General features: G+C 62.7%; 55 protein-coding genes and 2 pseudogenes (2 of these 57 only partly in view). 26 read left to right on the top strand and 31 right to left on the bottom strand.

The window, feature by feature from the left end; genetic code table 11:
- Window positions 1-791: the 3' portion of a multidrug effflux MFS transporter gene (locus tag BLW71_RS31635; protein ID WP_091806575.1), read on the top strand. It extends 493 nt beyond the left edge of the window; the window shows 791 of its 1,284 coding nt (coding positions 494-1,284); its start codon lies off the left edge, out of view; its stop codon occupies window positions 789-791.
- A 142-nt stretch (window positions 792-933) separates the two neighbouring features.
- Here the strand turns inward: BLW71_RS31635 and BLW71_RS31630 are convergent, their stop codons facing one another.
- The 3 genes and pseudogenes from BLW71_RS31630 to BLW71_RS41200 all read right to left on the bottom strand — a co-directional run.
- A complete protein-coding gene (locus BLW71_RS31630) occupies window positions 934-2,367 on the bottom strand; it encodes an NAD(P)-binding domain-containing protein (protein WP_091809106.1) in 1,434 nt (477 codons plus the stop codon).
- A gap of 187 nt (window positions 2,368-2,554) precedes the next feature.
- Window positions 2,555-3,208: a cysteine dioxygenase family protein gene (locus tag BLW71_RS31625; protein ID WP_091806572.1), complete on the bottom strand. Its 654-nt coding sequence runs from the start codon at window positions 3,206-3,208 to the stop codon at window positions 2,555-2,557.
- A gap of 40 nt (window positions 3,209-3,248) precedes the next feature.
- Window positions 3,249-3,625, bottom strand: a pseudogene (locus BLW71_RS41200) (ATP-binding cassette domain-containing protein); the annotation flags it as partial.
- A 190-nt stretch (window positions 3,626-3,815) separates the two neighbouring features.
- On the opposite strand from BLW71_RS41200, the pseudogene BLW71_RS42985 reads away from it, so the two are divergent.
- Together BLW71_RS42985 and BLW71_RS42980 are read left to right on the top strand one after the other, a co-directional pair.
- Window positions 3,816-3,902: pseudogene (locus BLW71_RS42985) on the top strand (transporter substrate-binding domain-containing protein); the annotation flags it as partial.
- A 91-nt stretch (window positions 3,903-3,993) separates the two neighbouring features.
- Window positions 3,994-4,326, top strand: coding sequence for a type 2 periplasmic-binding domain-containing protein (locus BLW71_RS42980; RefSeq protein WP_502686868.1), 333 nt, complete (start codon window positions 3,994-3,996; stop codon window positions 4,324-4,326).
- 184 nt (window positions 4,327-4,510) lie between these two features.
- On the opposite strand, the gene BLW71_RS31610 is transcribed toward BLW71_RS42980, so the two are convergent.
- Complete coding sequence (locus BLW71_RS31610) at window positions 4,511-5,452, bottom strand: LysR family transcriptional regulator (protein ID WP_091806569.1); 942 nt, start codon at window positions 5,450-5,452, stop codon at window positions 4,511-4,513.
- A gap of 474 nt (window positions 5,453-5,926) precedes the next feature.
- On the opposite strand from BLW71_RS31610, the gene BLW71_RS31605 reads away from it, so the two are divergent.
- From BLW71_RS31605 to BLW71_RS31595, 3 genes are read left to right on the top strand one after another with little or no spacing between them, the layout of a single operon-like run.
- Window positions 5,927-7,363 carry an NAD-dependent succinate-semialdehyde dehydrogenase gene (locus BLW71_RS31605; protein ID WP_091806566.1) on the top strand — a complete coding sequence of 479 codons (1,437 nt, stop codon included), beginning with the start codon at window positions 5,927-5,929 and terminating at the stop codon, window positions 7,361-7,363.
- Between the two features lie 13 nt (window positions 7,364-7,376).
- Complete coding sequence (locus tag BLW71_RS31600; RefSeq protein WP_091806563.1) at window positions 7,377-7,757, top strand: carboxymuconolactone decarboxylase family protein; 381 nt, start codon at window positions 7,377-7,379, stop codon at window positions 7,755-7,757.
- Window positions 7,754-8,755, top strand: coding sequence for an NAD(P)H-quinone oxidoreductase (locus BLW71_RS31595; protein WP_091806560.1), 1,002 nt, complete (start codon window positions 7,754-7,756; stop codon window positions 8,753-8,755). The genes BLW71_RS31600 and BLW71_RS31595 overlap by 4 nt, the downstream gene beginning before the upstream one ends.
- Window positions 8,756-8,803: 48 nt before the next feature.
- Here the strand turns inward: BLW71_RS31595 and BLW71_RS31590 are convergent, their stop codons facing one another.
- The 4 genes from BLW71_RS31590 to BLW71_RS31575 all read right to left on the bottom strand — a co-directional run bounded on the left by BLW71_RS31590 (window position 8,804) and on the right by BLW71_RS31575 (window position 12,830).
- Window positions 8,804-10,297: a CHASE2 domain-containing protein gene (locus BLW71_RS31590; RefSeq protein ID WP_286162164.1), complete on the bottom strand. Its 1,494-nt coding sequence runs from the start codon at window positions 10,295-10,297 to the stop codon at window positions 8,804-8,806.
- 23 nt (window positions 10,298-10,320) lie between these two features.
- Window positions 10,321-10,935 (bottom strand): OmpA family protein, encoded by a 615-nt coding sequence (locus BLW71_RS31585; RefSeq protein WP_286162163.1) that lies wholly within the window; start codon window positions 10,933-10,935, stop codon window positions 10,321-10,323.
- Window positions 10,936-10,949: 14 nt separating this feature from the next.
- Entirely contained in the window at window positions 10,950-11,483 is a 534-nt protein-coding gene (locus BLW71_RS31580; protein ID WP_286162162.1) for a FecR family protein, read from the bottom strand.
- A 456-nt stretch (window positions 11,484-11,939) separates the two neighbouring features.
- Window positions 11,940-12,830, bottom strand: a complete 891-nt coding sequence (locus BLW71_RS31575) for a LysR family transcriptional regulator (RefSeq protein ID WP_091806556.1) — start codon at window positions 12,828-12,830, stop codon at window positions 11,940-11,942.
- A 138-nt stretch (window positions 12,831-12,968) separates the two neighbouring features.
- Here BLW71_RS31575 and BLW71_RS31570 point away from each other — a divergent pair, with 138 nt between their 5' ends.
- A complete protein-coding gene (locus BLW71_RS31570; protein ID WP_091806555.1) occupies window positions 12,969-13,397 on the top strand; it encodes a (R)-mandelonitrile lyase in 429 nt (142 codons plus the stop codon).
- A gap of 196 nt (window positions 13,398-13,593) precedes the next feature.
- On the opposite strand, the gene BLW71_RS31565 is transcribed toward BLW71_RS31570, so the two are convergent.
- The 4 genes from BLW71_RS31565 to BLW71_RS31550 all read right to left on the bottom strand — a co-directional run bounded on the left by BLW71_RS31565 (window position 13,594) and on the right by BLW71_RS31550 (window position 17,963).
- A complete protein-coding gene (locus BLW71_RS31565; RefSeq protein WP_091806553.1) occupies window positions 13,594-14,556 on the bottom strand; it encodes an AraC family transcriptional regulator in 963 nt (320 codons plus the stop codon).
- 79 nt (window positions 14,557-14,635) lie between these two features.
- Window positions 14,636-15,730, bottom strand: coding sequence for a porin (locus BLW71_RS31560; protein WP_091806550.1), 1,095 nt, complete (start codon window positions 15,728-15,730; stop codon window positions 14,636-14,638).
- A 289-nt stretch (window positions 15,731-16,019) separates the two neighbouring features.
- Window positions 16,020-16,796, bottom strand: a complete 777-nt coding sequence (locus tag BLW71_RS31555) for an IclR family transcriptional regulator (protein WP_091806547.1) — start codon at window positions 16,794-16,796, stop codon at window positions 16,020-16,022.
- 24 nt (window positions 16,797-16,820) lie between these two features.
- Window positions 16,821-17,963, bottom strand: coding sequence for an FAD-dependent monooxygenase (locus BLW71_RS31550; RefSeq protein ID WP_091809098.1), 1,143 nt, complete (start codon window positions 17,961-17,963; stop codon window positions 16,821-16,823).
- Window positions 17,964-18,246: 283 nt separating this feature from the next.
- Between BLW71_RS31550 and BLW71_RS31545 the strand changes: the two genes are divergently transcribed.
- The 3 genes from BLW71_RS31545 (at window position 18,247) to BLW71_RS31535 (ending at window position 22,061) form a co-directional block, all read left to right on the top strand.
- The gene (locus tag BLW71_RS31545) at window positions 18,247-19,569 is read left to right on the top strand and encodes an aromatic ring-hydroxylating oxygenase subunit alpha (protein ID WP_091806544.1); all 1,323 of its coding nucleotides are present in this window, start codon (window positions 18,247-18,249) and stop codon (window positions 19,567-19,569) included.
- A 36-nt stretch (window positions 19,570-19,605) separates the two neighbouring features.
- Window positions 19,606-20,598 carry a PDR/VanB family oxidoreductase gene (locus BLW71_RS31540; RefSeq protein ID WP_091806541.1) on the top strand — a complete coding sequence of 331 codons (993 nt, stop codon included), beginning with the start codon at window positions 19,606-19,608 and terminating at the stop codon, window positions 20,596-20,598.
- A 68-nt stretch (window positions 20,599-20,666) separates the two neighbouring features.
- Entirely contained in the window at window positions 20,667-22,061 is a 1,395-nt protein-coding gene (locus BLW71_RS31535) for an MFS transporter (RefSeq protein ID WP_177205147.1), read from the top strand.
- A 120-nt stretch (window positions 22,062-22,181) separates the two neighbouring features.
- Here the strand turns inward: BLW71_RS31535 and acnB are convergent, their stop codons facing one another.
- On the bottom strand, window positions 22,182-24,767 hold the full coding sequence (gene acnB, locus BLW71_RS31530) for a bifunctional aconitate hydratase 2/2-methylisocitrate dehydratase (RefSeq protein ID WP_091806536.1): 2,586 nt from the start codon (window positions 24,765-24,767) through the stop codon (window positions 22,182-22,184).
- Window positions 24,768-25,437: 670 nt separating this feature from the next.
- Between acnB and BLW71_RS31525 the strand changes: the two genes are divergently transcribed.
- Window positions 25,438-26,793, top strand: a complete 1,356-nt coding sequence (locus tag BLW71_RS31525; protein ID WP_091806533.1) for an epoxide hydrolase family protein — start codon at window positions 25,438-25,440, stop codon at window positions 26,791-26,793.
- A gap of 116 nt (window positions 26,794-26,909) precedes the next feature.
- Entirely contained in the window at window positions 26,910-27,476 is a 567-nt protein-coding gene (locus BLW71_RS31520; protein ID WP_091806530.1) for an isochorismatase family protein, read from the top strand.
- A gap of 118 nt (window positions 27,477-27,594) precedes the next feature.
- Here BLW71_RS31520 and BLW71_RS31515 read toward each other — a convergent pair whose 3' ends face one another.
- From BLW71_RS31515 to BLW71_RS31485, 7 genes are all read right to left on the bottom strand, one after another.
- On the bottom strand, window positions 27,595-27,834 hold the full coding sequence (locus BLW71_RS31515) for a hypothetical protein (protein WP_091806527.1): 240 nt from the start codon (window positions 27,832-27,834) through the stop codon (window positions 27,595-27,597).
- Between the two features lie 43 nt (window positions 27,835-27,877).
- Window positions 27,878-28,084 carry a hypothetical protein gene (locus BLW71_RS31510; RefSeq protein WP_091806524.1) on the bottom strand — a complete coding sequence of 69 codons (207 nt, stop codon included), beginning with the start codon at window positions 28,082-28,084 and terminating at the stop codon, window positions 27,878-27,880.
- 157 nt (window positions 28,085-28,241) lie between these two features.
- Window positions 28,242-29,345, bottom strand: coding sequence for a nucleoside hydrolase (locus BLW71_RS31505; RefSeq protein ID WP_091806520.1), 1,104 nt, complete (start codon window positions 29,343-29,345; stop codon window positions 28,242-28,244).
- Window positions 29,346-29,467: 122 nt separating this feature from the next.
- The gene (gene rbsK, locus BLW71_RS31500; protein ID WP_091806517.1) at window positions 29,468-30,400 is read right to left on the bottom strand and encodes a ribokinase; all 933 of its coding nucleotides are present in this window, start codon (window positions 30,398-30,400) and stop codon (window positions 29,468-29,470) included.
- 60 nt (window positions 30,401-30,460) lie between these two features.
- A complete protein-coding gene (locus tag BLW71_RS31495; RefSeq protein WP_091806512.1) occupies window positions 30,461-31,462 on the bottom strand; it encodes an ABC transporter permease in 1,002 nt (333 codons plus the stop codon).
- 2 nt (window positions 31,463-31,464) lie between these two features.
- The gene (locus BLW71_RS31490) at window positions 31,465-33,078 is read right to left on the bottom strand and encodes a sugar ABC transporter ATP-binding protein (RefSeq protein WP_091806510.1); all 1,614 of its coding nucleotides are present in this window, start codon (window positions 33,076-33,078) and stop codon (window positions 31,465-31,467) included.
- A 72-nt stretch (window positions 33,079-33,150) separates the two neighbouring features.
- Window positions 33,151-34,116, bottom strand: a complete 966-nt coding sequence (locus BLW71_RS31485) for a sugar ABC transporter substrate-binding protein (protein ID WP_091806507.1) — start codon at window positions 34,114-34,116, stop codon at window positions 33,151-33,153.
- Between the two features lie 194 nt (window positions 34,117-34,310).
- Between BLW71_RS31485 and BLW71_RS31480 the strand changes: the two genes are divergently transcribed.
- Window positions 34,311-35,183, top strand: coding sequence for a LysR family transcriptional regulator (locus tag BLW71_RS31480; RefSeq protein ID WP_091806504.1), 873 nt, complete (start codon window positions 34,311-34,313; stop codon window positions 35,181-35,183).
- A gap of 37 nt (window positions 35,184-35,220) precedes the next feature.
- Here the strand turns inward: BLW71_RS31480 and BLW71_RS31475 are convergent, their stop codons facing one another.
- Together BLW71_RS31475 and BLW71_RS41195 are read right to left on the bottom strand one after the other, a co-directional pair.
- Window positions 35,221-36,075 carry a phytanoyl-CoA dioxygenase family protein gene (locus BLW71_RS31475; protein ID WP_091806501.1) on the bottom strand — a complete coding sequence of 285 codons (855 nt, stop codon included), beginning with the start codon at window positions 36,073-36,075 and terminating at the stop codon, window positions 35,221-35,223.
- An 18-nt stretch (window positions 36,076-36,093) separates the two neighbouring features.
- Window positions 36,094-36,318 (bottom strand): hypothetical protein, encoded by a 225-nt coding sequence (locus BLW71_RS41195; RefSeq protein ID WP_143048404.1) that lies wholly within the window; start codon window positions 36,316-36,318, stop codon window positions 36,094-36,096.
- Between the two features lie 60 nt (window positions 36,319-36,378).
- On the opposite strand from BLW71_RS41195, the gene BLW71_RS31470 reads away from it, so the two are divergent.
- The 6 genes from BLW71_RS31470 to BLW71_RS31445 all read left to right on the top strand — a co-directional run bounded on the left by BLW71_RS31470 (window position 36,379) and on the right by BLW71_RS31445 (window position 40,900).
- Window positions 36,379-37,203: an isocitrate lyase/PEP mutase family protein gene (locus BLW71_RS31470; protein ID WP_091806498.1), complete on the top strand. Its 825-nt coding sequence runs from the start codon at window positions 36,379-36,381 to the stop codon at window positions 37,201-37,203.
- 177 nt (window positions 37,204-37,380) lie between these two features.
- Window positions 37,381-37,824, top strand: a complete 444-nt coding sequence (locus tag BLW71_RS31465; RefSeq protein ID WP_091806495.1) for a hypothetical protein — start codon at window positions 37,381-37,383, stop codon at window positions 37,822-37,824.
- Window positions 37,825-37,897: 73 nt separating this feature from the next.
- Window positions 37,898-38,281 (top strand): hypothetical protein, encoded by a 384-nt coding sequence (locus tag BLW71_RS31460; RefSeq protein WP_091806492.1) that lies wholly within the window; start codon window positions 37,898-37,900, stop codon window positions 38,279-38,281.
- Window positions 38,282-38,510: 229 nt separating this feature from the next.
- Window positions 38,511-39,674: a patatin-like phospholipase family protein gene (locus BLW71_RS31455; RefSeq protein ID WP_091806489.1), complete on the top strand. Its 1,164-nt coding sequence runs from the start codon at window positions 38,511-38,513 to the stop codon at window positions 39,672-39,674.
- Window positions 39,675-39,891: 217 nt separating this feature from the next.
- A complete protein-coding gene (locus BLW71_RS31450) occupies window positions 39,892-40,602 on the top strand; it encodes an SDR family NAD(P)-dependent oxidoreductase (protein ID WP_091806487.1) in 711 nt (236 codons plus the stop codon).
- Between the two features lie 61 nt (window positions 40,603-40,663).
- On the top strand, window positions 40,664-40,900 hold the full coding sequence (locus tag BLW71_RS31445) for a tautomerase family protein (protein WP_091806485.1): 237 nt from the start codon (window positions 40,664-40,666) through the stop codon (window positions 40,898-40,900).
- Window positions 40,901-40,959: 59 nt separating this feature from the next.
- On the opposite strand, the gene BLW71_RS31440 is transcribed toward BLW71_RS31445, so the two are convergent.
- Window positions 40,960-42,060: an NAD(P)H-dependent flavin oxidoreductase gene (locus BLW71_RS31440; protein ID WP_091806482.1), complete on the bottom strand. Its 1,101-nt coding sequence runs from the start codon at window positions 42,058-42,060 to the stop codon at window positions 40,960-40,962.
- Window positions 42,061-42,224: 164 nt separating this feature from the next.
- On the opposite strand from BLW71_RS31440, the gene BLW71_RS31435 reads away from it, so the two are divergent.
- A complete protein-coding gene (locus BLW71_RS31435) occupies window positions 42,225-43,136 on the top strand; it encodes a LysR family transcriptional regulator (protein ID WP_091806479.1) in 912 nt (303 codons plus the stop codon).
- A gap of 31 nt (window positions 43,137-43,167) precedes the next feature.
- Here the strand turns inward: BLW71_RS31435 and BLW71_RS31430 are convergent, their stop codons facing one another.
- Window positions 43,168-44,241, bottom strand: coding sequence for an FUSC family protein (locus BLW71_RS31430; protein WP_091809096.1), 1,074 nt, complete (start codon window positions 44,239-44,241; stop codon window positions 43,168-43,170).
- 368 nt (window positions 44,242-44,609) lie between these two features.
- On the opposite strand from BLW71_RS31430, the gene BLW71_RS31425 reads away from it, so the two are divergent.
- The 3 genes from BLW71_RS31425 to msrA all read left to right on the top strand — a co-directional run bounded on the left by BLW71_RS31425 (window position 44,610) and on the right by msrA (window position 46,077).
- Window positions 44,610-45,035, top strand: coding sequence for an Ohr family peroxiredoxin (locus tag BLW71_RS31425; protein ID WP_091806476.1), 426 nt, complete (start codon window positions 44,610-44,612; stop codon window positions 45,033-45,035).
- Window positions 45,036-45,118: 83 nt separating this feature from the next.
- The gene (locus BLW71_RS31420) at window positions 45,119-45,391 is read left to right on the top strand and encodes a hypothetical protein (protein WP_091806473.1); all 273 of its coding nucleotides are present in this window, start codon (window positions 45,119-45,121) and stop codon (window positions 45,389-45,391) included.
- A 179-nt stretch (window positions 45,392-45,570) separates the two neighbouring features.
- The gene (gene msrA / locus BLW71_RS31415) at window positions 45,571-46,077 is read left to right on the top strand and encodes a peptide-methionine (S)-S-oxide reductase MsrA (RefSeq protein WP_091806470.1); all 507 of its coding nucleotides are present in this window, start codon (window positions 45,571-45,573) and stop codon (window positions 46,075-46,077) included.
- A 149-nt stretch (window positions 46,078-46,226) separates the two neighbouring features.
- Here msrA and BLW71_RS31410 read toward each other — a convergent pair whose 3' ends face one another.
- The 3 genes from BLW71_RS31410 to BLW71_RS31400 all read right to left on the bottom strand — a co-directional run bounded on the left by BLW71_RS31410 (window position 46,227) and on the right by BLW71_RS31400 (window position 49,469).
- Window positions 46,227-46,688, bottom strand: coding sequence for a MarR family winged helix-turn-helix transcriptional regulator (locus BLW71_RS31410; RefSeq protein ID WP_091806467.1), 462 nt, complete (start codon window positions 46,686-46,688; stop codon window positions 46,227-46,229).
- Between the two features lie 202 nt (window positions 46,689-46,890).
- Window positions 46,891-48,063 (bottom strand): glycosyltransferase family 9 protein, encoded by a 1,173-nt coding sequence (locus tag BLW71_RS31405; RefSeq protein ID WP_091806464.1) that lies wholly within the window; start codon window positions 48,061-48,063, stop codon window positions 46,891-46,893.
- Window positions 48,064-48,308: 245 nt separating this feature from the next.
- On the bottom strand, window positions 48,309-49,469 hold the full coding sequence (locus BLW71_RS31400) for an MFS transporter (RefSeq protein WP_091806461.1): 1,161 nt from the start codon (window positions 49,467-49,469) through the stop codon (window positions 48,309-48,311).
- A gap of 213 nt (window positions 49,470-49,682) precedes the next feature.
- Between BLW71_RS31400 and BLW71_RS31395 the strand changes: the two genes are divergently transcribed.
- Window positions 49,683-50,114, top strand: a complete 432-nt coding sequence (locus BLW71_RS31395; RefSeq protein WP_091806458.1) for a PRC-barrel domain-containing protein — start codon at window positions 49,683-49,685, stop codon at window positions 50,112-50,114.
- Between the two features lie 70 nt (window positions 50,115-50,184).
- On the opposite strand, the gene BLW71_RS31390 is transcribed toward BLW71_RS31395, so the two are convergent.
- Window positions 50,185-51,183 (bottom strand): substrate-binding domain-containing protein, encoded by a 999-nt coding sequence (locus BLW71_RS31390; RefSeq protein WP_091806455.1) that lies wholly within the window; start codon window positions 51,181-51,183, stop codon window positions 50,185-50,187.
- Window positions 51,184-51,277: 94 nt separating this feature from the next.
- Entirely contained in the window at window positions 51,278-52,612 is a 1,335-nt protein-coding gene (locus tag BLW71_RS31385) for a leucine-rich repeat-containing protein kinase family protein (RefSeq protein WP_091806451.1), read from the bottom strand.
- Between the two features lie 297 nt (window positions 52,613-52,909).
- Between BLW71_RS31385 and BLW71_RS31380 the strand changes: the two genes are divergently transcribed.
- A complete protein-coding gene (locus tag BLW71_RS31380; protein WP_091806448.1) occupies window positions 52,910-53,542 on the top strand; it encodes a methylated-DNA--[protein]-cysteine S-methyltransferase in 633 nt (210 codons plus the stop codon).
- Window positions 53,543-53,674: 132 nt separating this feature from the next.
- Complete coding sequence (locus BLW71_RS31375; RefSeq protein ID WP_091806445.1) at window positions 53,675-53,980, top strand: panthothenate synthetase; 306 nt, start codon at window positions 53,675-53,677, stop codon at window positions 53,978-53,980.
- A 71-nt stretch (window positions 53,981-54,051) separates the two neighbouring features.
- Here BLW71_RS31375 and BLW71_RS31370 read toward each other — a convergent pair whose 3' ends face one another.
- Window positions 54,052-54,918 carry a GNAT family N-acetyltransferase gene (locus BLW71_RS31370; RefSeq protein WP_091806442.1) on the bottom strand — a complete coding sequence of 289 codons (867 nt, stop codon included), beginning with the start codon at window positions 54,916-54,918 and terminating at the stop codon, window positions 54,052-54,054.
- Between the two features lie 49 nt (window positions 54,919-54,967).
- Window positions 54,968-55,751, bottom strand: partial view of an alpha/beta hydrolase family protein gene (locus BLW71_RS31365; protein WP_091806439.1) — the final stretch only. Its footprint extends 803 nt past the window's final position; only the last 784 of its 1,587 coding nucleotides appear in the window; its start codon lies off the right edge, out of view — the gene reads right to left on this strand; the stop codon is at window positions 54,968-54,970.

Genomic DNA, 55,751 nt, shown 5'->3' with positions numbered 1-55,751 from the left:
TGGCGATCGCACCGCTGGTCGGACCGAGCGTGGGTGGCCTCATTCTTCACATGGCGTCATGGCGCGCGATTTTCTGGGTGCTGGTCGGTGTCGGGCTGGCGACGCTCGCCGCATTGGGCGCATTGCCCGAAACGCTACCCGAGGCGCGCCGCAATCACGAACCGCTCGGCCGCGCGCTCGCCGCCTATGTCACGCTATTGCAGCATCGCCGGGTGCTCGGCTACGCGGGCGCAGGCGGATTCCTTTACGGCGGCGTGTACGCGTATGTTGCCGGCACGCCGTTCGCATACATCACCTATCACCACGTTTCGCCGCAGCGCTATGGCGTGCTGTTTGCAGCGGGCATCGCAGGCATCATGATCACGAACCAGATCAACGCGAGGCTGGTGAGGCGCTACGGGAGTGATCGCCTGATGCGTGCCGGCACGTGGGGCGCGGCAATCGCGGGCATGCTGCTGGCCATCGACGCATGGACGGACTGGGGCGGGCTGGCCGGCCTCGTGATTCCCCTGTTCCTTTTCGTTTCAGCGACCGGCTTTATCGTCGCCAATGCGATTGCGGGTGCGCTCGGCACATTCCCCGCGCGCGCCGGCACCATGTCGGCGCTCATCGGCGCAAGCCAGTACGGCACCGGCGTTCTGGGCTCGGCACTCATGGGCTTCTTCGCCGATGGCACGCCCGGGCCGATGGGCGCCGTGATCGCGGCGATGGGGATCGGCAGCCTGCTTTGCGCCACGCTGCTCGTGCCGCGGCGTGTCGCGATCTCCGGCGTAGCGACCACAGCTAAATGAGACCTTGCGGGTAATACCCGGCTCACCTTGCTTTGCTGACCGAATCGACCTCGGCATCAACTACGTGGACTCTGCTCCGGCGCACAAACGACAGTCGTGACAACGGAGATGCAGACGCCAGGCGCACCTGCATCTCTCCACCTCAAGCGTTGGACGCCTCACGCTGCCAGACGCTCGACGCATACGCCGTTTCGTCGAAATCCGCCGGGACATCCGCCGCAAGTCGCGCGGCATGCGAATCGAGATCTGCAAGAAAGAGGTCGCGGCTGATACGGCGGACCACCGCGGGAATATCGCGCTTCATACTCGGCACGTCACCTACCGGCACACCGGCGCTGACGAAACCCGCCGGGTTGTAGACGTGGATGTCTTTCAGATACGGCGCCTGTCCCGGCGATTTCTCCAGATACTCCAGCGCCGCGCCGAGATACGGATGCGCGCCGAGCCCTTCGTCGGCATCGCTGGCGGGTGGTGTGTACTGATCGCTCCACAGCCGGATGTGCGACGCGAAATCCACAAGCTCTGCCCGCGCCGATGGATCGATGAAATAGCCCGTGCCCGCAATCGCAAAGTCGAACTCGAACGTTTCGCCCGACACCTGCGCCGCGATGCGCCCTTCCACTTCACGCGCGGATTCCCATTGCGCGCCTGTATGCAGGTGAAAGTTCGGAAAACGTGTGACGCGCTGAAGCGAGTCCAGCGGTGCGGTCGATCCCGAGCGCTTGAAGCGAAGCGCCTGCGCCCAACGCAGCGCGTCGGGCAAATCGAAATAGTTGTCGTAGGCGCCGGGGTAGGCGCGCGCACGTGAGACCGGCACGGCCGCCAGCGCCGCACGTCGCACGAACAGATGCACGTTGGCCGCGCCCGCTTCGAGTGCGGTCGCCGCCGCATCGAATGCGGAGGCCGCGCCGCCTAGCACCGCGACTGACTTGCCGCGCAACGCGGCAAAGTCGATGTCGTGCGACGTATGCGCCACTAACAACGCCGGCAATTGCGCCAATACGCGCGGCACGAACGCGCCGCCATTGCCCGCTACACCGTTGCACAGCAGCACCTTGCGCGCCGTCTCGACGCGCGCGTTGCCACTCTCTTCGAGATGCAGGCGGAAATGTGTGCCCAGCGGTTCGATTCTCACGAGCCGTGTGCCGTAACGAATCGGGATGCCGAGAAATTCGCGGTACCACGCCAGATACTGCGCCCACTGCTCACGCGGAATGCGATCGATCTCACGATACGACGCCGCGCCGAAACGCGCTTCGTGCCACGCCTGAAAGCTGAGCCCCGGTAAACCGACTTCAGGCCCGACCAGCGACTTCGGCGTACGCAGCTTGTTCATGCGCGCGCGGGTCAGCCACACGCCGGCCTTCGACGCGTCATTGGCTGCATCGATCACGCTCACTCGGCCGATGCCGGCCCGCCGCAGCGCAAACGCGAACGCACAGCCGGTCTGCCCACCACCGACGATGAACACGTTGTGATCGATACCCGGCTGGTCCGGGACCCAGTTCTCGGGCGCCGGACCGAGCAGTTCGAGGGTGCGGCGCGCTTCGTCGTCGGGGTGAGTCGTGTGTGTCATCGATCTGTTTTCCTTGTTGGCGGCATATTGCCGATTCAGTTCGCGCAACCGCTGCGAAGGCGGCCTGTGTCACTTGTTGCCTTCGTCGGTCAGGAAGCCCGTGCAGTGCCGGTCCTGGGCGATCCTGTCATCGGCGCGATCGATGCGTGCAGAACGCGCGTCAGCAATCCATCGCCGCGCGCCGACATCAGCCGACCGCCTGGGTCGCGCGTTGCATGTGCGTCGCGTTGTAACGCACCACGAGACCTGTGTCAGTTTCGAAGCCAAGTCTCCCTGTCAACGTTTCGAGCGGCCGGCCGTACAGGTGAAAGTGCAGCGTAGGTTCCGCGCCGCCCACATGAATGCTGTGGATATCGTCCGGCAGAAATGCGATCGGCACGCCTGGGCGCACCACCACTTCCTGCGCCAGTTCGAGTTGCGCGCGATCCGGGTCGCGGCCATCGTCGATACGCCGGTAGAGGCGGTTGAGTTCCGCGCCGTCGATTGCAGCGATCACGGCCCATGTGTCGTGGTTATGCGGGATCGTCGTCTTGCCCGGCAACAGCGAGTTCAGATAAAGCGCGAAACCGTCTTCACCCGGGTTGAGCCGGTAGCGAGTCGACGTGTCGCCGCTGCCGGGTTGCGGCGGCGGAAAGTCAGCGGCATCGAACAGCGTGCGATGGGTCGCGAGTTCGAGCAGCCGTTCACTCAGCGCTTTGATCGCTCCGCGCGTCACGCCTTTTTCGCCGACGATACGGCGGGCGTCGGCGAGTAGTGCCTGCACGGCTTCGTGTCGTTGAGTGGAGACGTCATTGCGGGTTTCATCAGTCGTGGTGGTGGTGGTGGTGGTGGTCGTGGTCATGATCGTGAGGAATGGGACGAATTGCGCTCGCGGCGAGGACCGGATCGAGCGCCGACATCACTTCGTCGAACAGGATCCGGTCGGGCTGCATCGCCAGCGAGCGTGCTATTGCTACGCGTTGCTGCTGACCGCCCGACAATGCGCCCGGATACATCGGGCTTTGTCCGCGAGACACACTTTGGCGAGCAGCACATGGGTGTCGGTTCTCTTCGCGCGCACGTCGATGCCGTCGACGTGAATCTCGCTGGTTCGCGGCACGTTGCGCAGTGACAGCAATGCCCCGTTACCGCGCTGTCGCGCGACTTGCAGGGTATCGCTATCGGCGCGCACGGCCGGCGCCTGCGCGCGCGCCGTGGCCGCTGCGTTGGGCGCGATACCGATGCGCGCCACGCGCTCGGAGAGAGCCAGTTTCGTCATTCGTTGGGTGTCCTGTCGTGAGTGCGAGGCGGTCGTGCCGGTATTCGAGTGGACGGCCGATCAACCGGCCGCCGAACCAGCCGCAAATTATTTTAGGAACGCAGAAGACATTCGCTAACCAATGAATGCGCGAAACCTTATCTATCGATCTGCTATGTGAGAGAAAAACTCGCAGCCGCGCGGCATCAACGTGGACCTTGCGAACGACATCGCCAAGCGGCCCGGTGCGAAAATCCAATTGGCTTCGGTACAGTCCTCTACTCGTGTACAGTTCCTGCAGCAATGCAAGGTCGACATCCTGATCGCCAATATGGAATACAACCGGCAGCGTGGGGAGATTCGCGGTCACGTGCCGACACCGTACTATCGTGTGGGCGGTACGGCGCATCCCGAAATCGAGCGGCATCACGAAATGGGAAGATCTGCGCGGCAAGCCGGTGTGCATCTCGCAGGGCAGCAGCTATATCCGGCCGGTCGTGGAGGGGTACGGCGCGCTTCCACGCGCGTTTCCCGGCGCGTCGCAATCGCTGCCCGCATTGCGCGGCGGGAGTTGTGTCGCGGCTGTACATGACGCTGCACCGCCGCTTTATCCGTTACAACAGCGCGACCCGGAATGGCGCGATTACCGGACCATTCAACCGGCGCTCGAACCGGCTTCGTCGGATTTCGCAATTCACGCGCTGGCTGGAGAAGCGGCTTGACGCGGGGTGACGCATTGACGTGCTTGCGAATCTACCGCACGGAATCGTTGATCAGCGTGTGCAGATTCCTGACCTGATCGTCAGATGGCTGCGCGGCGACGACGGCTGCGTCCAGTTCGACCAGAGGCACAACGGCCCTCCTCTTTTCGCCGCGACAAGCTGACATCGGAACACACCGTTCCGTCTAAGATGGCGCACATTCGATCGCAAGCTCATTTGCGTAAGTTTGCAGTTGCTCGCCGACCTGAGCTTTTAGCGCATCAACAAAGCGCTTGATTTTCGCGTCTACGAACTGCCGTGACGGATAGACCGCATACACATTCCGCTCGTAGGTGTGAAATTGCGGCAGCACACGAACGAGCGTTCCCTTACGCAGGTCGTCGATCGCGGAGAATGCCGCAAGCAACCCTATTCCAGCGCCGTCGCGCAACGCAACGGCCATGGCCTCCATGTCGTTCACACTGAAGTGCGGGCCGGAGGGCCGGAAAACGGCAGTGTCGGAGGAACTCTGAAGATGCCATTCGTCGGGTGTGTAATCCACGGTGCTCAGCAGGACGTGCGCATGATCGGCCAGATCTTCCGGCTTCTCGGGCGCGGGATGCCGCGCCAGGTACGCAGGGGGAGCAGCCAGCACACAATGGCTGCTCCCGATCTTCTGGCTGACATAGGCAGAATCGGGCAACGCGCGGGCGATCACGACAGCCAGATCGAGTTGTTCCTCGAGGAGGTTGGGCATGCGTTGCGAGAGCAGCAAATCGACCGAAACCTCCGGATACGCTTCGCGGTAAGAAAGCACCGCACGCGTTACAAGCTCACGCCCCAGCCCCGGCACAGCGTGGACGCGCAACGTCCCACGCGGCTCGAGCAACGCGCTGCTCGCCTCGGCTTCGGCATGCTCGATGTCGGCCAGGATCGACACGCAGCGCTCGTAAAAGCGGCGGCCCGCGTCGGTGACGACGAGGCGTCGCGTTGACCTTTGCAACAGTCGCGTGTTGAGCCCTTCCTCGAGCACTGAAACGGCTCGCGAAACATTACCGACCGTGGTATCGAGATGGTTGGCGACGGCAGTGAAACTGCTCATCTCCACGACCTTCACGAATACCGACATGTTGTAGACCTTGTCCATTCCGATTCTTCCCGTTGAGCTTTCATTCTTCTTTCCTCAATCGCGTGCGACAGGTTCAACGCCACGCCACAAGCACACCCAGCATGATACGCGTGGGTTTCGCCGAGAGCAGAGACGGGGTCAGGCAGCTCTATTCCCCCAGGCAGCACGTTCAAAAACAGCACGGGCGTTCCATAACAACGGCGCGATTTTCCCTCCAGCAACAAGACTGATTCTTTCCTGCTCCCCTAAAAGCCAATCGTCTTCAGGCCTAGACTTCGTTCCGTAGTCAGGCACTCACTGCACTTCACATCGAATCGAACACCGCTTTCCTTCCAGGAGTCGAAAGATGAAACGCACGCTTTCCATGCTCATGCTCGCCGCCACGCTCGCGGTGCCTATCCGAGCAACCTGATCAGACGTGCTTCGATTGCGCGAACATACCGCTCTCTTGATACGGATGCCTAATTTTTAATTATTGATGGAGGTAACATCATGAACGCAAGCTACGAACCGCTATACCTGTTTATCGACGGCAAATGGATTGCTGCACAAGAACGCGAAACCGCACCGGTCGTCAACCCTGCCACGAAATGCGAACTGGGTCGCGTGCCGCTCGCCACTAGCGCCGATCTCGACCACGCGCTCGCTGTCACACGCCGCGCATTCGAGGTCTGGCGCAAGACGGTACCCGCCGAACGCGCGCGCATTCTCAGGCGCGCCGCCGAGCTGATGCGCGAACGCGCGCCGCGAATCGCAGAACTGATGACGCTCGAAGAAGGCAAGCCGCTTGCCGAGAGCCGCGATGAGGTACTGCGTGCCGCGGAGTACTTCGAATGGTTCGCGGAAGAGGCGCGTCGCATCGACGGCCGCGTCGTGCCGTCGAACCGCCCTGGCGTGCAGCAGCTTGTGAAAAAGCAGGCAATCGGTCCGGTGGCCGCTTTCACACCCTGGAATTTCCCGGCCATCACGCCCGCGCGCAAGCTCTCGGCGGCGCTGGCAGCAGGCTGCAGCGTGATCATCAAGCCCGGCGAGGAAAGCCCCGCCACAGCCCTCGCGCTGGCCCGCGCGCTCGACGACGCGGGCCTGCCCAAAGGCGTTCTGCAAGTGGTATTCGGCGTGCCCGATGAGGTCTCGAAGCAGTTGATCGCATCACTGGTGATCCGCAAAGTCACCTTCACGGGTTCGGTGCCCATCGGCCGTCTGCTCTCGGCGCGCGCGGCGGAAGGCGTCAAGCCCATCACACTCGAGCTCGGCGGCCACGGCCCGGTACTGGTATTCGAAGACGCCGACGTGGAGAAGGCCGCCGTCGACGGTGCGGCCAACCGCTTTCGGGGCACCGGCCAGGTCTGCATCTCGTCGACGAGATTCCTGATCCAGCGCGGCGTCTACGAGGAGTTCGTCGAACATTTTGTGCGGGCAACAAAGGCACTCAAGGTGGGCGACGGCATGGACCCCGACACCCAGGTCGGGCCGCTTGCCAATCCGCGCCAGCTTGCCAAGATGGAAGAACTGGTGGCGGACGCGGTGGCGCGCGGCGCAAAAGTGCTCGCGGGCGGCAAACGGATTGAAGGCGACGGCTACTTTTTCGAGCCGACCGTGCTCGCCGACGTCCCGATGGACGCACGCGTCATGCACGAAGAGCCGTTCGGCCCGATCGCCGTGTTGATGCGCTTCGACTCACTTGCCGACGGCCTTGCCGAAGCGAACCGCCTGCCGTACGGCCTTTCCGCCTACGCATTCACGCAGAACGCACGCACCGCGATCGACGTAGGCGATGGCCTTGAAGCCGGCATGATCGGCATTAACCAATACCGCATTGTCGCGACCGAACTGCCGTTTGGCGGCATGAAGGAAAGCGGTCACGGTTCGGAAGGCGGTGTCGAGGGTATCGAGTACTACCTCACGCACAAGTTCATCAGCCAGGCTTGAAAGGAGAATCGTCATGTCACACGCAGATTTCAGCAGCCCGCGCGAAGCAGCGCGCGCCTTCACGCCGAAACTCGCAGAGTTCGTCGACGCCACGCTCTATCCGCAAATCTGGAACGATCCCGCGCTTTCGCCGCGCGACCGTAGTCTGGTTACGGTCGCCGCGCTGATCGCGGGCGGCCATCTCGACGAACTCCCCGCGCATTTGCGCCGCGCCGTGAATAACGGCGTGACATCCGAAGAACTGTCCGCCGCGATCACCCACCTCGCGTTTTACGCAGGTTTTCCGGCCGCGATCTCGGCCTCTGCCGTTGCGCAGGCCACGCTTGCCACGCTTGCCACGCCACACGAGCGTGCTTTGAACCCGAGCCAAACAACCAAGGAAGCGCAATCATGAAAGCCATCACATTCGAGGAATTCGGCGATGCCGACGTGCTGAAACTTGCCGACGTGCCGGTACCGGAGGTGCGTCCCGACGATCTGCTGGTGCGCGTGCATGCCGCCGGCGTGAACCGAGCCGATCTGACACATCGCCGGGGCGGCTATGGCCGTCCCAACTTCGGCGACTCGACCATCAAGGGCCTTGAAATAGCGGGTGAAGTGATCGAGGTCGGCAACGAGGTGCAGGGTTACAAAGTGGGCGATCGCGTGATGGGCGTAGTAGGCGGGGGCGCGTACGCAGAGGTTGCACGCATCGACTGGCGCATGGCAATGCCGATTCCCGCCGTGCTCGACTACGTGCACGCCGCGGCGATTCCTGAAGTGTTCGTCACCGCTCACGAAGCGATGCTGCATCTTGGGGGCTTAAAACGCGGCGACTCCGTTCTGATTCACGCGGCGGCAGGGGGCGTGGGCTCGGCCGCGGTCCAACTGGCGTATGCGACCGGTGCACGGGTCTTCGCTACAGCCGAAGGCAGCAAGCTTGAGCGCGTCGTGCAACTTGGGGCCGACGTGGTCATCGACTATCGCACTGAAGATTTCACTGAAGTCATCAAGAAGACGACGAACGGCCGAGGAGTTGACGTCGTGATCGACTTCGTGGGCGCCCCGTATTTCGCGCGCAACGTGGCTGCGCTCGCGAATGGCGGTCGGCTGATCCAGGTCGGCATTCTTGGCGGTGGCGCTCAGGTGGCCGTCGAACTGGAGCAGATCCTTTACCGTCACCTGCAGATCAAGGGAACGGTGATGAAGTCCCGCCCGCAAGAGGAGAAACACGCGATGGTGCGGCGTTTTCGCGAGCATTGGCTCGAGCGCTTCGACGGCGGTGCCCGCCTGGAGCCGGTCGTGGACAGCACATTTGCGCTCGCTCGGGCCGCTGATGCACATCGGCGCATGGAATCAGCCGCCAATGTTGGAAAGATCATCCTGACCATGGCGGCAGACGACCTGGTGTGATGTGCATCGACCGTTGTCGATTCGATACGCACAACCGCCACCTCAGGTTTATGGCGTTTTGCCGGCGCGGCCGTTGTCTTGCTCCCGCGCCGGCGCGTCCACGGCTTCCGTTCTGATTGGTTCGTCGAGGCCGAGTAACGCCGGTGAAAGGAAGCAGCCCATGACCGCGGACAGAATAATAAATATGGCGGCCGCATCGACCAACAGTCCGAAGCGCATGAAAATAAAGAAGCAGCACAGAAGATTCAGCAGATGCAGGCATATACCCAGAGCGGTGACACCCTTAGGGAGGGTTCTTATGAATAACGCGAACCGAGAATGGGGGCGAGGCACATACCAGATGATCAGCAGACCGAACGTCATGATCAACGCGCATTCAGCCCATTTCAACCACGTGGGGCGGCGCAGAAAACGTCCCTCGAAAATCGTCTCGATGACCTGCGCCTGAATCTCGATACCCGGCACCAACTCGCCCAACGCGGTCGTGCGCATGTCAGTCACGCCGGCACCGGTCAGTCCGACCAGCACCAATTTGTCCCGGATCCGTTCCGGATCGACTGTTCCCTGCAGGAGGTCGCGTGCCGATACGTAGCGGCTCAGCGTCGATCGAATGGACGCGAAATGCAACCAGATGTCCCCGCCGGGCTGTGTGGGCACCAGCGCATCAGCAACGCCCACCGCTTGCACGCCCGATGTGTCGGCAAAAACGTCGATCGCAGCTGAACCCGTGGCGAGGCGGAGCATTTCAATCGGCAGACCGGGGACCAGCTTCTCCCTCAATCCCATGATGAGAGGAATGTGCCGGACGACGCCTTGTTCGACCGCCACGCTCAGCATCGCCTGCCCGTGCGCCGCCGCCTGCAGCTCCGGCAGGCTGGCGAGCACATAGTCGAACCGTCTCACGTAGTCCAGTGGGTCGGTGCCGTGCACGAGGATCGGAGCGCTTCGCATATCAGTGCTGGTGGCGAAGGCGGCATGATCGAGCGCAGCGGCACCCAGGATGGTCGGCGCCGCGCGCAACGATCTGGCGAGAATGGCTTCGTGACTGGGTAGAGCCCGTAAGCCGGCGGCGAGCGTTTCAGCCGTTTTCGGCAGATTGCCGGCGACCTTGTCGGGTGAGGTTTGATCCGGCTCCGGCATGTAAATGTCGAGACCGATAGCCAGCGGTTTCAGTGCCGCAATGGCATCGATAAGACTCGCAAGTCGATTTCGCGGCCAGGGCCATTGACCGACGGTTGCGAGCGTCTCCTCGTCGATCTCGACAATGGTCACAGGCTGAGCAGTCGGAATGCGTGGGAAGTGGCGTTGATACTGATCGAATAGAATTTGCCGGGCCGTTTTAAAAGAGTCGGGAAGCGCCTCGTCGAGCGTATCCACGAACGCGGGACGCGCTATGTCGCTCGGCCATTCGCTGCACAGGTTGAGCAGGCTCAGGCCAAACAGCACCATCAGCGCCACCGGACGACCCTGAGCCGCCTTCAGTAGATTCCTGATACGGGCATGCCATAGGTCGAAAAAGCGTTTCATCGACGGGAAGGCCATTCAGCGCCGATGGATGGCGCGGATCATTGGAGTGTGATGACTGCGCGCCGGTTCATGCGATTGGGAACGCCATCTGCGGTGGGCACCAGTGGCTCTCGCTTGCCGCGGGCAGCGGTCTCTATTTTTTGGGTGGGAACGCCTTGCTTGATCAGGAATGCTGCAACCGTCTTCGCCCGCTGCATGGAGAGTTGGTCATTGAATTCCTGAGAGCCCGCCAGGTCGGTATGACCGACCACCACCAGCTGCGGCGCGGGCCAGGTCGCCAGAACGGCTTTTAGCTGTTTGACCGTGGCCGCCGACTCAGGGGCCAGTTCAGTGGCGGAATCAAACAGAAAGAAGATCGTAAATGTCATGGGGCGAGGCGGCCGGGCCGCAAGCAGCTCGCCATATCGTGTCTCCACGGTGGATTGGCTATCCGTCGTTTTTTCTATGGCTCCGCCCTTGGTGACGTCGACGCCGGCGTAGGCCTTGTCTATTTTCTGCTCTGCCGAGGCGCTGTGAACGATGACCGCTCCGACTTTGCCATCAGGATCCGGCAATAGAATAATTTTGTCCGGCGTGCTGCACGCAGCGAGGAAAAGCAGCATGACGCATGCCGCGGCAAAGACCAGCCCGTGAGGTCGAATTGCAGCCTTCAACGTGCCCCTCCCTTTTATTTATCGCCCACTTCGATGATGAATTCGGTGCCGCGCACGCCCAGCGTGGTAGTCGGCGTGCTGAAGCGGACCGCATCCGGATTCGCCTTCGCCAACTTCCCGGAAATCACGGCCAGGGAGCCGCGTTTGACGGAGGCGTCGAGCGTGCCTTCGTGGGTCGTGGTATTGAACGCGAATTTGTTGAGTTCGAGGATGGTATTGGCGCCGGCCGAAAGTTGGGTGGTGTCCCGCAGCGTGATACCGACCGAGGACTCCGGGCCCGTCACGATGCGATCGTTGCCGTAAACCTCGCTGCCGATGGCCGCACCCGAACTTCCTTCAGCCCGCTCGATCTTCACCGTGCCCTTAACCGTCTTGACGACGCCGGCAGCATCGGCGGCCAGCGCATCGGCGACCGCCACGCACCCGCAGGCAAGAATCAAGGCATATTTGATGGCTCGAAGACGCATCGGCGGCACCTGATTTGCGTAAAGCGGCTTTCCGTGGGGCAGCACGGCCCCCAATGTCGACCCGGCGTTGTGAGCGTCCATTCCCCAACTTTTCGTAGAGCGGGGCTTGTGAAGGACCTGCAGAAATACTGCTCGTGGAGCTCAGGTGGAGGTTTGTCTGCTGCATCGAACAGAATATGGCGCTGATCCAAATGGCTCTGTGCGGTTCCGCGCATATCGCAACACACACATCTTTGGCAGCCGGCTCCAACCGGAGCGACCAATTCGTTATCGATTTTTCCACGCAGAGCGCTGATCTAAACCGTGGCTAGGCGATGCAGTGCCTACAGCACGCCTGATTGACGAGCTCCATTCACACTGGCAGGCACGCGACGACCGTTACTCGGAACTGCACGCCGACCGGCGTCGAACAGGATCGGGAAAGAGCTATCCGACAGTGCGCGTGTCGCTGGTCGGTGGCCGACCTGTTCCCGGTCTCACGAGGAAACCATCAAGGGCAGGACATGACGACACCTCATTCAGTTAGGCTTCGATCTGCTAACCGCCGCGCAAAGCCGCGATAACCAGGCGAACCGCAAGCGATGACTGGCGCCGCGTCGCATAGTACGCGTGATGCCCAGTCAACGTAGGAAACCAGTCTTCAAGAATCCAGCAAAGTCGTCCCGCCTGGACACTCGGTTCCGCGAGCGCCTTTGGAAGGTAAGCGACTCCGAATCCCTTCAAAGCCGCGTCCAGCATCTGGTACGAGTTATTGAAAACGAGCTGGCCGCTCACTTTCACCTCCAGCCGGCGTCTGCCTTTTCTAAGCTCCCACGGCATGAGCGTGCCCCTCGTGGGTAACCTCAAATTGATGCAATTGTGGGTGGTGAGTTCATGCGGTGCGCTCGGCGGTGGCGTTTTGCGAAGGTATTCCGGTGCCGCGACGATCGCCAGCGTTTCATCCGGCGCAATCCGTACAGCGATCATGTCCTTCTCAACCTGATCCCCCAAACGCACCCCTATGTCAAAACGCTCCGCGACAATGTCCGACAGGCCGTAGTCGTTGATCAGTTCAATGTGCAGCTCTCGATGTTCGCGCAACAACCCTTGCAGCTTGGGCCAGATGTACTGGTTCGCGGCGTAGTCTGTCGCGGAGATCCGCACCGTCCCTACCGGTCGTTCTCGAAGTTCAGCGACCGCCTGCAACTCCGCTTCGATCTCTTCAAGTTTCGGAGCAACGGAGTCGAGAAGGCGTTGACCGGCTTCTGTCGTGGAAACGCTGCGAGTCGTGCGATTGAGCAGGAGCATTCCAAGCTTCGTTTCAAGCGAAGTCACCGTTCTACTGAGAGATGACTGCGATACGCCTAGTTGCGCGGCAGCGCGCGTAAAACTCCGCTCGCGTGCCACGGTTAGAAGCGCGACCAGATCATTCAGGTCCGGAGTAGGCATTTATGCACCTGTGCATGAGTGTATGCCCATTTTGCCACCTAGTCGGGAGCCGGCCGAAGAACTAAATTATCTGTCATCGCGCTCCATGGCCGCACATGCATCGCGGTCACGCCCCCAATTCGTCAAAGGATCAGAACCATGACCCAGGAAGCTCAGACCATCGTCCGTAACGGCACCAAGCCGTCCATCAAAGGCCCTGAAAGCTGGTTCACCGGCGCCGTTCGTATCGACAGCCTCTTCCAGGCCGAGGCCCCGGCGCGCCTTGGCGGCGCCATCGTCACATTCGAGCCGGGCGCACGCACCTTCTGGCATACGCACCCGCTCGGGCAGACGCTGGTCGTGCTTTCAGGTGTAGGTTGGACGCAGTGCGAAGGCGGCTCGCGAACTGAAATTCGCGCTGGAGACGTCGTCTCGTGTTCGTGCGGCAAGCGGCACTGGCATGGCGCTGCTGCGACAACGGCAATGTCGCATCTTGCGGTCACCGAAATGCTCGATGGCAAAAACGTCGAGTGGATGGAGCCGGTGACTGATGAGCAGTATCACGCGGGCCCGCTCGTTACTGAGTAACTTGGCGTTTTTCGTTTTTATCGTTCTGGGGAAAGCTGAGGGGCGATACATCAGCTCTATGGGCAGGGATTTTTTCAGTCAATTTGATTGCATGAGTCCATGTCTGTTCGCCAATCGATCCGAACGAAACGCTCGTAATCGATGACTCGATTGCTTCAAGTTGGTCGCTTCCCAGCGCATGTCACGCGCAAGAGACTCAACTTTGCCTGGCCATGTCGTTCAGTGCGTGCGCACTGCGGGCGTAACGCCTCGGAGCCATCCCTGACCACCGATGAAATGCTCGCGCAAACGCTTTCTCGGAGGTATAGCCAACCGTTTCCGCGATCTCGATCAGCGTGCGTTTGCCTCGCTTCAATTCGCCGCTCGCGAGATACATCCGATAGGCGGTCAGATGGCCGATTGGCGTGTCGCCGACCACGTCCATAAAACGCGCGCTGAAGCGCGAGCGCGACATGCCCGCCGCCGCCGCGAGCCCCGCGACACTCCATTCCCGACACGGCTCCCGATGAATCAGCGCCACCGCGCGTCCGATCTGAGGATCGGCTAGACCGCGCAGCCAGCCGGAATGATTCGCGGTCGACTGCAGATGCGCGCGCAGCAACTGAACGAACAGCACGTCCGAAAGCCTCGAGGCCGCGATCGCCCAGCCGGGTTGGCAGGCCATCGATTCCTGAATGAAGCTTTGCAGTGTGCTGGCGAGCCAGGGCGCCACGGCCGGATCGTCTGCGCGAACGTGGATCAACGTCTGCAACACTGAGAAAAGCGGACTGCGAATGATGTCGCGATAGACCACGATGCCCGTATAGAGCTCGCTGGTCGCGCCGCCGCCGCCCGCGGTGAATTCGAGCGGCGTATCGAAGCGTGGATAAATGCCCTTGTCGGCCATCAGCGAATCGAACGGGACCGGCGGTTCGTCGGGCGCCGATGCCATGATGTGTTCGTTGCCATGCGGCAGCAACACGAAATCCCCCGGTTTCACGTATACCGGTGACTCGCCTTCGACCATCAGATAAAACGGACTGCCGGTGCACATGCGAAATGCGGCGCCAGACACGGCGGGTTTGCGGATCGCCCACGGCGCACTCAACGTGAACCGCCCGGTGACGACCGCGTCCGCACGCAGGTCAGCAAGAATGTCGCTCAGCAGATCTGTTGCCATAGTGATACTCCGTGGATCGCACCGTGATGCCGACTGCGCGGTGGATCCAGCGGTCAGGTCCTCGCGAAGCGCCGCGCGCTCAGAAACGCTGCTGGATGCCGGCCATCACGCCGAGCTGGTTTTGCCCCGCGCCGACCGACCCGCCCGCGGCGACGGCAGCCGCGCCGCGCGAGCTATTCGTCACGTAGCCGACCGACGTGTACACCGTGGTGCGCTTCGACAGCAGGTAATTCACGCGCCCAACGAATAACGTGGAGTCCGATGTCTCGCGCAGCAAATAACGCAGCGCCTGGGCATCAAATGATAACGCCGGTGTCGCATAGTACGAAGCGCCGAGAAAATAAATATCGGACTGGCTGTGCGCAGCCGCCGACGTATTGCGGCGAATCCAGCCGCCGCCCACTTTTGCGGAACCGAACTTCGCGTACGCATCCACAATCGTGCGCGTATCGGTGTACGCCGCGCTCGATAGTGGCGCGGACGCGCCCGTGCCGCCGCGCATCACGTCATATGAAGCGGCAGCGCCGAATTGCGGCGCGTCGTACGCGAGCATCATGGTGTATTGCCGGCATGCGACCGGGTCGCCCGCCACATTGCCGGCGCAGTTGGTCGCGGACGGACCGGCGGGGCCCGCCGCGTCACGCCCAGTGCTATAAGTTCCACCCACGGTAAAGCCGTTGAACTTGCCCAGGTAACCCGCTGCGTTGTCGCTGCGCGCGTTCGGCAAATAGCTGTCGAAGCTCGCCATGGAATGGATCGACGGGCCGATCACGTCCGCGTTCAACAGCACGTACATCGACATGTTCATCTGCCGGCCGAGCGTCAACGCGCCGTACGGAGAACTGACGCCGACGTTCGCCTGACGCCCGAACAGGCGTCCGCCGTAGTTGAGCGCGCCGCTATTGAGCGCAAAGCCATTTTCGAGCACGAAGAACGTCTTGTAGCCCCCGCCGAGATCCTCGGTGCCGCGCAGTCCGAAGCGCGACGGCACTTCACCCGTCAGCGAAGGCATGCCGATGACAGAACCGCCGCTCGCTGCTTTGTTGTAGTACTGGACGCCTGTGTCGACAATGCCGTACAGCGTCACGCTGCTTTGCGCCTGTGCGCCGCCGCTGGCGAATGCTGTCACTGCTGCGAGCCATGTCGCGGAGAGAACCGATCGTGTCACCTTCATTTTTCACCAAGCCTTTTATGCAGCAATGCTTATCATTGTGGGTTTGGAGTCGGTCACGACAACCGGCCTCCCCGAAAATGCGCGTCTCGAACAGCTGTGTGTTCTTATGGCCGCACATCGCGCATCGGCCGCCGGCGGTTCGACACGAACCGGCGAGCAGATGGGGGGATTCTTGGCGACGCAAAAAAGCACGCCAAGGACCGTGGCTCCCGAAAAAGTATCCGATCGTCTCGTTTTGAAATTAAGCAACGGCTCCATGGCGGAGCCTGATCCGCATACGGAACAAGGGCTACAGACTCGAACGGGAGAGCGCGTCTGCGGCGGCTTTCACGCTGGCTTCGGCGGCGGCGCGCAGCGTCTCATCCGCGGAAAAAGCGCTGTTCGGGCCCGCGACGCTCAATGCCGCGACCACGATGCCCCGGCTGTCCCTGACCGCCGCCGCGCACGAATCGATGCCCGCTTCGAGGCCGGAGAAACTCCAGGCGCAGCCGTTCGCGCGCACGGTGTCGAGCGCTGCGGCCAGTGTGTCCCAGTCGGGCCGGTCCTCGTCTTCGGGATAGCTCGCGTAGAGCGCGTCGAGCGCCGCCGGCGCGAGGCCGGCGAGCATCGCGAGCCCAGGCGTCGCGCGATGTGCGGGAATCCGGCTACCCACGCGAATCCGGCTCACGAGTGGCATGTCCGGCGTCTCGCACAGCAGATAGACGATCCGGGGTCCTTCGAGCACCGCGAGATACGCCGACAGGCCGGTTTTCTCCACCAGTCCGGGCAGTATCTGGCGCGCTCGCGCCGTCAGGTCAGAGCCGCCGAGCGCGCTCGCCGCGAGCGTCAGAAACGGCATGCCGAGACGATGTGATCCACCCTGCGGGTTCGCCTCGATCAGCTCTGCGGCCTTGAGCGACTCGAGCAGGCGCATCACCGTCACGCGGTTCACGTTGATCTGTCGCGCCACGTCGCTCAGATTAGCGGTCGAGCCACCTTCGGCGATGAACCGCAGCAAACGGAACGCGCGTTCCACCGGCGAAGCGGAATTGTCGGCGGGCTTTGGGGTGTCGGGTGTCTCTGTCATCGAGGCATGTTCAGTGGTGAGCGGCTACGCCAGTTCGCGAGCCTGTTCCGGCAGCGGTACGGTCCACGCATCGTAGCCGTACACCCAGTCGGCGTTGCCGCCGGCCTTGAGCCAATTATTGCCGCGCGACCCGATCTGGATTTGCGCCGTGCGCGACTGACGCGCCTCGGCATAACGCGCCAGCGCCGCGCCGAGGCCGTCCGGGCCGATGTCCTTCAGTGCGCGCGAGAGCACTACGGCATCTTCGATAGCCATGCCTGCGCCTTGCGCCATGAACGGCATCATCGGATGGCAGGCGTCGCCGAGCAGCGCCATACGTTGACCGGTCCACTTCGGCAGCGGATCGCGAATATACAACGCCGACGCGAGCACGGTGTCACACGCGGCGAGCAACGCGCGGGCTTCCGGATGAAAGGCCGCATACGCCTCGCGCAACGCGTCCGGGTCGCCGGGCGTGGTCCACGATTCGTGGGTCCAGTCGGCCTGTGACGTGGTCGCGAAGATGAACACGTCGCGGCCACGGTTCAGCGGGAATGTGACGATCTGCAGATCGTCGGTCGGCCCCCACCATTTGACGAACGCGCCAAGATCGCCACCCGAGAGCCGCTCGGCCGGCACGACCGCGCGGTACGACACGATGCCGGTGAACTGCGGGCGTTCGTCGCCGAACAGGAACTTGCGCACACCCGAATGGATGCCGTCCGCGCCGATCAGCAGGTCGAATGCGTGGGTCGAGCCGTCCGCGAGCCTGACCGTCGCACTGTTCCCGGTTTCGCCGAACGTCTCCGTGCGCTTGCCGAGGTGAAGTTCGCCGGGCAATAGCGCCTGCTCGAGCGCCGCCATCACGTCCGCGCGATGCATGGTCAGTTGCGGCGCGCCGTATTTGCGTTCTGCCTCGTCCGACATGGCCAGCCGCGAGGTTTCCTCGCCGGTGTCCCACATCCGGCTGATCCGCGCGCTCGGACGCGCCGCCGTCTCGCGCAACTGCGCGCCGACGCCGAGTCCGTCGAGCGCGCGCACCGCGTTGGGCGTCAGGTTGATGTCCGCGCCGACGCGCCCGAAGCGCTCCGCCTGTTCAAACACGGTGACCTGATGCCCCGCCTTGCGCAATGCGATTGCTGCGGCCAGCCCGCCAATTCCGCCACCGATGATCCCGATCTTCAGCATGTCCATCCTCACGTTATGACGTTCTATATGTTCAATATTGAACATATAGAACGTAAATGAACAGTCATTCTGAGGCGGATTGTTTTTGACAGCAAGCGGGAAAGACCAGGAAAAACCCGCCCCTCGGCGTCAGGCAAGCGGATAGGCACGCGAGACGAACGGCAACCTTTTTGGATTTTGGAGAGGTTGTGCAACGCCGGGCCCGTCGCGAAGAATTCACACATCGCCGGCAGTGCATGGCTCATGCGCCAAGCCGCGTTTCCAACGTTCGAGGACACAGGACATGTTGAGTCAGGAAAAAAACAATCTACTCACCCAGGTGGGTCCGGGCACGCCGATGGGCGACTACTTGCGCCGCTACTGGCACCCGGTCGCGGGCGTCAGCGAGTTCGATCAGAAATCGGTGCGACCGATCCGGTTGTTCGGCGAGGACCTCGTGCTCTTCAAGGACCTGAGCGGCACGTTCGGCCTCGTGCAGCGCCGTTGCCCGCATCGCAACGCCGATCTCGCGTTCGGTTTCGTCGAGCAATGCGGCTTGCGCTGCGCGTATCACGGCTGGGAATTCGATGCGAGCGGCCAATGCACGCACCAGCCGTATGAAGAGATCGTGGACGTCGACGCGCGGCTGCGTCAGAAGACAAAGATCACCGCGTACGAAGTGCGCGCGAAGGCCGGCATGATCTGGGCCTACATGGGCCCCGCGCCCGCGCCGGAATTGCCGGACTGGGAGCCGTTCAACTACACGAATGGCTTCGCGCAGGTCGTGATGGCGGAAGTTCCGTGCAACTGGTTTCAGTGCCAGGAGAATTCGATCGATCCGATCCACTTCGAATGGACGCACAACAACTGGACCGAGCGGCAACAGGACAGCCAGTCCGAACACGTGCCGACGCACTTGCGCACGCTGTACGAAGAGTTCGATTACGGCTTCATCTACAAACGTCTGCGCGCGCACGAAAACGAGGAGAACCCGATGTGGACCACGGGCCGCGTGACTCTGTGGCCGAACGGCTTTTACCTTGGACACCATTTCGAATGGCGCGTGCCTATCGACGATGAAAACACGTTGAGCCTGCTGTGGGTATTCAACAAGGTGCCGAAGGAACAGGAGCCCTATGTTCAGCAACACATTCCTTCGTGGTATGGGCCAGTGCGCGACGAAAACGGCGAGTGGATCACGAGCCACGTGGCAAACCAGGACTTCGCCGCATGGGTCGGCCAGGGCGCGATCACCGACCGCACCAAAGAGACGCTGGGCGCGAGCGATCGCGGCATTGTGATGTTGCGCCGGCGCTTCTTCGAGGAACTCGAAGCGGTGGCCGAGGGCAAGACGCCGAAGGGTTTGATTACCGACAGCGCCGCGAATCACAACGTCTATTTGCCGTCGGCGTGCCGCGACGAAATGCTGAACGGCATGACGCGCGAAGCGCTCGCCGCGCATCCGCTGCTCGGCGCCTATCTGCGCGATTTCATCGGACAGTACGGACAACCCGAAGAAGTTCGGGAAGCGTATGAGGCGGCGATCGGACAGAAGGTCAATCGCGCGCGCTTTTTCTCGGTGCACGGTGCGCGTCAGAAAGACGAGCGCGAAACCGAGACGTCCTGATTGCGCGGCGCAGTCATCTATCGAGAGTATGAACACATGGACGAACAATCAGTTGCCGGCGGCGCGGCGCGCCCTGGCGCGAGCCTCAGTGCACGGGTTCGCACGATCCGCCATGAAGCCGCGCGGGTTCTGAGTATCGAACTCGTACCGGTGGAAGGCACCGTGTTTCCGCCTTTCACACCGGGTGCGCATATCGATCTGCATTTGCCGAACGGCATCACGCGCAGCTATTCGCTCGTCAACTCGCCGGACGAAAGCGCTCGCTATGTAATCGGCGTGCTGGACGATGCAAAGAGTCGCGGCGGTTCGCGCTACGTGCATGAGCAATTGCGTTGCGGCACGACGATCCAGATCGGCAAGCCGCGCAACAACTTCGCGCTCGATGAACAGGCAAGTGGGACCGTGCTGGTTGCGGGCGGCATCGGCATCACGCCGATGCTGTGCATGTACCGCCGTTTGCGTCAGACGCGCAAGGACGCGTGTCTCGTGTATTGCGCGCGCACTCGTGCGCAAGCGGCGTTTCTCGACGAACTGGCGGCGCTGCGCGGCGACGTGATTCTGCATTTCTACGACGAACACGACGGACGCCCATTCGATCTCGCCGCATTCCTCGCGCAACAACCGGCTGGCGTTCACGCCTACTGCTGCGGACCGGGCGCGATGCTGAGCGCGTTCGAAGCGGGCTGCGCCGTTGCCGGCATTCGCAACGTGCATATCGAGCGCTTTGCCGCGAGCCTTCCTGTCGCCGATACGCAGCAGCCGGGCTACTCGGTGACGCTCGCGCGCAGCGGCAGAGAACTCGTCGTACCGGCGGGCAAAGCGCTGCTGGACGTGTTGCTAGAAGCCGGCGTCGATGTCGAATACAGCTGCCGCGAAGGACTGTGCGGCGCATGCGAAACCCGCGTGCTGAGTGGTTGCCCGGACCACCACGATTCCGTACTGACGCAATCCGAGCGAGCCGCCGGCAAGGTAATGATGATCTGCGTCTCCCGCGCGAAGAGCGAATCGCTGACTCTCGACCTGGCCTGAATTTCATCTAAAGCCGCGTTCTTCCCCGCAGTATCCCTTTCGAGGACATGATGGAAATCTCAAGCACAATGAAACAGAACGACGCTGACGTCGTCACGCGCGCAAGCGGTCTGCATGACGCGGCGACCATCTCGGCGAGAATCGAACGTTTGCCGCTCACACGCTGGCATACACGGGTGCTGGGAGTCATAGGCTTCGTCCACATGACCGATGCGTTCGACGCGTTGACGATCGCTTTCGTCATGCCGGTGCTGATCGGCCTGTGGCATTTGACGCCCGCGGACGCGGGTTGGCTGGTCTCGGGCGGCTATGTCGGGCAGACCATCGGCGCACTGTTTTTCAGCGCCGCCGCCGAACGCTTTGGGCGCTTGCGCGTGCTGCGCTGGATTCTCGTGATTCTGGCGCTGGGCAGTCTCGCATCGGCGTATGCGCCCAGCTATGCGGTATTTATCGCGTTGCGGTTCTTCCAGGGCATTGGGCTCGGTGGCGAGTCGCCCGTCTCGGCCACTTACATGAACGAACTGTGCCCCGCGAAAACACGCGGCCGGTTGATCTTCATTCTTCAATCGACGTTTGCGGTCGGCAATCTGATTGCCGCGATTGCCGCGATGTGGCTGATTCCCACCTATGGATGGCAGGCGATGTTCGTGGTCGGCGCGCTGCCTATCGTGCTCGCGGCGATCCTGCCGCGCACCGCGCCTGAATCGCCGCGCTGGCTTGCGATCAACGGACGCGCTGCCGAAGCAAATCAGATCGTCGAACGCATCGAACAATCCATGCCCGCTTCCGACTATGCGCGCCTGCCCGCTTTGCAAATTGTCGAAACCCAACCCGACGGAAAGAAGGAGTCGTTTCGCGCGCTATTCAAGGCTGGTTTTGCGGCGCGCACGTTGGTGGTGTGGGTGATGGCCTGCTGCGCGAGTCTGACGACGTACGGCATTCTGGTCTGGCTGCCGTCGCTGTACCGGACGGTTTATCACTTGCCGCTCAATGTCGCATTGCGCTATGGAATGGTGAGCATGATCGCGACGTTCATCGGCACGGTGATCGGCGTATTCGTGATCGACTATCTCGGCCGCAGGAAGACTTTCGCCATCGCCTTTCTCGGCGCGGCGGTCCCGATGCTCTATCTCGCCTTCAGCGGTGCGCGCGTACCCGCCGAACAGGTATTGGTCCTGGCGTCGATCAGCGTTGCCATGATTGCGATCGTCCAGTGCGGAGTCTATGTCTATGCGCCCGAAGTGTATCCGACCCGAATCCGCGCCAGCGGCGCCGGCGCTGCGTCCGCCATCACAAGGCTTTCGTCAGTGGTCGGTCCGGTCATTATCGGCGGACTGCTGACGTATCTGAGCGTTGAAGCGGTATTTGGCTATTTCGCCATCGTCTCGGTGCTCGGGTCGATTGTGGTCGGCGCCTTCGCGATGGAAACGGGCGGCCGCATGCTCGACGAGATTTCAAAGTAGGCGTCGGCCGTTTCGGTCGCTCTCCGGCGCCGCAAAAAAATGGCGCCGCAGGCCTTTCAGCCTGCGGCGCCACTCTGCAGCGCTACGACCAGAACAACACGTCGTAGCCCGACAGCACGCTTACATCTGCACGGTGTCGGCCACTTCCTTGAAGTCTTCGATCTGGTCGAAGTTCATGTATTGGTAGATCTTGTCGCCGTTGGCAGTGAGCACGCCCATGTCTGCCATGTACTCTTCCTTGCTCGGGATCTTGCCCAGACGCGAGCAGATCGCCGCCAGTTCCGCCGAGCCGAGATACACGTTCGTGTTCTTGCCCAGACGGTTCGGGAAGTTACGGGTCGAGGTCGACATGACCGTCGCGCCTTCGCGCACCTGAGCCTGGTTGCCCATGCACAGCGAGCAGCCCGGCATTTCGGTACGGGCGCCGGCTGTACCGAAGACGCCGTAGTGGCCTTCCTCGGTCAACTGCTTCTGGTCCATCTTGGTCGGCGGGGCCACCCACAGCTTGACGGGGATGTCGCGCTTACCTTCCAGCAGCTTCGATGCGGCACGGAAGTGACCGATGTTGGTCATGCACGAGCCGATGAACACTTCGTCGATTTTGGCACCGGCCACGTCCGAGAGCGTCTTCACGTCGTCCGGATCATTCGGGCAGGCCACGATCGGCTCGTGAATGTCGGCGAGATCGATCTCGATGACGGCTGCGTACTCGGCGTCGGCATCCGGCGACAGCAGTTGCGGGTCAGCCAGCCACTGCTCCATTGCCTTGATGCGGCGCTGCAGGCTGCGCGGGTCCTGGTAGCCCTCGGCGATCATCCACTTCAGCAGCGTGACGTTGCTGTTGAGGTATTCGATGATCGGTTCCTTGTTCAGGTGGACCGTGCAACCGGCGGCCGAGCGCTCGGCGGAAGCATCCGACAATTCGAACGCTTGCTCGACCTTCAGTTCGGGCAGGCCTTCGATTTCGAGAATCCGGCCCGAGAAGATGTTCTTCTTGCCTTGCTTGGCCACCGTCAGCATGCCTTGCTTGATGGCGTAGAGCGGAATCGCGTTGACCAGATCGCGCAGGGTCACACCCGGCTGCATTTTGCCCTTGAAGCGGACCAGCACCGATTCCGGCATGTCCAGCGGCATCGTGCCCGTGGCGGCGGCAAACGCGACCAGGCCCGAACCGGCCGGGAAGCTGATACCGATCGGGAAGCGCGTGTGCGAGTCGCCGCCGGTGCCCACAGTGTCGGGCAACAGCATGCGGTTCAGCCACGAGTGGATCACGCCGTCACCCGGGCGCAGCGCGATGCCGCCACGGGTGCTGATGAAGTTCGGCAGGGTATGGTGGGTCTTCACGTCCACCGGCTTCGGATAAGCCGCGGTGTGGCAGAACGACTGCATGACGAGGTCGGCCGAAAAGCCCAGGCACGCCAGGTCCTTGAGTTCGTCGCGGGTCATGGGGCCGGTGGTGTCCTGCGAGCCGACCGAGGTCATTTTCGGTTCGCAGTACGCGCCCGGACGGACGCCCTGGCCTTCCGGCAGGCCGCAGGCGCGGCCGACCATTTTCTGGGCCAGCGAGAAGCCTTTGCCGCTGTTGACCGGCTGCTGCGGCAGGCGGAACAGGGTCGACGGGGGCAAGCCCAGCGCTTCACGCGCCTTGCTGGTCAATCCACGGCCGATGATCAGCGGAATGCGGCCGCCGGCGCGCACTTCATCGAACAGCACGTCGGACTTGACCTGAAACTCGGCGATCACTTCGCCGTTCTTCAGCGCTTTGCCTTCGTACGGGCGCAGTTCGACCACGTCGCCCATTTCCATCTTCGACACATCGAGTTCGATCGGCAGGGCGCCGGCGTCTTCCATGGTGTTGTAGAAGATCGGGGCGATCTTACCGCCCAGGCACACGCCGCCGAAACGCTTGTTCGGGATGAAGGGAATGTCTTCACCCGTGAACCACAGCACCGAGTTGGTGGCCGACTTGCGCGAGGAGCCGGTGCCGACCACGTCGCCCACGTACGCGACCAGGTGGCCCTTTTCCTTCAGCGACTCGATGAACTTGATCGGGCCACGCTTGCCGTCTTCTTCCGGCGTGATACCGGGACGCGCGTTCTTCAGCATGGCCAGCGCGTGCAGCGGGATGTCCGGGCGGGTGGTGGCATCCGGGGCCGGCGACAGGTCGTCGGTATTGGTTTCGCCCGTCACCTTGAAGACGGTGATAGTCAGGCTTTGCGGCACTTCCGGACGGCTGGTGAACCATTCGGCCTCGGCCCAGCTTTGCATCACGGCCTGGGCGTGCGCGTTGCCCTTGTCGGCCAGTTCCTTGACGTCGTGGAACTGGTCGAACATCAGGAGGGTTTTCTTCAGCGCGTCGGCAGCTACGGCGGCGACTTCGGCGTCGGACAGCAGCTCGATCAGCGGCTGGATGTTGTAGCCGCCCAGCATCGTGCCCAGCAGTTCGGTGGCGCGGGCGCGCGAAATCAGCGCGCAGGCGGTCTGGCCTTTGGCGACGGCGGCAAGGAAACCTGCCTTCACGCGGGCCGCTTCGTCCACGCCGGCGGGCACGCGGTGGGTGAGCAGGTCGAGCAGGGTCTGCTCTTCACCGGCCGGCGGATTCGCCAGAAGCTCGACCAACTCGGCGGTCTGCTGAGCCGTCAGCGGCAGGGGAGGAATGCCGAGCGCGGCGCGTGCGGCCGCGTGAACACGATAGTTTTCAAGCATGGGAAACCTGCTGGTATTTGCGTTTCAGGGGATAGCTTGCAAGGCACGCCGAGACTGTGCCGGGCACTGTTTTCAACGCGATTTTAATAGGATCCGGCGGCAAGGTCAAATGTCTTATGTCTTATATAAGAGTTGAAAACGCGGGCAGCAGGGAGACGATGGCGGCGGAGTCGCCGAATGGACTGTCAAAACGCGGGTTGCGCGACGGCGGCATGCAACCACTCCGGCCCATCCATGGACACAGACACAATCAGCATCATGAATGCGCTCAAAGCTGCTCTGCCAATTGCGGCACCGCCTCAATCCGCTCCGCATCAGGCGGAAATCGCGCGAGCACAATGACCGCTTGTATTGCAATGTATCTTTAGAACAGGTTGATACAGCCGTACACAAAAAGCACCGTTCCCGACACATGCGGGATATATCCGTGCGCTCGAATACGGACATCGGGCGTTGGGCTCGTGCGGCAATGCATCTGCGTGTGCCACATCAGGTTGAGCGTGACTCTACGCATGCTTTTGGACCGACTTCCAGGAAGCCGGCGGAGTACCTCCGCGCACCCCAACGCGTCCGTGTCGAGCGCTCTGTGCGTCGAGTGATGCCAGCAGTGGCTCGCAGGACCACGTCGCCATTGATCAGGAACTTGTCTTCGTCACGATTTAGAGGCCCTATGTCAGACAACACCTCTCCCCAATCGCCGTCTCGCCGTCATTTCGTTGGCGTCGTGGCGGCTACCGTTGCGGCCGGCTCATTGAGCCAGTTCGCGGTTGCAGAAACGAACCCGGCTACCGCTCAGGTCGCTCAAGCGGCCGACGGCGACAAAACAGCTATTCGTCGACTTCGTGTACACGTACCTGAATCGCAGCTTGTCGATTTGCGAAGGCGCATCAAGGCAACGCGGTGGCCTGAACGGGAGACGGTTGCCGACGACTCCCAAGGCGTGCCGCTCGCGATGGTGCAGGAACTCGCGCGCCATTGGGCAACGGACTACGACTGGCGCAAATGTGAAGCGAAGCTGAATTCCCTGCCGCAGTTCGTAACCGAGATCGATGGGCTGGACATTCATTTCATCCACGTTCGGTCGAAGCACGGGAATGCGATGCCGCTCATCGTCACGCACGGGTGGCCCGGGTCGGTCATCGAGCAGTTCAAGATCATCGATCCGTTGACCAATCCAACGGCCTATGGCGCGAGTGCGTCGGATGCGTTCCATCTGGTCATTCCGTCGCTGCCCGGCTACGGTTTTTCAGGCAAACCGGCCACGACCGGTTGGGGGCCGGAGAAGACAGCGCGCGCCTGGGTCGTGCTGATGAAACGCCTTGGTTACGAGAAATTCGCCGCACAAGGCGGCGACCTGGGCGGCGTTGTCTGCAACGTAATGGGTAAGCAGGCGCCACCGGAATTGTTGGGCATTCATGTCAACTTTCCCGCCACCGTTCCCGCTGAAATAGCAAAGGCGCTTCAGGCCGGCGATCCGACGCCCGCCGGCCTCCCGGATGACGAACGGCACGCTTATGAGCAGCTGGCCAGTGCGGCCAGGAAAAGACGCGCCTACGCGCTGGAGATGGGGACGCGTCCACAAACGCTATACGGATTGTCCGACTCGCCCGTGGCGCTGGCGAGCTGGCTTCTCGATCACGGCGACGGCTATGTTCAGCCAGCGGCGGCGTTGACCTCGGCCGTGTTTGGGCATCCCGTCAATGGTGAGTCCGCGGGCGAATTGACCCGCAACGATGTCCTCGACGACATCACGCTCTATTGGTTGACGAACACGGGCATTTCCGCCGCGCGCTTTTATTGGGAGTCTCATTTCAACTTTCTGGCCAGCGCCGATGTATCGGTTCCCGCTGCCGTGAGCGTTTTTCCTCGCGAGAATTATCAGGCACCGAGGAGTTGGACCGAGCGTGCGTATCACAAGCTTGTCTATTACAACCGGCCCGACAAGGGCGGACACTTTGCGGCCTGGGAACAGCCGCAGTTGTTCGCAGAGGAGGTTCGTGCAGGGTTGAGGCCGCTGCGGCAATAGCGGAGATGTCAGCAAAGGGCGGCCGTAGCCGCGCGCTTGAGTTATTCTCCATGAGACCTGAAACGCAGAATTTCTCTCGCTGTGTTTGCGATTCAACCGAACCGACTCGAGACTCCATGACTACGCTCGTCAATCGCCCGAATACCGCCCTCATCGTCATCGATCTTCAGAACGGCGTCGTCGCTCAAGCCTATCGCCGCCAGGAAGTGCTGCGCGCAGTCAACATGCTCGTCGAGAAAGCGCGCAGCGCGAACGTACCGCTCGTTTGGGTCCGCCACGGTGACGAAGAGCTGGAACCTGGCAGCGGCCCGTGGCAGATCGTCGACGAGCTGTCGCCACGACACTCGGAGGCGATTATTGAAAAGAGCTACCGCGACGCGTTCGAAGGCACTAACCTCGAGCATGTGCTATCGACGCTTGCTGTCGGTAAGCTCATCGTGACCGGCGCGCAAACCGACATGTGTATTCGTTCGACGCTGCACGGCGCGCTCGTGCGTGGCTATGACGCGATTCTGGTCAGCGACGCTCATACGACGGTCGACATGACGTCATGGGGCGCGCCTCCACCGGACGGAGTGATCGCACACACGAATCTCTATTGGAGCAATCAACGCGCGCCGGGGCGCAAGGGCGGCGTGGTCGAGAGCAAAGACGTGGATTTCGCGCTCCTGGCAGGCTCCTGAATCCACATAGTGTGTGGCCTGAGCCCAAACACGAGACGGAAATGCCAACCCGCATTTCACGCCGCTATTTGAATGCAAGCGATAAAAGCTAGCGGATCACAGCTCCCGACAAACAGACTCAAGAAAACAGCGACAAAGATTCGACCGCCGTCTGGCGCTGACGCCGCGGATGCGTGGACCGACTGGATCGTCTCGGCGCTGTCTCGCCGACCGAGCCGAGCGCCCGGTTCAGATCCAGCAGTGCCTTGCAAACCGATTTGCGATCGGGCATTCCCACCAATGCCAGTTCAAGCCGGCTCAGCAGTTCCGGCAGACTCGATGCTCCACCCATCTTTACCGCGACCTTCCGTTTCCGCATAAGACCGCTCCCTGATTCTGCTCACACCGCTGTGGCGACCGGATCAGAACAACTGCGCGCCGAGTTCACACAGGCTAGCCCACTTCACGGTACTGACGAATGCCCTGCCCGTGGTGTCGAGCGATTCGATCATTGCCCGCTGCCCGCGCGCTTCTGCAACGACGCGGACGATGCGTGTCTGGTAGCGCAGCAGCGCACCGATCGGCGGACACAATATTTGACGGCGAACCCGCGATCGTTTCGTTTCCATACCACCATTGCTATTCGTAGAGATATCCAAACCGCTTGCAGACTCGCGACACATGACGGCATCCGGGCACCCTATTTTGCCAGGTCAACGGCCATGAGTCCAGGCATACGACGAGAACTGCCGCCACTGCCGCCGGCAACCGGCAACCGGCACGACATCACGGCAACGTAATCGGCACGGGTCGCGTCAGCAGATCAACATAAAGGCTGAAAAACCGGTTGTTATCGAACTGCGTCACGTAGGTGATTTTCTGCGGAGAAGCGCCCGCTGCCGGCTGATCGGGATACACCATCACATGCCCCTGATCTTCGCCGCTCGCCGTGTCGATATCGAGGTAGGCGCTTTTAGTTTGCGTGGCGTAACCAGGATCGAGAAAGTACGCAATAGTCAGCGTATCGAACAGATCGGTATGACTCGCGAATGCACCCGCATTGGCAATCCCATACGCCTTCGTCACCGCGGTCTGCTTGTTCGGGTCATTGACGATCTGGTCATACACGCTTTGCGTCAGCGGCACCGTATTCGTCACGTCGAGGGGAATCACGGCTTGGGGAATCGGCGTTTGCAACACCGTGCGTACCGCGAGCGGATCGAACCACCAGTTCAACTCCCCGACGGCGTTAGCATTGCCCGGCACAGCCATCGCGCCGCCCATATAGACGATCCGCTTGATCAGCGGCACGATCTCCGGCGCTTTCATGATCGCTGTGGCGAGGTTGGTAGGGGGTCCCACTTCGAGAATGGTGACCTGGTTCGGATAACGCTTGATGGTCTGAATCATGAAATCCGCAGCGCTCTGCGTCTGCAGTTTCGTCGACACCGCGAAGCCATCCGGCGGAGCCACTAGCTGCGACTGCTGGGTAGGCTCGGGGCGGCTCCATGCCCCAAAATAGCCTTGCGGGTTAGCCGCCTGCTGGGCGCGAATACTGGCCACATCGTAGTGCAACGGATAATCCGCGCCGCCGTAGACACCCACCACGTTCTGCACGCCCATGCGCTCCACTGCCTTGATCGCATCCGATTCTTCCTGAAGCAGCCAGTCGTTGCCGGTAACGACAGTGAGTCCGAGCAGATTGACCTTGCCCTGTCCCATCAACTGCGTGGTCATGGCGAACAACTGGCCGTCGTCCCCCATCGTATTGAAGTCTGAATCGATGATGATCTTCGGCGCGTTAGCGAGAGGATCCGTGGTCGATATACTTCCTCCGCACGCAGCGAGACCCAGCGACATCATCAGTATGCCTATACATTGTGATCTCATGTTTCGTCCATTCGAGAGCGTGATTGATAAGGGAACACCATCGCGAGATGGTGCCGATAAATCAACGTCGAGCCACCGAAAGTGGCAGTACGGACCGCCTCATGTCACAACCGGCATCCGTGTCAGGCGGCGCTATCCACTTCCGCGCGAGTGGGTATTGAAGGCTGCGCGCCGGCACGCGTCACGGAAATCGCCGCCGCGCGTTGCGCGAGGTTGATCGCGCCTTCCAGCGGCTGCCGTGAGGCGAGTTGCGCGGCAAAGACGCCGATAAACGTGTCGCCGGCCGCCGTGGTGTCGACTGCTTGCACTTGCGGCGCGGGAAAATGCATGCCCTCGCCGCCTTCCACGAGGAGATAAGCCCCCTGCGCGCCGAGCGTGACGATCACATTGCGCGCGCCGCCTCTTTGCAGCTCCGTCGCCGCGCGGCGGGCGCCGCTTTGCGATTCGACGGGCAGGCCGGCCAGGATCGCGGCCTCGACCTCGTTCGGCACGAGGTAGTCGACGAGCGGCAGCCATTCCGCCGGCAACGGCCCCGTTGCCGGCGCCGGGTTCAACACGGTGATCTTGCCGAGCCGCCGAGCCAGTGCGAGCGTCGCGTGGACGGAATCCCACGGCGTTTCGAGCTGGCAGACCACGACATCGCACGCCTTAATGGCCGCCTCATGGCGAGCCACGCTCTGTGGCGTGAGTTCGCCGTTGCTACCCGCGACCACGACGATCGTATTCTGCCCGTCGTCCGACACCGTTACCATGGCAACGCCGGTGGGCTGGGTCGGATGAACCTCGACGCCGCTGCAGTCGATACCTTCCGCTTCCAGATCCTTGACCCGCTGCGCGCCGTTCGCGTCTTTCCCGACACATCCGACCATGGCCACCTGCGCGCCGATGCGCGCGGCCGCGACAGCCTGGTTCCCGCCCTTGCCGCCGGCAACCTGCGAGAACTCGTGCCCGCCGATCGTCTCGCCTGGGCGCGGCAAATGCGGCGCACGGGCGACCAGATCCGTATTGATGCTGCCGACCACCAGAACGCGACCCTGCTTAGTTTCTTTTGACACTTTTAATTACTCCCATCCCACGCAACACGATTGCGGCCCACCATTCACCGAATGATCCGATTATGCGGCGCGACGCCGGCTTCGATAAGTATCCAGCACGACGGCGACGACAATGACAGCTCCCGTAATAATGCGCTTGGTCGGCTCAGTCGCGCCGATCTGCGCGAGCCCCGCGGCAAGCACCGAGATGATCAACACGCCAAAGAAGGTGCTCGTCACCGAACCGCGCCCGCCCATCAAACTCGTTCCGCCGATAACCACCGCCGCGATCACCTGCAATTCGATACCCTGCCCGGCATTCGGATCGGCGGCCTCGAGCCGCGAAATCTGGAACAGTGAAGCAAGGCCGGCCAGCAGACCCATCATCGCGAATACCGCAATCTTGTAGGGCCTCGGATTGACGCCCGCAAGGCGCACCGCCTCCTCATTCGTGCCGATGCCGACCAGATAGCGGCCGAAGACCGTGCGCGTGAGCACGAACTGCGCGGCGACCATCACCACAATGGCAATGATGAACGCCGGCGAAATGCCGAACGCGATGGGGTTGGAGAGAAAATCGAACGCGTCGCCGATATAGGCCGTGCGCGAGTTGGTCAACTGATACGCGAGACCCCGCGCCGCCTCCAGCACGCCGAGCGACACGATGAACGACGGAATCCGCCAGGCCACCGTGATCGCGCCGGTCACGCAGCCCGTCAGGGTCGCGCCGGCCATGCCGAGCAAGGCCGCGGGCAACGCCGCCCAATGCCACTGCAAGGCCGCGACGCTCGTGAGCGCCGCGCCGAGCGCCAGCACCGAGCCGATCGACAGATCGATGCCGGCAATGATCAGCACGAAGGTCATGCCGATCGACATCACGACGAGATCGGGAATCTGGTTCGCGATCGTGCTGAATGTGTCGTAGGTCAGGAAGTGCGAACTCAGCAGCGAGAACAGTACGATCATCCCGAGGAGCGCGCCGAGCAGTCCGATGTAGTTCGAAAAGCCGAGGCGCGTGCCGAGCGGCTTTGCATGCTTGGGTGGTTCGTTCTGCACTGTAGGCAGGCTGGTTTCTACGGTCATGCTCAATACTCCACAAATTTGCTTTCGTCGGGCGCTTTGGCGTCGGGTTTGATCGGCTCGCGCAGCAGGTCCTCGCGCTTCGCGTAGCCTGCGAATGCCGCGGCCAGCAGGGCGTCCTGAGTCCAGTTGCCGCGTTCGAACAGGCCCGTCATCCGTCCCGCCGACATCACGCCGATCCGGTCGCAAATCGCCATCAATTCGCGCAGATCGCTCGATACGACCACGAGAGCACGGCCTTCGCGGGCCAGCGCGCCCATCAATGCATAAATATCGAACTTCGCGCCGACGTCGATGCCGCGCGTGGGTTCGTCAAATAGCAGCACCGTGCAATCGCGCGCGAGCCACCGGCCGATCACCACCTTCTGCTGGTTGCCGCCGGACAGCTCCGACACCGGCTGCGACGGCCCGGCGCTGCGAATGCGCATGGCGTCGATCTGCTGGTGCGCCAAGGCCGCCTCGCGACGGCCGTCCACCACACCCTTGCTCGACACGGCGCGCAGGTGGCCGAGCGAGATGTTGGCGGCGATCGGCTGGGTCAGCAGAAGCCCCTCGCCTTTGCGATCTTCAGTGATCAGTGCGATGCCGTGCTTCACGGCGTCCGATGGCGAGGCGATCGCCACGGGTACGGGCGAACCGCCTTCACGTCGGATCGAGACGCTGCCGGCGTCCGCGCGGTCCGCGCCATAAATGAGCCGCATCAGCTCCGTGCGGCCTGCGCCAATCAGGCCGCTGATGCCGAAAATCTCGCCGGCCTTGACCTCGAAGGACACGTCGCGCACCACCGGCTCGCGCGTCATGCCGCTGACCTTGAACGCCACCTCGCCGATGCGCCGCTCGCCGAGATCGATCCTGTCGCCGATATCGCGGCCCACCATCAGCGTCACGAGACGATCGGTCGTGAGGTTGGCCATCTCGTCGACATGCACGAGGCGGCCGTCGCGCAACACGGCAGCGTGCCGCGCGATTCGCTTCAATTCTTCGAGCCGGTGCGAGATATACACCAGTGCCACGCCGCGCGCCTTGAGCCGCTCGACCTGCTCGAACAGCAGATCGACTTCGCGCGCGGTCAACATCGCGGTCGGTTCGTCGAGAATCAGCACGCGACAGTCGCCGATCAGATTGCGCGCGATCTCGACCATCTGCTGATGCCCGATACCGAGCGTGCCAACCAACGTGTCGGGATCGATCGCGTCGAGTCCGACTTGCGCCATGGCGTGCCGCGCGTCTTCGCGCAGTTTGGCGCGGTCGATCCAGCCGAACATGCCGCGCCGCGGCAAGCGGTTCAGAAACAGATTCTCTGCCACCGTGAGCGTCGGCAGGAGGTTCAACTCCTGCATGACCATGCGCACGCCGAGCGCCTCGGCGTCCTTGCGGCTGGCCGGCGCGTACGCCGCGCCGCCGAGAGTCATCGAGCCGGTAGTCGGCGTAACGAGGCCACCTATGATTTTGGACAAGGTGCTCTTGCCCGCGCCGTTCTCGCCGGTCAGCGCGAGCACTTCGCCCGCGCGCAGTTCCAGCGATACGTCGGCGAGCACGGGTTCGGCATAGGTCTTGCCGATGCCCTGAACACGGAGCACGGGCGGGGCATCGGCAAGGGAGGGAATGGGAATGGACATCGGATAGATCGAGCTGGACAGAAATCAGTCAGCGTGGCCCCTTGACGGAGCGGGCCACGCGTTGCACCACGCTTACTTGGTGACCAGATCGACAGGCGTTTCGACGACGCCGGACAATTCAGACTGTTTCTTGTGTGCGGAGAGTGCTTTCAAAGCCGTGTCGATACCGAACACAGCCTGCTTCGCGGCGTACTGATTGGCGGTGGCGAGAACGCGGCCGTCGGCGAGCATGGGCTTGATCGCATTGATGTCGTCGTAGCCGACCACCTGCACCTTGCCGGCCTTGCCGGCCGCGCGCACGGCCGATACGGCGCCGATCGCCATGTTGTCGTTGCCGCACAGCAAGGCCTTGACGTCCGGATTCGCGTTGAGGATCTGGCTCGCCACGGCGTTGCCCTTGTCGATTTCCCATTCGCCCGATTGCAGCGAGACGACCTTCATGCCGCCCGCCGCCATGGCCTGCTTGAAGCCGGCAGTGCGTTGCTGCGCATTGGTCGTGGTCGAGACGCCTTCGATAATGCCGACGTTGTCACCCGACTTCAGGTGCTTGGCCAGGTAGTCGCCGACCTTCTGTGCGCCCTTCGCGTTATCCGGCCCGACGAACGGGATATTCAGGTCTTTCGATTTGAGGACGTCGCCGTCCAGCTTGTTGTCGATATTGACCACGATGATGCCGGCGTCGACCGCTTTCTTCAGAACCGGCACGAGCGCCTTCGAGTCGGCCGGTGCAATCACCAGCGCGTCGACCTTCGAGACGATCATCTGCTCGACGATGCGGATCTGGTTCGCGGTGTCCGTCTCGTCCTTGATGCCGTTGGTGACCAGGTCGAATTTCGCCGGATTCTGCTTCTGATAATCCTTGGCGCCCGTTTCCATGGTCAGGAAAAATTCGTTCGCCAGCGACTTCATGACAAGCGCAACTTTCGGCTTATGCGCGGCCTGGGCGAATGCCGCCGGCATCGGCAAAATCGACACGGCGAGGAAAGCCGCGCCGGCTGCGATGGCGCGACGCCGCGCCGGTAGAAAATGGCGAATCATTGATGTCTCCGTATCGCTCGTTCGGTCTACTGAGAGCCGATGAGTCGTGTGATGGGCAGGAACGCCGCACTTGCCACGCCATGCCGGACCTTGCAGGTCTCGTCGTGTGATGCCGGGCAAGTATGGCCAGATCCAATCCTATCCTCGCGAACTGCGTTATGCTATGCCAAATTTCAAAACCTATCGTTTCAAAAATGGAACACGTCGATTGGGACGACCTTCGAATTCTGGTCGCAATCGCCCGCGAGGGAACGATGCGATCCGCCGCGGCGGCGTGCGACCTGAGCGCGCCAACCTTGTCGCGCCGCCTCACCGAGCTGGAAAGGCGGCTGGGCGAACCGCTCGTCGACCGGGTGCCGTCCGGCTGTACCATGACCGCGTTCGGCGCCCGGGTGTTGGCCTGGGCGGAGCAGATGGAGGACCTGGCTCACCAGATCGAACGCGCCGCGGACGTGAATGGCGGCGCGGCTGCGCACGGCACGGTGCGGATCAACGCCGTCGAGTGGCCGTCGTACATTCTGCTGAAGCTGCTCGGCTCGTTTCAGGACAGGCTGCCCGGGCTCGCGATCGAAGTGCTCACTTCGCGCCGCCCCTATAGCCTTGCACGTCGCGAGGCGGACATCGCCCTGTGGTCCGAGTGCCCGGAAGAAGGTGACCTGTATGTTCGGCGGATCGGGCGGATCCGCTTCGGGCTCTACGGCTCGCGCGACTACTACCTTCGCCACCGCGCGGCGATCGTGAAGAAGGAGTGGGACAAGCTGTCGTTCGTCGGTTACGACGACCGGCAGCCCGATCACCCGGCCACGCAATGGCTGAAAACGCTGCCGGGCGCCCCGGCGCCGTCGCTGCGCAGCAGCTACGGCATGGGCGTATTCGACGGCGTTCTGGGCGGCTCAGGACTCGGCGTCCTTGCCCAACTGGCCGGTGACACGACGAGCGACCTCGTCTGCGTGGAGAAGCATATCAAGTCGCTCGATCAGGACGTGTGGATGGTGCTGCATCCGGCATTGCGCGACAGCGAGCGGATCCGGACCGTGGCTAACCTGATTGCGGAGATTTTCCGCTAGCGTCACTTTATTCCGGCAAGCGCGGTCGCGCCCTGCCTCAACGCATCGCATTCTTGCGACCCTCGGCGTTGGTCGCCACGGCGATCTCGTCGAGGTTCTGCGGGTAGGGGAAATTGAGGCCGAGCAACTGACGCATGGTCGGACTCGCCCGTTTGACGAACTCTTCGCCGACCATTGCGCGCAGGTCTTCCATCGGCTTCACGAACTTGGGCAAGTACTGGATCAGCACGGCGCTGCGATCCTGCGTGCTGCGATTGGGCATCGCGCAATGCCAGGTCGCGCCGAAGAACACGATGGCATCGCCCGGCTCGGCCGTCATGCGTTGGCAACGCTCAAAGAACCGGTCGCCTTCCGCCGGATAGCGCAATTCGTGCTGCGTGTGCGGCACGAACGCCGTCGCGCCGGTCTCGGCCGTAAAGGAGTCGAGCGGAATCGTCACCTGCGCATTGAGCGGGAACGACGTGTTGATGCCGAGCGGAAACGTGTCCGGCATGTGGTAGTCCCAGTATGGATAGTCGATGTGCGGTTCCTGGCCGGGCCCGCCGGGCAGAATACGGTTGGCCGCGATCGAGCCCATGATGAAGTCGTCGCCGAGAAAGCGGCGCATCGCATCCACGATCACAGGCTGCTCCGACATCTCGGAGAATACGTCGCCCTTGGCGAGCAGATTCCACACGCGCCGCTGCAAGTGAAGCCGCTGTTCTTCCGCGGCCTGCCCCTGAAAATGCGTGACGGTTTGCGCGCGATCTTCCGAATGAGCCATCACCACGCGGCGTGCCTCCGCCACCTGGCTTTCGCTGAACAGTCCGCGTAGGCATATCGCGCCGGGACCACGCGTCAGAGCCTCGACTACCACGCCCGGTGTCGCGTCATTCGTTTCGATCCTGTCCACGACTGTCTCCTGTGAGCCTCACCGCGTTGCAGCGGCGTTTGAGGTCAAGCATAGAAGACAATCCGGCGCATCTGCAAGAATAATTGCCAAATAAATAATAATAGAATTTATTTTCCATTTCGATGGCGTATTGCGCTCGGTTCCCATGCTGTCGCGCACGCTGTCGACCGTTGTCCGTCTTGCCTTTCCGAACATACGTATAACCGACACAACCGGTCGAATTTCACGGATGATGAGGTCCATCGCCGCCCTGTCACATCACAACACGAGCGCCTCACGCTCGTCCGTTTTCAGGAGATACGCATGTCCCGCACCGTCGTCGAGAAGCGCGCCGCTTTCAAGGCATTGCACACCTCCGGCTGTTTCGTCCTGCCCAATCCGTGGGATGCCGGCAGCGCGCGCTATCTGCAATCCCTCGGCTTCCAGGCGCTCGCCACGACCAGTTCCGGCTTTGCATGGTCGACCGGACACGCCGACAACACACTGCCTCGCGATGCCATCCTCGCGCACTTGCGCGAGATCGTCGAAGCAACGGATCTGCCGGTCAACGCCGACTTCGAGAGCGGCTTCGGCCGCGACCCGGCGGAGGTCGCAGAAAGCGTCAGGCTTGCCGTCGGGACCGGCGTTGCCGGACTGTCGATCGAAGACTCCACCGGCAATGCCGCCGCGCCGCTGTTTTCGATCGAAGCCGCCGTGGAACGGATCAGCGCGGCGCGCCGCGCCATCGACGAAACCGGCGGCGAGACACTGTTGGTCGGCCGGGCCGAGAACTTCCTCGCCGGCTCGCCCGATCTGGACGATACGATTGCGCGCCTCAAGGCGTATGCCGCGGCCGGCGCCGACTGCCTGTACGCGCCGGGCATCCAGACGCGCGAACAGATCGAAGCCGTGGTGGCGGCGGTGGCGCCGAAGCCCGTCAATCTGCTGATCGGTTCGACGTCGGCGCTCACGGTGCAGGACGTGGCCGCGCTCGGCGTGCGGCGCATCAGTGTCGGCGGGGCGCTGGCGCGTGCGGCATGGGGCGGTTTCATGCAGGCCGCGCAGTCGCTGGTTCAGGGACGCTTCGACGGCTTCGCCGGCGCGGCGTCCGGCGCGCAACTCAATGCTCTGTTCCAGGACCGCACATAGAATGATGACAACGCGGTGACTGACGCGTCGAGCGGTACGCAGACCGAGCGCCGGTGCGAACCGGCCCCCGACGCCACCATGGTTCGCTGACGCACGTACGCTAAAGGCAAGGACGTGAGAGACTGATGACTAGCGAGCGTCCGGCCTGTCGACGCTCGCAGTTCAGGCATGTTAGCCATGGCACCTCGTCCTCTCACCGCAGTTGCAGCTCTACTCGCCTCGAGCGTCGGCTTTTATACGCCGGCCTCGCACGCGTACGCGCTCGACGCGCAATTCGACTGCCAGGCGCGTCCCCACGATTTCATCGGGCAGCTCATCGAAGACAAGTACATCGAGCCGAATCCAATGCGGATCGACACGAATTCGGTCAACGCGTTTCGACCGGTACATGGCAGCGACATGACCGCGTTCGGGTTTCGCGTCTATGCCGTGCTCGGCTACGAACCGGACGACGAGATGTTCAAGAAAGGCCGCGGCCAGGCACTCGCCGGCCCGCTGTACGGCGCCGTGTTATCCGCACCGAGCGAGTCGGTCGAAAAGCGCTTGCGCGCGGCCGGAAGCACCGCCGTTGTACACATGGTCATTCCGTTACTGCTGACGGCGGTGATCTGCACGCATTGACGCAGCGCGTCTGAACATCGCGGTGCTATGCTTTTCGCTCCGCTTCGTTCATGCCGCCCAGGACTTTACGCCGATGCCTTCGTCTGTCCGCAACTCGCTCGTCTGGATCTTCGACGCGTTCGAGCGCGATTCGACCTTCTTCAGCAAGCGTATGTTCGGCAGCGACGCCGCCTATATCGACGGCCTCTTGTGCCTCGTGGCCGCCGATCGCGACGCGCCCTGGAATGGCCTGCTGGTGTGCACATCGCAGGAGCGCCACGCCGCGCTCATCAATGAAATGCCTGCTTTGCGGCCGCATCCGGTGCTCGGCAAGTGGCTCTATGTTCCGCAGGAAGATCCGGCGTTTGAGATCGTCGCCGAAAAACTGACGGCGCTCGTGCTCGCACGCGATCCACGCGTGGGAGTCGAGCCGAAACCGCGCAATCGAAGCAGGAAATCGACTCTGCCGAAGGCGTAGGGCATCGCCCCAGCGGTGGATGTCCAAATCGCCAGGTTGTCCGTATCTGACGCGACGTTCTGAACCATTGCGAAAAAGAAGCGCGCCTATCGGCGCTGCGCGCGCTCTCCAGGATTAAGGAGAGGTTGACCCAGTTCGTCGTTGGTCGGACACGGATTATCTCCGCCGTCACGCCGGCCATACCGTGGCAAAATCAGCGGCACCGCAGCACGTGTCCCGGAGACTTGTCATGGGTAACAAGACGCACGTCGAACGCCAGAGCAACGCAGAAAACGGCCCGGACGGCGTACCGGACATTCCCGGCCAGATCGTCCTGGTCTTTCAGGGGGGCGGTGCCCTTGGTGCTTACCAGGCCGGGGTATATCAGGCACTTCATGACGGCAAAGTCGAACCTCACTGGGTAATCGGCACGTCGATCGGCGCGATCAATGGCGCGATCATCGCCGGCAATCTTCCCGAAAACCGCATGGCGCGCCTGACGCAGTTCTGGAACGGCGTGGCCTGTCATGGCGTCGAGGCGGCAAACTGGTTGCCCGGACTTGCCACCTGGTTGCGCGACGTCGCCACGGTCACTCAAGGCGTGCCGTCGTTTTTCACGCCACAGTGGCAGAGCTGGGCGGGAATTCAGGCACGTGTTCGCTCCGATCAGGCCGCGTTCTATTCGACCGGACCGCTGCGCGACACCTTGTCGTCGCTGATCGATTTCGACTACCTGAATCAGAAAACAACGCGGTTGACCGTGGGCACCGTCAATGTCCGCAGTGGCCGCATGCGGTACTTCACCAATCGCGACGATCTGCTCGACGTCGAACACGTCATGGCCTCCGCCGCTTTTCCACCTGGCTTTCCGGCGGTGCGGCTGGAAGGCGAATCGTACTGGGATGGCGGCATCTATTCGAATACGCCGCTCGAAGCCGTACTCGACGACCGGCCGCGCCGCGACTCCGTGATTTTTTCGGTGCAGCTGTGGCCCTCCAGCGGTCCGGAACCCGAATCGATCTTGCAGGTAATGAGCCGGCAACGCGACATTCAGTATTCGAGTCGCGCGGAAAGCCATCTCGATCGGCAGAAGCAGATTCACCGGCTTCGTCATGTGATTCGTGAACTCGGCCAGCACCTGCCCGAAGAGCAACGCAACGCGCCGGAAGTGCGGGAACTGCTCGATTGGGGCTGCGGCACGACGATGCAAGTGCTGGAACTCGACGCACCGGCATTCGATAACGATGACCTGAACCGGGACATCGATTTTTCGTCGGCGGGAATCAAGCGGCGCTGGCTCGCGGGCTACGAGGACACGGCCCGCCTGCTGAAGCGCGCACCCTGGCGGGAAACGCTGGACCCGATGGAAGGCATCTCGGTCTTTCGCATGAACTCGGCGGACAGCCAGAAATAAATCGCCTCAGCACCGCAAGCGGCAACGCCGGCGCGACGCCGGCCGCCGCGCACGCCTTGCGCGGCCGCTCACCGCCCAATCCATTTGTACCTTGCAGGCAAGACTGTTTGTCCATGGCGGGTGTTCGAAATCGGCTCCAATGCGCCTAGATTTCATACCCATCGGAGCCGCTGGCCCGATCAGCATCTGATCAAATCACTTATCTGGAGATTTAGCCATGAGCACCTCACAAAAAGTCGTTGTCGTTACGGGCGCATCGCAAGGCATTGGCGCCGAAATCGTCAACGCATTTCGCAAGCTCGACTATCGCGTCGTTGCAACCGCACGTTCGGTCAAGCCGTCGGAAGATCCCAACGTCCTGACCGTGGCAGGCGACATCGCCGACCCGGCCACCGCGCAGCGCGTGGTCTCCGAAGCCGTCGCCCGTTTTGGCCGCATCGACACACTGGTCAACAACGCCGGCATTTTCGTCGCCAAGCCTTTCACCCAATACACGGCCGAAGACTACGCAACCGTCACCGCCGTGAACCTCTCGGGATTTTTCTACATCACGCAACTCGCTATTGCCCAAATGGAAAAGCAGGGTAGCGGTCACGTGGTGAGCGTCACGACGAGCCTGACCGACCACGCAATCGACGGCGTGCCCTCGGTGCTGGCCTCGCTGACCAAGGGCGGCCTGAACTCGGCCACGAAGTCGCTCGCCATCGAATATGCGAAGAAGGGCATTCGCGCAAACGCCGTTTCGCCGGGCATCATCAAGTCGCCGATGCACCCGCAAGAGACCCATGCAGCGCTCGGCGCACTGCATCCGGTCGGGCATATGGGCGAAATGAGCGATATCGTGGGTGCGGTCCTGTATCTGGATTCGGCGCCGTTCGTGACAGGTGAAATCCTGCACGTCGACGGCGGCCAGAGCGCGGGCCACTGATCGCGCCCAGGGCGCCGCCGGCCGGCGCCCTTCACGTCAACCGAGGACTACGGAGAACGACATGCCTATCGTCACGATTCAGGTGACCCGCGAGGGTTCCAAACCCGGCAACGATGCCGTCACGGCCGACGAAAAAGCCCAACTCATCGCGGGCGTCAGTCAGTTGCTGCTGGACGTGTTGCACAAACCGCTCGAATCGACCTTCGTGGTCATCGAGGAGGTGAACACCGAGAACTGGGGTTGGGGCGGATTGCCCGTTCTAGCGTATCGGAAACAGCTGAGCCAGAAGCCGGGTTGAGCGACAGCACCTCGATCGCTCAACCCGTATAGTCCGTCAGCCCGCTGAGCGAGGATCCATTACTCCGCGAACTGCCGCAAGCGCTGAACGCTCTCCTTCAGTTCGCGCTCCAACTGGGCCACCAGTTCGGCAGCGGGCAACGACCTCGCCAGAGCGGCCGCCTGACCGGCCCACTGCGCGCCGTAGCCGAACTCCCCTTTGGCTTTCGCGGCGGCGTGAAGGGCTTTTCCCGCATCGTAGGCGATCGGATACGGGGGCGGCTCGGGTGAGCGCGCGTTGGCGCCGAGGGCCGTGAAGCGGTTCGCCATGCTTCTCGCGGTCCGCCCGGAGATTGCCGCCGTGAAGGTCGTGCGGCGCGCCGCCTCGCCCAGCATCGCGCGGCGGTAACCGTCGTCGATCGAGCTTTCGGGACAGGTCACGAATGCCGTGCCAAGCTGCGCGGCCTGGGCGCCGAGTGCGAGCGCCGCAGCAATACCGGCACCGTCCATGATGCCGCCGGAAGCGATCACCGGCAGCCGGCATCGGCTGACCAGCAAACGGGTGAGTGCGAAGGTGCCCAGCCCGTCGTCATACGCTTCGGGATCGAAGACACCGCGATGCCCGCCGGCCTCGATGCCTTGCGCCACAATCGCATCGACGCCCGCCTCCTCAACCTGCGCCGCCTCCTCCAGATTTGTCGCGCTGGCAAGCAGCTTGATACCCGCCGTCTTCAGTTCGGCGATGACATTGGCGGAAGGCAAGCCGAAGTGGAAACTGACGATCGCCGGTTTCTCTTCGAGAAAAACCGCCAGCATGGCCGGGTCCGCCGCGAAGCTCGTGTAGATCTCCGAGAGCTTTGCCGGCGGCATCACCCCATACTTTTCGAAATGCGGCGCGAGCCAGTTCAACCATTGCTGCTCGCGTGCCGCGTCCGCTTGCGCCGGTTGATGGCAAAAGACGTTGATATTGAACGGCTTGCCCGTCAGCGCGCGGGTCTCCCGGATCACCTTGCGAGCGCCTTCAGCGTTCATCGCTCCCACACCTAGCGAGCCAAGGCCGCCTGCGTTGGAGACAGCCGCAGCCATGGCGGGCGTACTGACGCCGGCCATGGGCGCCTGAATGATTGGCTTGTCGATACCCAGCAGGTGCAGCAAGGCACGATTGTCTGTCTGGTCGGTCATGTCGCTTCCCCATCGAGTCTCACTACAATATAGTCCTGATATTCCATACGAAGCTCTATTGCGCACCGGACGCGGCCGCACCGTCGTTGTGTTCGCGTTGCGGTCGTTCCGGGCGACATTCTGCCCGGACAAGACAGCACGATCAGACAAGTCGCCGAGAGACCATGCAGCGTCAATTTGAAGACGTCCTTCTGGGCAGTATCGAACTGTTCTGTCTCGCGGCCGAACTCGAGAGTTTCACCGAGGCCGCGAACGCCGCGAGCGTCACGCCGGCCGCCGTCAGTCGCACGGTCGCACGTCTGGAGGAACGCCTCGGCGTGCGCCTGTTTGTGCGGACCACTCGGCAGATCCGGCTGACGGACGCGGGAAGACGGTACTTCGAACAATGCCGGCAGGCGCTCGCCCAGCTTGCCGAAGCCGAACGCGAAGCGACCGGACAACAGACGGCGCCCACCGGCGCGCTGCGAATCAGCATGCCGACGCCATATGGCCACTATCGCGTGCTTCCCTTGCTGGCCGAGTTTCGCAGCCGCTATCCGGGCGTCACGGTCGAAACGCATCTCAGCAACCGCAACATCGACTTTGGTGAAGAAGGCTTCGACCTGGCCATTCGCGGCAGCGCGCCGGGCGACTCCGGTCTGATCGCGCGCAAGATCGAAGACGCGGAACTGGTGGTCGTAGCGTCGCCGGCCTATCTGCGGGGCACCGCCAAACTCAAAACGCCCGACGATCTGGTCCATCACGACTGCATCCAGTTCGCGTTGCCGAGCACCGGCCGCAACATTCCGTGGCTGTTCAAACACGAAGACGCGGTGGTCGAGACGATGACACGCGGCGCTTACACGTCCTCGGGCGATGTGCTTGCCGGGGCCACGCTCGCGCGTCACGGAGCGGGCCTTTTTCAAACCTATCGTTTCATCGTCGAGAAGGATATCGCCGAGGGTACGTTGAAGGAGTTGCTCACTCCTTACGGCGGTTGTTCGCGGCCGTTTGTCCTGCTCTATCCGCATGCGCGACACCTGTCGTCACGCGTGCGCAGTTTCGTCGACTTCCTGATGGAAAGGCTCGGATCGTAGGCGTGCAGGTGTTCGCGCGATGGTCACGGTGTCAGGATCGCAGCGGAAAAATAAACTTCGCAGCGAGCAGTCCGAGCGCTCCGCCGAGAAGCGTCTCCCAGGCGCGCGCGCCAAGAAACGAAACAGAGTGCACGCCGCCGATCGCCAGCGTCACGATCAACGTGAAGGCAAACGCCGCGCAGGCGATATCGTAACGATTGGGCAATGCCATCGCGTAGACGATCATCGCGACCGCCGCGGCGGCCCAGGCGAGCAGCGGAGCATGCTCGACGAGCGGCAGGCAAGCGAGCCCCAGCGGCACGCCGATCAAGGTGCCCACAATCCGTCGACGCACCCGCTCCACGGTCCCGCTTGCCGAGCCGGCCACGACGTACGTGCATGCCGTGATGGCCCAGGCCGACTCCTCGAGTCCCATCGCGCCGTTCAACGCAACGACGGCCAGCGCGCCGCTTGCCGCCTGCAGGCCCATGATCAGTTCAGCCGGTAGTTTCCAGCGATCCGGCACGTCGGCGGGCGCAAGCACCATGGTGGCCGGACGTTCCGCCGGCCCGCTGAGCAGACGCGGCACGACTGACGCGAGCATGGCGATCAATCCGGCGACCGCGACCGCCGGTAGATCGACGGCCGTCAGATGCGCACTGTAGGCCAGCAACTGGCCAATGTAGACCTGCGAGCCGGTTCCCGCACCCAGAATGCCGAAGCGCTTGAGGTAGCCGACGAGAAACGCGCCCGTCACGAGCGTCAGTTCGGGACCTGCGTTGCCGATCGTCTGCAGAAGCGGGGCGAATCCGATAAACATGGCCGCACCGAGCGCAGCGGCCACGCACAGGAGCACCAGATCGCGGCTGGATTCCGCCCGCGAGACGCGCGCTTCCGAGACGCTGGCCCAGAGGGCGAAGCTGCTGGCCAGCGACCCGACCACCGTGGCGCCGGGCAGACCATGCGTGACGTCCTGCAAGGTTCCGAGCGCGGCGGCGATGCCGTAGGCGGTGACGAGTCGCAGCCCCTTGATCCGGCGATGCGTGCCGGGGTCGATCCGTTCCAGCCATGCCCATAGCAACCGGCAGGCGCCGCACCGACCCTTGTCTGTCCGTCCGCCCCCCATGCCGCCGCTCGCCTCGCGATCTTGCGCGTCGGCGCCGACACCCTTGTCGTCGTCCTCGAGGATCACTTCTGGCTTCACGGCGTTGTGCGCTGTCGAATCGGGGTAGCTCGTAGTCTAGTCGAAAGGAACGCAGCGGCTCCGGTCGAAAATCGTTCTCAGCGGCTTGCCGCCGGCCTGCCCTGCCTTGGCGCGAGCGCCACTTGCTGAGCGCCATCCGCGAATCGCGGCTTTCTACTATCGAAATTCGCATGCGATTTAATCGCATACGCTTGACAAAGCCAAACTTCTCGACCATTATTCGACGCATGCGATTACATCGCATGCGATTTAAAGCGATTCGACACCCTGCACTCTTCAAGGAATTCATCATGACCAAGATCGAAACTGTCCTCTCCACCGGCAAAACCCATACGAAAGTCAACGGCCGCGGCGGTCGCGTCGACCTGCAACTCTCCTCGTCCGAAGGCCCTGCCGACAACCTCGCGTTCACGGCCGTTCAGGCCCATCCGACCGCGGAAAAACTGTTCGCGGGCGCATGGTCGTCCTGCTACATCCTGGCGATCGGCCTCGTGGCTCAGGAGAAGAAGGTGAAGCTGCCGGCCGATCTGTCGGTCGAGGTCGAGGTCGATCTGGGCATGACCGGTAACGCCTATTTCCTTCAGGCGCGCTTTAACGTCAGCGTGCCGGGCGTGGCGCGCGAGCTCGCCGAGGCCATCGCGCACGAAGCGCACGAAGTCTGCCCGTATTCGAAAGCCGTGCGGGGAAACATCGACGTCGTCGTCAACGTAGCCTGATCCTGATCGGCCACTCAACGAATCCGGGGCGCGATTCAGCATGGACTGCGCCTCTCACTCCCCACTTTTCACGGAGTTTCATCATGAAATCCAAACTCATTGCCGCACTGCTCGTCGCCCTGTCTACTTCCGCCGCCGCGCCCGCGTTCGCGAGCGGCTATGGTCCGGCGCCCTTCTATCGGCCCTCGGCCGGCGCACCGGCGTCGCAACGTGGGCAAAGCGCGCAAACCGTCGCGGCGAGCGCCGATGAAGCGGCCGGCTCGCAAGCGGCATACGGCGGCGTGGTCGCCGGTCATTCCGAATCAGCGGGTGGTGCCGCCGTTGCGCCGCGCGACGGTCTCTACGCACGTCATTAGGCCGCGTCGCCGGCCGCGGCACGGTCCCGGCCGGCTCGGCATGACAATGCCGGCATGATGGGCTTTAGCCGCCGGCCGACCGGCAAGGCCGATCTCTGGCATGCTTGTGGGATCGCATCCGACAACGGCAAACCAACCCACCTGCGAGTGGCGCGGCGCCACTGACAAAAAGGATTGAAATGACGACGCAAACCGAAACCGCCATTCTGGCCGGCGGCTGCTTCTGGGGCATGCAAGACCTGCTGCGCCGTTACCCCGGCGTGCTGTCCACGCGTGTGGGCTACACCGGCGGCGACGTGCCCAACGCCACGTATCGCAACCACGGCACGCATGCAGAAGCGCTCGAGGTGGTGTTCGACCCTGCCCAGATCAGCTACCGTCAGATCCTGGAGTTTTTCTTCCAGATTCACGATCCGACGACCAGGAACCGCCAGGGCAACGACGTCGGAATGAGCTACCGCTCGGCCATTTTCTATCTCGACGACGAGCAGAAGCGAGTCGCCGAAAACACCATTGCCGACGTCGAAGCATCCGATCTGTGGCCAGGCAAGGTTGTGACCGAGATCGCTCCCGCAGGCCCGTTCTGGGAAGCCGAACCGGAACATCAGGATTATCTGGAGCGTATTCCCAACGGATACACGTGCCACTTCGTCCGGCCGGACTGGAAGCTGCCCAAGCGCGGCTGATGGTGAACCCGGGCGCCCACGGTCGAGCAACACCGCGGCGCAAAAGCGGAAGCCCATAGACGGCGACGTCTATGGGCTTCTTTCATGGGCAAAGCGCTTGAAGAGTCCTTGGATCGCGCGGTCATGGCAACCGCGAGCGACCGCCCCGCTCATTCCCCGTCGTGAACCGCTTTGACGAGATTGTTGCGCAGCGTCACGATCGCCTTCTGCACTTTCGCGAACTCGTCCGGCGCGAGACCGGTCGCTTCGACGAGGTCCATGCTCAGGCCTTTCTCACGCAGCCGCCGGCCGCTTTTCGTCAGGCCGACCAGCACCTGGCGTTCGTCGTTGGGGTCGCGCTGCCTTTCCACATAACCCGCTGCTTCCAGCTTCTTCAGGATCGGCGTGAGCGTGTTGGATTCGAGAAAGAGCTTCTCGCCCAGACTGCTGACGGTCTGGTTGTCTTCCTCCCACAGCGCAATGATCGTGATGTATTGCGTATAGGTCAGACCGAGCTCTTCGAGAATGGGCTTGTATGCCTTGCCGAACGCCAGATTCGCGGAATAAACCGCAAAGCACAGGAAGTCGGACAGCTTCACATTCGCGGCGGCTGACGGGTCGGTCGATTTCATCTGCGTCCTCGTTGGGCGTAGGCAAGTGCCTCGTAGACGCGATTATATATCGCATGCGATCAAATCGCAATCGCTCTAAAATCGCGCACGGCAATGTTCCGCGATTCAGCGAGCCCCGTTTGGTCAGCCGAGCGATGCCGCCGCGATGGAGGTTCGAGAGTTCTGGCGTATCAACGTCAATGGCGAACGAGCCGGTACGACATCAGGCCGCCGCGCTGACTTGCGCCCGCTGCGTGCCGACCGCCTCCAGAACCGCTTGCACGACCCGCTCGACGCTCGGCCAGTTCCGCGCGTGCTCGCCCGCGACATACTGCTCGGGTGACACGCTGCGGTACGGCGGCGGGTAGCCCCAGATGGCATCGTGCCGTTCGGGTTTGGTCACGCTGCCGCCGATCACGGCGACAGTCGGACGGCGAAACGCGGCCGCGACGTGCATCAGCATCGTGGAGTTCGTCAGCACGACGCCGGCCTGTTCCGTGAGGGCGAACATGATGCGCATCGGCACCTCGCCGGCTACCGAGCGGACCGGCACGCGCGGCCCCGCTGCGGCGATCGCCTCGGCGGCACGCGCTTGATCGGCTTTGCTGCCGACGATCACGATATCGCACGCATCGCCCGCTTGTTCGAGCGTCTGCGTGATCTGCGCGAGTGCGGCGCCGACCTGGCGAGCGTCCCACGCCTTGGTCGGAACACCCGCCCCGACACCGACGATCAATCGCACGGTGCGACGGCCCGGCACGCTAGCCGTATTCCAGATCCGCGCGGCGCTTGCGCGCTCGTCGTCGGTCAGAAACAGTTGGGGGCGTGCTTCCGGCAGCGCCGTTGCGCCCAGCAGCTCGCCCTGCGCGAGTGCCGCGCGTCCGCATTGCCGGGCAGCGAATTCGATATGCGCCTGACACCCGCTCCAGCCGCCGCGATAACCGCGCACGCCGATGCGATAACGCACACCGGCGCGCATCAGCAGCAGCGCGCCCATGTAGCTGCCCAGCACATCGATACCGACATCGAAGCCGCCGCGCGCGCGCAGCGCGGCGACTTGCGGCGACTTCCACAGAAAACGCAACACGTTGCGGTGCGAGCGGTCCTCGACCAGCTTGTTATTCCAGGGCGCGTCGATCTCCACGATCTCGTCGACGAAAGGGTTGTTCTCGAGAATCGGACGCCCCCAACTGCCCACGCCCGCGATCAGGCGTGTGGTCGGAAAGCGCGTGCGCAGCGCTTCGAAGAGCGGCGTGGTGGTGAGCAGCTCGCCGAAATCGTTCGGACGCAGCACGAGAATCTCGCGCGGCGTGTCGCGATGCGGGTCGAACCGTGGACGGTGAAACCGGCCCATCAACCAGACCGGCGATTCAATCAGCAGGCTTTTCCAACCCATTGCGTCTCCAATCGGCAGAGGGTTATCGCCGTCGCCGTGCATCGACGCGCGGCGGCAGGCGGCCCGGGCGCGCATGGCGCCGGTGCGCCGCAGGCGCCGCCCGGATCTCGCTCCGATTGTGCATGGTTGCCGCAGTACGCTCTGTGGCCGCGCGTACAGAACCGTGGACTGCGTGCCGTCCGTCTGCTAGCGGCTCTCTTCTCGCGGACGAGACGAGGTTGGCACAGTCGATCGAAGCCTCACCGTCAGCAGCTCTCGATCGCCTGGCGCCTGGCACGGCCGGCGAAAACCAGCAGCAGCCCGGCCGCTGCCAGCACCGCGCCGGCAATCGGCACCGCCGAATAACCCAGCCCCGCTGAAATCACCGCGCCGCCGGCGGCGGCGCCCAGCGCGTTGCCGAGATTGAACGCCCCCACGTTCACTGACGACGCGAGCCCCGGCGCCTCGGCCGCCGCGTGCATCACGCGAATCTGCACCGGCGGCACGATCGCAAACGTGGCCGCGCCCCACACGAGCATGCCGATCAACGCGCCCACGTGGCTGGTGAGAACGAACGGCAACGCCACCATGATGACCGCCAGCGCGCCGAGAAACAGCTTCGTGCTGCCGTCGAGCGACCAGTCGGCGAGCCGTCCGCCCAGGCCGTTGCCGATCGTGAAGCCGATGCCGATCAGCACCAGCGCGATCGTGACGAAGCCCGCGGAGGCGCCCGTCAAATTGTCGAGCACCGGCGCCACATAGGTGTAAAGCGTGAACATCGCGCCGGCGCCCATCACGGTGGTGGCCAGCGCCATCAGCACTTCAGGCCGCGCCAGCACCCGCAACTCGCGGCGGACGTCCGGCATCTTGCCCGCATCGCCTCGCGGCAGCGCAACGGCCAGTGCGGCAATCGCCAGCACGCCGAGCCCCGCGGTGCCGGCGAACGCCATGCGCCAGCCGATCTGCTGACCGATCCAGGTCGCGGCCGGCACGCCGCCAATATTGGCGATCGTGAGTCCCATGAACATGGTGGCGACCGCGCTCGCGCGCTTCTCGCGCGGCACGAGATTCGCCGCGACCACGGAGCCGATGCCGAAAAACGCGCCGTGGTTCAGGCTTGTAACAAGGCGTGCGGCGAGCAGCGTCCAGTAGCCGGGCGCCATGGCCGACAGCAGATTGCCGATCACGAAGATCGACATGAGCGCGATCAGCGCTTTCTTTGCGCGCAGTCTGCCGAAGGCGAGCGTCATCAACGGCGCGCCGAGCATGACGCCGAGTGCGTAGGCGCTGATCAGCAGGCCGGCGGCGGGAATGGAGACGCCCACGCCGTTCGCGATCACGGGCAACAAGCCCATTGGCGCGAATTCGGTCGTGCCTATGCCGAACGCGCCGACAGCCAGGGCCAACAGTGCCCAGGTTGGTTTCATACCCGGTTTCATACCTGGTTTCATACTTATTCTCCCTGCAAATATCGCAATCGACGGATTGTCGGGCAGTGGACACCTGACAAACACCCTTCCGGCGGCAATTAAGTATTGACGGAGAAGCACGAATGCCGATCCGCGCCGCCCCGGGCACACGGCGTGCTTCCTCTTGCCTTGGTACGAAGCTGACTGTTCAACAGATAACAAGGAGCCAAAATGAAAGCAAAGACACTCATCTGCGCGACCGCTCTCGCCGCAATCTGTGCGTCGCAAGGCGCCTACGCGCAAATTGCCGGACTGCAGCCGCTCGGCGGCACGGTCGAGCAAACCAATGCGCTGCTAAAAGGCTGGAGCGTGCGGCGCGCCCTGATCGACGAGCCTGTCTACAACGATCTGAACGACAAGATCGGCAGCATCTATGACGTGATCATTTCGCCGGACCGCAAGGCAACGTATGCCGTCGTGTCGGTGGGTGGCTTCCTCGGCATGGGCAAGCACTTCGTGGCGATTCCGGTCGATCACTTCCAGATCCGCGACGGCAATCTGTTCCTCGCCGGCGCGACCAAGGATGCGCTGAAGTCGGTGCCCGAGTTCGAGTACAACAAGCTCGAAAAAGCGACCAAGCCGCGCAAGGTCAAGGTGGAATAACGGGACGTGGCAGGCCGTGATGCGGGAGTGAGACGGCTCGCTCCCGCAAAGGCCTTACAACAGCCTCGATTCAGCGATTGGCGGCCGTGACCAGTTGCAGCGGCGTTTCGATCACCCTCGACAATTCGCTCTGCTTTTTCTGCTCGGTCACCGCCTTCAACGCCACGTCGACGCCGTAGATCGCCTGGCGAGCGGCGAACTGATTGATCGTGGCAAGCACGCGGCCATCGGCGAGCAGCGGCTTGATCGCGTCGATATCGTTGTAGCCGGTGATGTAGACGCCGCCCGTTCTGCCGGCGTCGCGAACCGCGTCGACCGCGCCCATTGCCATATTGTCGTTGCCGCACAGCAAGCCGCGAATCTGCGGATGCTCGTTGAGCATCTTCGAGGCGACGTCGCGGCCTTTCCCGTACTCCCATTCGCCGGACTGAACGGCGACGATGCCGATGCCCGCCGCATTCATCGCGTCTCGGCAACCTTCCGTGCGTTGCTGCGCATTGCGATCGGCGGGACTGCCTTCAATGATGCCCACCTGATCGCCCGCATTGAGCCGCCCCGCCAGATAATTGCCGACCTGCTGCGCGCCCTTGCGATTGTTCGGCCCGACGAACGGCACGGAAATTCCGGCCGCGTCCTGCGACGCGTCATCAAGCGGGTTGTCGATCGCGATCATGATGATGCCCGCCTTGATCGCGCGAGCGACAACCGCGGTCAGCGCTTTCGAATCCGTCGGCGCGATGACGATCGCGTTCATCTTTGCCTTGATCATCTCCTCGACCATGCGGATCTGCCCGGCAGTATCGCTTTCGGTGGCCGTGGCGCGCACCGTCAAACCGAATTGCGACGCGAAATGCCGCTGGTAGTCCTGCGCGGCGCTCGCCATCGCCACCGTGAATGGATCGGTCTGCGACTTCAGCACGAGCGCGATCTTGAGCTTGCCGCCCTGTGCAGCCACGGCGCCCACGGTTCCCACCGTGCCGGTGATGCCGGTGGCGGCCAACGCGGCGGCAAGCAACACGCGACGGCGCGTCTCCCGATAGGGCTTTCCTCGAGGCGTGTTCTGCATCATTGAATCTCTCCTTCTGGGGCGGGCCGACGAATGGCCGTGCCGCATTCGGATGAAAGCCGCTCGATACGCTCGCCACGCTGCTGTTTGCCGATCATCAATCGCCCTTCAGCGCCAGCAAACGGGCGGCGATGTCGTCGAACAACGGCCGGCTTTCGATCGCCTCGCTCAAGCAATTGTCCTTCAACTCCACCAACGCCGCTGCGGTGTCCGAGTGCGAATCCAGCCAGTCGCATCGTTCGATCAACTCTTCGAGCAGACAGCCATATGCCCTGACTTCGAGACGCTGAAGCGCAAGGCCGGTGTTCCGGTCGCCGGGCGCATAGAAAGACGCCGCGCCGAAATCTCCCAGCAACGCGCGCCCGTGTCCGCCATACAGAATATTGTGGGCGTACAGATCGCCATGCATGATGCCTTGCTCATGCAGATGACGCGCCGCCGACGCCATACCGTATGCAATGCCCAATGCCGACGCCGCATCGAAACGCGTGTCAGCGCCGTACACATCGCGCGTGCAGGATTCGAGGCTCGGAGGACCGGCGAGGTTGCTGAACTGCGGATCGATCAGTTCCATCACGAGGCCATGCGTGCCTGCCGGATGGTCCTTCACCTTTCCCGCTACCGGGATCAGATTTGCGTGATCGCCCGCACGAATGCAGGCCGCCATCTCGCAGTCCGGCAAGCCGTCGCTCGTGACTGCTCCCTTGAACAGCTTCACGGCGACAGCGCGGGACGCATCGCGACGGCCCGCAAGCGCGGCGCGATAGATGACGCCGGAGGCGCCCTCGCCCAACGGCGCTTCGAGTTTCAACTCGTGCCATGGAATTGCGGCGATCGGCGTGTCGATCAGCGCCGCCGCCTCGAGCGCTTCGCTGAACGGATTGCCGGCGTACGCCAGCCACGAAAGTCGCGGCAGACCCAGCAACCACGCGGGCAGTTCGCCGAGCTGATTCGCCGCGAGACGCAGCAATTCGAGCCGCGAGCAGTCGGCCAATGCCTCGGGAAGCGTACGCAGGCGGTTGCCTGCCAGCATCAGCTTTTGCAATTGCGTACAGCCGCCGATTTCGGCCGGCAGCGCTTCGATCTCGTTGTCGGTGAGGATCAGCCAACGCAGTTGCGGTGGGAGCGCGTTGCCGGAAACGCGCCGGATGCGGTTTGCCTTGAAGCCGACCATGCTCAATAGCGAACACTGGCCCAGCACTTCCGGCAACTCGGTGAACGGGTTGTCGGAGGCAAAGAGAATGCGCAGCTTGCCCAGTCGTGGCAAATCGTCGGGAAGCGACGTGAGCGCGTTGCCCGACAGGTCGAGAACTTCCAGCGTGTCGGCCAGATCGAAAATCTCCCAGGGAAATTCGGTCAACCCGCATGCCAGTTTGAGCCGGCGAGTACCCGCGAGTTGTCCGGTCCGGAGTTGTTCAAGTGTTGTCGTCACAGTCGTAGTGGAGATGTCCGGTTGCCGGCGCGCTTCGTATCGAAGGTATCAATTCTACTGAGTCGCGAGCCTGACGCGAAAACGGTTGTACAGTGACGCTTCGTTCGCGTTCTCTTCAGCACAGCAGCCCCGCGATGGGCGAACGCTCGCAAGGGACCGGACAGCAAGATTCGGAGCGTCTTCAGAGGGCACAAGGCTGACACTGTTGGATGTCGACCCGTTGTGGCCCGTTCGCCGCGCGCATTCGCAGACTCGCCGTGCAGCATCTGTGCCTCCAAACCGTCAGGAGCAAGCAAAGTGACCTACGCCTACAAGTTGATGGACTCTCCCGTCGGCCAGTTGAAACTCGTTGCGAACGGCGAGCGCCTCGCCGCCATTCTGTGGGAGAACGACAAGCCGAACCGGGTGCGTCTTGGGGAATGGATCGAAGCGAATGATCGTCCAGTTCTGATCGATACCGAACGGCAATTGAACGAGTATTTCGCCGGCACGCGGCGCGAATTCGACCTGCCGCTTACGTTCCAGGGAACGGACTTCCAGAAACAGGTCTGGGCCGCGCTGTTGACCATCCCGTTCGGCCAGACGCGCAGCTACGCGGAAATTGCCATGCAGATCGGCAACGTCAACGCGGTGCGGGCGGTCGGTGCGGCGAACGGCAGAAATCCGATCTCCATCGTGACGCCGTGCCACCGGGTGATCGGCGCGTCCGGTGAATTGACCGGCTTCGCGGGGGGCCTGGCGAACAAGATGTTTCTGCTGTCGCTCGAAGCCGGCCAGACTTCGCTGGAAGCGGAAGCCGACAGGCAAACCGATATGTTCGCGCTCGAAGAAAAGCCCGCAGTCGAGGCTCGGGCTAAATCCGAAGCCCAGACGAAACCCGCACGCCATGCGCCGAGCCGCGGCACGCAAAGTTCACTGTTCGGAAACTGAGCGGGCGCATGCCTTGCGACGAACACGCCGGATTCGTCGTGCCGCGTTGAACGCGTCGTGACAGGCCACGTTGCCATGCGCATAGAAGCACCTATCCTTGAGAGGCCCTTGGGGCGTCAACAGGAGGATGACATGCGCATGCTTCTCAACATACGAATCCCGCACGAGCCGTTCAACACCATGGTGCGCGAAGGCAGCGTCGGGAACGTGATCCGACAAATACTGGAAGAGGCAAAACCGGAGACCGTCTACTTTACCGAGCAGAACGGGGCACGCGGGGCGGTGATGGTGGTGGATATCGACGCCGCATCATCGATTCCCGCACTCGCGGAGCCATGGTTTCTGAAATTCAACGCCGACTGTGAATTGCGTATTGCGATGTTGCCGGAAGACCTGATGAAAGCCGGACTGGAGAATCTCGGCTCGAAGTGGAAATAGCCCATGCCGTTGGCGGTTCCCGATTTGCACCGCCGACGGCTACGCAACTCCAAATGCACTATCCCGCGCGGTCAGCCGAGTTCGAACGAAGTCACGCCGAATATGCGTTCAATGGGAAGCGTGGGCGGTTCCTGCGTGTACATCCGCGCGGTTTCGAATACGCTCGTCATGCCGTGCCGTTCGGCCAATGCGACCGCATCTGCGTTGATCTCCGGCACGTCGAAGAAAAACGTTTCGCCCGGAATGCTCGACATCAACCCGGAGAACAGCTCGCTGGCAATCTCCACGTTGTCCGCGAACAATGGGCCGATCTTGCTGCCGCTCCTGCAACGCCGCAATACGCCGTAACCGACAAGCTGCCCGTCGCGCACCGCGACTCGTGCAATCGCATCAGGTTGCGCAAGCCATGCGGCGAGAAAACGCTCACGCGCAGCGGGGAAGCATTGCCGATCGTAGTGGTTCAACACTTCGAAAGGCAGCGCCGAGGCGTTCAGCAATCCGGCATGTGCGTCGCCCTGAACGACGCCTTGCGCAATGCCCTGAAAGCGGATGTTGCGATACGCAAGCTGAAATCCGGACTTTTTGTAATTCGCTTGCTGAGCGACCACGCCATCCAGACCGACGTTACGGTTTCGCAGATACGCCATGCCGTGTTGCCAGACACACATACCGAAACCTCGACCGCGAAACGCCTCCTTCACGATATAAAGCCCGATGAAGCCAAAGGTCTCTCCGTACGCGACAGCGGATAGACACGCCACTGGCTCGCCGCGCCATTCGCCGATGAAGAACCCGTCCGGGTCGGCCGCGCGAAAACAGGCAGCGTCGTGCAGACCGGGGTTCCAGCCTTCCTGCGCGGCCCATTCCACCGCCAAAGCGAGGTCGTCGGCCGACATACTGCGCACGACGAAATCCTCGTGCCCGTTGCGCTTCGTCATGATCGTTTAGCCCACTGTTCCTGGCACATCGCCGCCTCACTCGTGGCCCTCAGAAGCGGGCGAAGAAAGCCCGCGCCGCCAACATGCAGAACGACGCCACCAGTCTGCCGTGATAGGCACGCAATACCGCCGCTGCTCCGCCGTCGGTCGCACCGCCGGCGACAGCCTGACTCGCGACTTCCGCCTTCGCGCTCGCGAAACCCTGTTTGATCGGCGCGTACGGATCGCCGGGCCCGGCGACGGCGGAATCCACATCCAGCACGGACGTGAGTCCCGCAGGCACCTTGGCGTTCTGCCAGTATGCCTGCTCGATACGCGCGTTGAAAAAGAACACAGTGGGATCGGACTGGCCGCCGCACAAAAGGACAGGGGCGCGCGGCAACCAGTTGCGTAAGTCGTTGCGCTTGAACGCCTGACGCAATGGATGCCGCGGAGCCGTTGCCGGCTCCATCGCCGCGGTCGCGTTGGGAAATGCGCCGTCGGGATTGGCGGCCGCATCTTCGAGCAGCGTCAGTCGATAAGCGTTGCGCACGAGGTTGGCCTTGCCGAAGCCCGCCGCGAATAGCGGCGTCAGTACAGGCGGCGTCAATGGCGGCACGGCGGGCGGCGTGATCGAGGCAAACTGCGGCGCGGGCGGCAGGCTGCTGAAGAGTTGCGTCGACGGCAGCTTGCCCGCGGCGATCAGCTGATTGAGCGGCTGTGCGTTCGGCAGCAACGTCTCGATACCGGATGCGTAGGCGGCGTCGTAAAAGTCGCCGGGCCGGCGGTAGATGTTCTCGTAAGCGCGCTGGTAACCGGTCACGATCAGCGTCGCGAAGAGCGTCGAACCCAGG

The organism is Burkholderia sp. WP9 (assembly GCF_900104795.1).
In the GTDB taxonomy this organism is placed as follows: domain Bacteria; phylum Pseudomonadota; class Gammaproteobacteria; order Burkholderiales; family Burkholderiaceae; genus Paraburkholderia.
This window is presented reverse-complemented; position numbering and strand designations above follow the sequence as displayed.

What these genes read in the sequence shown, in the direction of transcription:
- BLW71_RS31590 (WP_286162164.1), bottom strand. Translation starts at nt 10,297, where the DNA reads ATGGCCTTCCCGTCGATGAAACGCTTTTTCGACCTATGGCATGCCCGT.
- BLW71_RS31575 (WP_091806556.1), bottom strand. Translation starts at nt 12,830, where the DNA reads ATGCCTACTCCGGACCTGAATGATCTGGTCGCGCTTCTAACCGTGGCA.
- BLW71_RS31520 (WP_091806530.1), top strand. Translation starts at nt 26,910, where the DNA reads ATGACTACGCTCGTCAATCGCCCGAATACCGCCCTCATCGTCATCGAT.
- BLW71_RS31395 (WP_091806458.1), top strand. Translation starts at nt 49,683, where the DNA reads ATGAAAGCAAAGACACTCATCTGCGCGACCGCTCTCGCCGCAATCTGT.
- BLW71_RS31550 (WP_091809098.1), bottom strand. Translation starts at nt 17,963, where the DNA reads ATGCTGAAGATCGGGATCATCGGTGGCGGAATTGGCGGGCTGGCCGCA.
- BLW71_RS31405 (WP_091806464.1), bottom strand. Translation starts at nt 48,063, where the DNA reads ATGGGTTGGAAAAGCCTGCTGATTGAATCGCCGGTCTGGTTGATGGGC.
- BLW71_RS31515 (WP_091806527.1), bottom strand. Translation starts at nt 27,834, where the DNA reads ATGCGGAAACGGAAGGTCGCGGTAAAGATGGGTGGAGCATCGAGTCTG.
- BLW71_RS31445 (WP_091806485.1), top strand. Translation starts at nt 40,664, where the DNA reads ATGCCTATCGTCACGATTCAGGTGACCCGCGAGGGTTCCAAACCCGGC.
- BLW71_RS31540 (WP_091806541.1), top strand. Translation starts at nt 19,606, where the DNA reads ATGGACGAACAATCAGTTGCCGGCGGCGCGGCGCGCCCTGGCGCGAGC.
- msrA (WP_091806470.1), top strand. Translation starts at nt 45,571, where the DNA reads ATGACGACGCAAACCGAAACCGCCATTCTGGCCGGCGGCTGCTTCTGG.
- BLW71_RS31510 (WP_091806524.1), bottom strand. Translation starts at nt 28,084, where the DNA reads ATGGAAACGAAACGATCGCGGGTTCGCCGTCAAATATTGTGTCCGCCG.
- BLW71_RS31430 (WP_091809096.1), bottom strand. Translation starts at nt 44,241, where the DNA reads ATGGGGGGCGGACGGACAGACAAGGGTCGGTGCGGCGCCTGCCGGTTG.
- BLW71_RS31600 (WP_091806563.1), top strand. Translation starts at nt 7,377, where the DNA reads ATGTCACACGCAGATTTCAGCAGCCCGCGCGAAGCAGCGCGCGCCTTC.
- BLW71_RS31495 (WP_091806512.1), bottom strand. Translation starts at nt 31,462, where the DNA reads ATGACCGTAGAAACCAGCCTGCCTACAGTGCAGAACGAACCACCCAAG.
- acnB (WP_091806536.1), bottom strand. Translation starts at nt 24,767, where the DNA reads ATGCTTGAAAACTATCGTGTTCACGCGGCCGCACGCGCCGCGCTCGGC.
- BLW71_RS31570 (WP_091806555.1), top strand. Translation starts at nt 12,969, where the DNA reads ATGACCCAGGAAGCTCAGACCATCGTCCGTAACGGCACCAAGCCGTCC.
- BLW71_RS41195 (WP_143048404.1), bottom strand. Translation starts at nt 36,318, where the DNA reads ATGGACCTCATCATCCGTGAAATTCGACCGGTTGTGTCGGTTATACGT.
- BLW71_RS31605 (WP_091806566.1), top strand. Translation starts at nt 5,927, where the DNA reads ATGAACGCAAGCTACGAACCGCTATACCTGTTTATCGACGGCAAATGG.
- BLW71_RS31545 (WP_091806544.1), top strand. Translation starts at nt 18,247, where the DNA reads ATGTTGAGTCAGGAAAAAAACAATCTACTCACCCAGGTGGGTCCGGGC.
- BLW71_RS31610 (WP_091806569.1), bottom strand. Translation starts at nt 5,452, where the DNA reads ATGGACAAGGTCTACAACATGTCGGTATTCGTGAAGGTCGTGGAGATG.
- BLW71_RS31465 (WP_091806495.1), top strand. Translation starts at nt 37,381, where the DNA reads ATGGCACCTCGTCCTCTCACCGCAGTTGCAGCTCTACTCGCCTCGAGC.
- BLW71_RS31505 (WP_091806520.1), bottom strand. Translation starts at nt 29,345, where the DNA reads ATGAGATCACAATGTATAGGCATACTGATGATGTCGCTGGGTCTCGCT.
- BLW71_RS31560 (WP_091806550.1), bottom strand. Translation starts at nt 15,730, where the DNA reads ATGAAGGTGACACGATCGGTTCTCTCCGCGACATGGCTCGCAGCAGTG.
- BLW71_RS31595 (WP_091806560.1), top strand. Translation starts at nt 7,754, where the DNA reads ATGAAAGCCATCACATTCGAGGAATTCGGCGATGCCGACGTGCTGAAA.
- BLW71_RS31565 (WP_091806553.1), bottom strand. Translation starts at nt 14,556, where the DNA reads ATGGCAACAGATCTGCTGAGCGACATTCTTGCTGACCTGCGTGCGGAC.
- BLW71_RS31440 (WP_091806482.1), bottom strand. Translation starts at nt 42,060, where the DNA reads ATGACCGACCAGACAGACAATCGTGCCTTGCTGCACCTGCTGGGTATC.
- BLW71_RS31435 (WP_091806479.1), top strand. Translation starts at nt 42,225, where the DNA reads ATGCAGCGTCAATTTGAAGACGTCCTTCTGGGCAGTATCGAACTGTTC.
- BLW71_RS31375 (WP_091806445.1), top strand. Translation starts at nt 53,675, where the DNA reads ATGCGCATGCTTCTCAACATACGAATCCCGCACGAGCCGTTCAACACC.
- BLW71_RS31455 (WP_091806489.1), top strand. Translation starts at nt 38,511, where the DNA reads ATGGGTAACAAGACGCACGTCGAACGCCAGAGCAACGCAGAAAACGGC.
- BLW71_RS31370 (WP_091806442.1), bottom strand. Translation starts at nt 54,918, where the DNA reads ATGACGAAGCGCAACGGGCACGAGGATTTCGTCGTGCGCAGTATGTCG.
- BLW71_RS31485 (WP_091806507.1), bottom strand. Translation starts at nt 34,116, where the DNA reads ATGATTCGCCATTTTCTACCGGCGCGGCGTCGCGCCATCGCAGCCGGC.
- BLW71_RS31580 (WP_286162162.1), bottom strand. Translation starts at nt 11,483, where the DNA reads ATGGACGCTCACAACGCCGGGTCGACATTGGGGGCCGTGCTGCCCCAC.
- BLW71_RS31390 (WP_091806455.1), bottom strand. Translation starts at nt 51,183, where the DNA reads ATGATGCAGAACACGCCTCGAGGAAAGCCCTATCGGGAGACGCGCCGT.
- BLW71_RS31425 (WP_091806476.1), top strand. Translation starts at nt 44,610, where the DNA reads ATGACCAAGATCGAAACTGTCCTCTCCACCGGCAAAACCCATACGAAA.
- BLW71_RS31480 (WP_091806504.1), top strand. Translation starts at nt 34,311, where the DNA reads ATGGAACACGTCGATTGGGACGACCTTCGAATTCTGGTCGCAATCGCC.
- BLW71_RS31490 (WP_091806510.1), bottom strand. Translation starts at nt 33,078, where the DNA reads ATGTCCATTCCCATTCCCTCCCTTGCCGATGCCCCGCCCGTGCTCCGT.
- BLW71_RS31420 (WP_091806473.1), top strand. Translation starts at nt 45,119, where the DNA reads ATGAAATCCAAACTCATTGCCGCACTGCTCGTCGCCCTGTCTACTTCC.
- BLW71_RS31630 (WP_091809106.1), bottom strand. Translation starts at nt 2,367, where the DNA reads ATGACACACACGACTCACCCCGACGACGAAGCGCGCCGCACCCTCGAA.
- BLW71_RS31555 (WP_091806547.1), bottom strand. Translation starts at nt 16,796, where the DNA reads ATGACAGAGACACCCGACACCCCAAAGCCCGCCGACAATTCCGCTTCG.
- BLW71_RS31470 (WP_091806498.1), top strand. Translation starts at nt 36,379, where the DNA reads ATGTCCCGCACCGTCGTCGAGAAGCGCGCCGCTTTCAAGGCATTGCAC.
- BLW71_RS31625 (WP_091806572.1), bottom strand. Translation starts at nt 3,208, where the DNA reads ATGACCACGACCACCACCACCACCACCACCACGACTGATGAAACCCGC.
- BLW71_RS31410 (WP_091806467.1), bottom strand. Translation starts at nt 46,688, where the DNA reads ATGAAATCGACCGACCCGTCAGCCGCCGCGAATGTGAAGCTGTCCGAC.
- BLW71_RS31400 (WP_091806461.1), bottom strand. Translation starts at nt 49,469, where the DNA reads ATGAAACCAACCTGGGCACTGTTGGCCCTGGCTGTCGGCGCGTTCGGC.
- BLW71_RS31535 (WP_177205147.1), top strand. Translation starts at nt 20,667, where the DNA reads ATGAAACAGAACGACGCTGACGTCGTCACGCGCGCAAGCGGTCTGCAT.
- BLW71_RS31450 (WP_091806487.1), top strand. Translation starts at nt 39,892, where the DNA reads ATGAGCACCTCACAAAAAGTCGTTGTCGTTACGGGCGCATCGCAAGGC.
- BLW71_RS31460 (WP_091806492.1), top strand. Translation starts at nt 37,898, where the DNA reads ATGCCTTCGTCTGTCCGCAACTCGCTCGTCTGGATCTTCGACGCGTTC.
- BLW71_RS31525 (WP_091806533.1), top strand. Translation starts at nt 25,438, where the DNA reads ATGTCAGACAACACCTCTCCCCAATCGCCGTCTCGCCGTCATTTCGTT.